The sequence below is a fragment of the Paenibacillus aceris genome (assembly GCF_017874035.1).
Taxonomy (GTDB): Bacteria; Bacillota; Bacilli; order Paenibacillales; family NBRC-103111; genus Paenibacillus_E; species Paenibacillus_E aceris.
Window position 1 is genome coordinate 1 of the sequence record NZ_JAGGKV010000031.1, and the last position, 57,671, is coordinate 57,671.

Sequence of the window (57,671 nt, forward strand, 5' to 3'; positions counted from 1 at the left end):
TATTAGGCACGCCGCCAGCGTTCGTCCTGAGCCAGGATCAAACTCTCCATAATAGAAAAGCTTAATTGTACTCATTGACTTGCTAGCGAGATTTTTCAATCTCATTTATAGTCGATTGCTCGACTGTGCTTTACTCACTCGTTGTTCAGTTTTCAAAGATCAATTTCTTTCGCTCACTGCCGCGTTGCCGAAGCAGCGAAAAGTAATATACCATGTTCAAAAATGAATTGCAAGTGTTTTTTTTGAACCATTCTTAAATTTTTGAACACGATCAGTTTATTGAACGATCCTGACTGGTTCATGCTGTTATTTAGAGAATAATTTCCCATATTCATCTGAAGTATACATCGCTTCGGACAAACAGTTATTTATTCGCATTGAATGGTGGATTTGCAATATACCATGTATTTAAAAGTATTACAACCTTTCATCCGTAAAAATATTCTTCGATGCATCAGTCTCCAGTCGCCAGTCATTACACTGCATAAGGTTTCCCGGAGGGTACTCAAATTCGCAACTACTCATCAATTGAAAGCCGAGCTTTTGGCAAACTGCGTTCGACGCCGGGTTGTTAATAGACGGAAACGCATGCATATACATATGCTTTTTCTCAACGTTTGCGTTTGCGATAGCTTCTGCGACAGCTGCGGTCGCAATTCCCCTGCCTTGGAATGACGGTAAAACACTCCAGCCAATCTCGTATACGCTCTGGCCTTCCCACATACTATCCCAGTAACCGACGCTGCCGACGGTCTCGTATCCAGGAAGCAGCACAATACTGAACATGCGGCCGGTCCCCTTTCCGTCGATCTCAAGGTACCGTTTGTGGCGATTTAGAATTTGCTCTTCCGTTTCCGAGCCTCCAAGGTGTTCCATCATTTCAGGAGCATTAATTAGACGAAGCAAATCAAGATTAGCGTCAGACCAAATCTTTAGGAAGACATGTGGCGTTTTCATTTGCTTTCAACATCCCCCTCACCGCTTATATACGAAATCCCTTTAATAGTAACAAGAACATACGTTCCTAGTCAAATTTTCGTCACTGGGTACTGGACTTTTGAGGCTGGATCTCCCCTTGCTGATATTGATCTTTTCAGGATTTCCCCATAACTGGTATTAAGCTTTTGACGATTTCTCCTTAATTCGTATTGAGCTTTTGAGAACCTGTTTGCCCCCTCTCTAGAGGGAGGGTCTGGTTCCAACGATGACGGTAGCATCCAGTTCATCAAATCTGGCCACTCTCGGGATCAGCCCGCTGTGAGCAAAAATCTCGACAGTCTGCGGCGCCTGCCGCTCGCTAATCTCAACCAACAAGTGGCCGCCCGGTGCCAGCCAGAGCGGCGCCACTGTCGCCACCCGTCGTTGGAAGTCAAGCCCATCTACACCCCCGTCAAGCGCAATCCGAGCTTCATGAATACGGGCTTCCGAAGGAAGGAGCTCGATAGCGCCGGTTGGCACATAGGGTACGTTAGCGAGCAGGATGTCGATGCTGTTAAGCAGTTTCGTGGGCAGCGCCTCGAAAAGGTCACCTTCGTATACGTGACCACCGGCGGCATCAAGATTACGGCGGGCACACTGTACGGCTGCCGGGTCAATGTCGACGGCATACAGCTCAATCCGTTCCAATGTTGCTGCCAGCGCAGCTCCCAAAGCGCCCGAACCGCAGCATAGATCAACGACGATGGCTCCTGACTTGGCAATTTCTGCGGCCTGACGAACGAGAAACTCTGTGCGGTGACGGGGGATGAAGACTCCCGGATCCACCGCGATCCGCAGACCGTAGAACTCCGCCCAGCCAATGACGTGCTCAAGTGGAAAGCCTTCGGATCGCCGACCCACCATAGCAGCAAGCTCATCAGACGTCCGGGCTGCTGACATGAGTATCCGGGCCTCATCTTCGGCGAATACGCACCCTGTAGCCCGAAGGCTTGTGACAATATGCTCAAAATTAATATTCTTCATAAAAAGTCACCGCAATTCTTATTCTTTAAAAGTTATGTGATCGATTTAATCTTAAAGTGCTGTGACTGAAGCCCGACTCATCTCTAATCATTTTATCCTCTATGCAATTCGATGGACAGTTACTAAATGGTTATAAGAAACTCTCCTGCCAATGGACGAAGATGGAAAAATTGTCCTAAAAAAAGAAGCCGCCGTGTGGCAGCTCCTCCCGTATCGTTTTAAAAAAGCTTGATTTCTCAAGCTTTTAGAAGAAATTGAACGCTGAAATCTGTCTAGCTCTTCTTTAAAGCCTCTAATCCCAAGGCAAGCGCTCCGCTCAAACCTGCATTATTTCCTAAACCCGGAGCTACGATGTAGCTGTTAATATCATCTAGTATAGCCGGACTGCTGATGTAACCGTTCAAATTCCGTTGAACATTAGCACGTATCAATGGAAATAGTTGCTGTTGGTGCATGACGCCTCCGCCCAAAATGACGATTTTCGGGGATAGCATGAATATCGTCGAACTCACAGATTGGGCAATATAATAGGCTTCTATTTCCCACGCCGGATGATCTGCCGGCATCTCATTTCCTTTCAACCCCCACCGCTTCTCAATAGCCGGACCTGCAGCAAGCCCCTCAAAGCAATCCCCATGATACGTACACATTCCCTCGAAGTGGTCTTCCTTATGACGTCTGACCAAAACATGACCGCCTTCGGGGTGTACAAGTCCATGAACCAAACGCCCCTCCATGTATACGCCTACCCCGATTCCGGTACCAATCGTATAATATACACAGCTATCAAGCCCTTTGGCAGCTCCCCATTTCGCTTCTCCAAGCGCCGCAGCATTCACATCCGTATCCCATCCGAAGGGGACATCGAAAGCTTGCTTCAATGTACCAAGGAAATTATAATTAGCCCACCCTGGCTTAGGCGTCGTGGTAACATAGCCATAGAAGGGACTATTGGGATCAACATGAATGGGTCCAAATGATCCGATTCCAATTGCTGCCACATTTTTATCCACAAAATAGTTGATCACTTTTTCTAAAGTCTGATCCGGATATTCCGTTGGAAAACTTATTTGATCCTCGACAACGCCAGAGTCATTCCCGATACCGCAAACGAACTTAGTCCCTCCAGCTTCGATAGCTCCAATACGCAGCATCTTAATATACCTCCTTCTTATGCAGATGATTGTTCCTACGATATTCGTCAGGAGTCACACCAAATCGACTTTTAAACACTCTATAGAAATACTTCTCATCCTTAAAGCCGACTTTGGGTGCAATTTCATAAACTTTCATGGTGCTGTTTTGAAGCAGTTCGATCCCTTTTTTAATCCGCATGTCGGTCAAATATTTACTGAATGTCATACCCAAATGATTTTTGAACATCAGACTCAAATAATTTGGGCTAAAAAACAAATGATTCGCTACCCGGTCCAAGGATAAATCCTCCATATAATGCATCTCCAAATAATGAAGACATGTTTCAATAACGGATTCGTGCTTTTTGGAACGGCTCTTAAGGATGATGTCCAAAAACTGCAGAAGCGTATCTAGAAACCGCTTTTTACATATGGCATAATCGCTGCTGGCAGACAGCAAGGTTTCGGCCTCGAGCAGGATATCCTTATAATCTTGATCCGTTACAAAGTCTTTAATCACGGAAGCTACACCAGATACCATACGGATTACAGCTTTATTCCATTGATCGGGATAAGGCATTCCGTTTTCTAGGATACGCTCAAACCAATCATCGACATGTTTAACGATCTGCTCGCTCTTTGTTTTACGGATGAATTCCTTGAACAGCTCTTCCTCTTTTAAATAATCATAATGCATGGTGCGAATACGACCGCTAATTTCCGAGTACCGGATCACATCTTGTGTATGCAAAAAATAGCGAAAAGAAGCCGCTGTCAGCGCTTCTTTGCAAGAATGCCTCGCTTCCTGGAACAGATTGCTGCGTTCCTCTCCAATCCCGATCGTCAAAGACATCCCAAATTGCTCGAACGTTTGTGCAGTGAACTCTTTCAACAACTTCGTCAGCGTCCCCATTTCTTCGGCAAAGGGTTGAACCATGGTCAACACTGTGATTAACACGCTCTTATCCTCGCCGGAGTAGAACGAGACGGAAGGACCGATTCTGCTGCTCCGGCCTTCTATCCCGCTTAACATATCGCTTTTCATGCGCTCCACACTATAGAGCGGGTCCATCAGCAGACTTTCATCGTTCAGCTTGGCTACAATCACGATCCCCCTGCTTTGCAAGGAAAATTGTTGACGAATCTCTGCGCACTGGGTCTCGGCTATCCCTCCCGTAACCCAGTCAGAGAGAAGACGCTCATAATAGACGGATAAGGTTCTGTTCAACTGCTGCTTGATTTCTTCATTTTCGAGCTGATTCGTTTTTTCTTTTTGGATGCTGCTCTCCACTTTATCCAGTATTTGAGCTATGCTTTCCTCTTTCACGGGCTTCACTAAATAATCAAAAGCCCCCAGTTGAATCGCCTTTTGCGCATATTCAAAATACCGGTAACCGCTGAGTATAATTACCTTAATGTCATGAGATGAAGTGTTCATCTCCTCAATCAGTTCTAAACCGTCCAGAATAGGCATCTTAATATCCGTGAACACAATATCGATGTCATCCCGCTGGATGACCCCTAATGCTTCTTGACCGTTTTTGGCTTCCAGCACTTGACAGTTAGGTCTGGCTTCCCTGATCATTTTGGCCAATACTCTTCGCTGTATGGCCTCATCATCCACTACCAGTATGTTTTGCATGCAAGCCTCCTAAAAATGTGAAACTTTGATCTCCGATCAAAGATCCCTATATCTCCCCACAAAATGACACTGTGACTCTTCGAAGCCTAGTCCGTTTATTTTGCGGGAACACCGGTTTATGTTCAAATGCTCTTCAGCGGAGTTATATTCAGCGAGATCAGTTTAACTGTTCCATGAAGTGCATAGATTTCCAGACCTTGCTCTTCTTCTCCGGGAAATATTAAATCGGTTATAACGGCTTCCCCATCGCCTGCAAACACTTCGATCGATGACGTATCCACCCATATATGCAGCTTGAGGCGCCGGTCCGACGTTTCTATCGTGACCCCATGTCTGCCAGGGAAATCCGCATGAAAGGCAATCTCACCGGAACGAGAACGATCAACAAAAATCTCTTGCTTTTCTACTTCATAGCCTACCACAGTTTCGGATAAATCTGATGCTCGGACTTTGAATCCAAATTCTGCCGCAGTCTGTAATTCAAACTCAGCCTCTAGCACAAAACACGGAAGATGAAGTTGGGACAGCAGATTGCAACCGGGCTCCACGATCGTTTCATCCCAGCTAGAAGAGTCTAATTTCAACCGGTTTAATTCTTCAACAGGCTGCTGTATGAGTATTATTTGATCCTGGCGGCTAATTAAACTTAACGTTCTTGGGATTGTCATGGCGCTGCGCCAGCTTATCGTTGGCGTCACCTGCGCATATTTCCAGTTGCTCATCCATCCGACATAGATGCGGCGGCCATCCTTAGCCGGAACGTCCGACCAGCTGACTCCCGCGTAATTATCTCTCCCGCTATCGAGCCACTTAACCGTTTCCGGAGAGGCATCGTTCTTAAACACGGTACCGTCGAAATCACCAATGAAGTACTGCGTTCTGGAGCCTTCGCGATACTCCGCGGAATTGCCGATGGAGACCAGCATGACCCATTTCGTTCTGGCAGGATCCCCGTCAATCGCAAGCTCGAATAAATCAGGACATTCCCAGACACCGATATGTGCCCCTTCCCCCTCTCCGAATTGACTGGCAAAGGACCAATCCTTCAAATTCGCCGAATGATAGATGCTTACCGTTTGACCGGAGGCCAGTATCATGATCCATTGATTTGTCTGTGGATGCCAGAACACCTTCGGGTCACGGAAATCCGGGAATCTGGCATCCGACAGCACCGGGTTGCCGCTATACGTGGTCCAGGTTCTGCCGTAATCGCTGCTGTAAGCCAAACTTTGGCGCTCTCTTCGGAGATCGCTATCCGGGTCTTGATCATGATGCGTGAAAATAGCAACCAAGCCGGCCTCTCCGTTAAAAAAACCGGTCGTATCCTGCCAATCCACAACGGCACTGCCGGAAAATATTTGCCCATGCTCATCGGGCTCCAAAGCAATCGGAGCATGCTCCCAGTGCACAAGGTCCCTGCTAATCGCATGGCCCCAATGCATGGGTCCCCAAGTCGTTCCATGAGGATGATATTGATAAAACAAATGGTATTCACCATGGAAATAGACGAGTCCATTGGGATCGTTCATCCAATTTTGCTGCGGGGAAAAATGAAATTGCGGTCTGTAAAGTTCGTTTGTCATTCAATTACCTCAATTCGCATAGAATGATGCCCGGTCGAATTTCCCGAGTCAAGTTACCCTTTGATTCCGGTGCTGGTGATCCCCTGTACATAGTACTTTTGCAGAAGCAGAAAAATCACGACGATTGGCAAGGTGGTGAACGTAAGCGTCGCCATGATTTGCCCGTAGAAAATAGGAGGAAGTGTAAAGAACGTTTGAATGCCGAGCTGTATGTTCCTCAAAGATTCTCCTGTTGTGACCAGAATAGGCCACATAAAATCCCCCCAATGCGAGATAAAGTCCAGTATGAAAACCGTCGTAAATACGGGGCCAGAGAGGGGAATTACAATTTTCAGAAACGTCTTCAGAGGAGAGGAGCCGTCAATCGCCGCCGATTCCAGAAGTTCGTTCGGTATATCCATAAAAAACTGGCGGAACATGAAAATGCTGAAGCAGTTCGCAATAAACGGGACGATAAGCGCCAGCCAAGTGTTCACCCAGCTCAATCCGTTGACGACGAAATAGAGCGGCATCACTATACTTTCAAACGGTACGATCATCAGCGCAATGATGGCGGTAAGGATAACGCCTTTCCCTTTAAAATTAAGCTTGGCCAGCGCATATCCGCAGATCGAATTCACCCCTAAGCCGCTTATGCCGATAACCGAGACATAGAACAAACTGTTAAATAAGTATTTCATCATGGGAATCCGGTCGAAAGCTTTTATATAGTTATCAAATGTTATATTCGTAGGAAGTAAAGACTTGATCGAGCCTAAATCTGCGAAAATTTGATTTTCCGGTTTGAGCGATGAAACGACCATCCATAGCAGCGGGATAATAAAGAGCACCGACATGATAATATTAGACGCATAGATGAAAATTTTAATCTTACGATCAGCCATGAGCTCATCTCCTTCCTAATCTCATCTATCTTTAAAAAATTTCTTCATAGAAAACGAAATCACGACTACAATGAGGAAAAAAATGACGGATACGGCGGATGCATAACCTGCATTCCTGAATTGGAACCCTTGCTGGTAAATGAGCAGCGCAAGCGTTCTTGTGGAATTCTCCGGACCGCCGCCCGTCATTACGTAAGGTTGAGTGAACAGCTTCACCGCTTGAATCGTCGTAATCGTCAGAACGAATACGATGACATTGTACAAACTTGGAATCGTAATAAATTTGAGCTGTTGAAACTTATTCGCCCCGTCCATCGCCGATGCTTCATACAAATCTTTCGGTATACTTTGTAGTCCCGCCAGAAATATCATCATTTGATATCCCGCTGCTTGCCATACGGACATAAAGATAATGGAATTCATCGCCTGATCCGCGCTTCGGAGGAAAGGCTGCTTCGGTATGCCAAAGATATGTAAAGCGGAATTGATCAATCCCTCATTCGGGTTATACAGAGAAATCCACAAAATCGCGATAACCGTCATGGATGTAATAACCGGGCTAAAGTAAGCAATCCGGAATACATTTCTCATCTTAAGTTGATTGTTGACTAACAAGGCCAGCAGCAGCGCTACCGCTGATTGGACAGGCACGACGATGACAGTGAAATACATTGTGTTATACAAGGATTTATAAAAGAGCTTATCCTTAAAAAGGAGCATATAATTATCCAGGCCCGTAAATGTAATCTGATCAGGCCTCAGTAAATTAAATTTGGTGAATCCGAACACCACCGCCAACAAAAAAGGCAGCAACAGGAATACAATCAACAGGATCACAGCTGGCAGAATAAATGAATATCCCGTGATAGACTCTCTTCGCTTCTGAAGTCCGATTGATGTCACTTTAGACTTTGTGCTTGCATGGACTTGTGTACTAACGTTCTGCATGGATCAATCATCACTCCTCTCCAAGAATCCAATAATTCTGGAATCGTCAATCTAATGTTATCTTCTAAATGACCGCAGAGAGCGGCATCCTGCCGAAGGAGCTGTCCTGATGCCGTTTCTGCGTTAACATGCATAGATTTAGTTTTTAAAGTTTCGTTTATATTCCTCATCGTAAGAATCAGCCACATTATCCAAAGATTTCTTCACATCAGCGCCCATCATAATGTCCGTTAATGCTTCAGCGAACTTTTGCGTCAGCACCGGATAGGCCGGTGTGACCGGTCTTGCATGGGATACCGTCGTCACCTGCTCCTTAATGATTCGCAAAGGAAGATCGTTATATTCCGGCAGACTGTCATAGGCCGATTTCCTGCTGGCCGGCATGCTGATTGCTTTGGCAAGCTGAGCGGAGCTGTCTTTGTTCGTCATCCACTTCATCACTTCCGCCGCTTCCTTCGGATGCTTACTGTCTGTGGATACGCCGATAGCCCAACTGCCCGATGGAGAGGTCACACTGCCGTCGGCTTTTTTAGGGAAATAGGTAATTCCCCATTCCAAATCCGGATAATTCTTAAAGCCCGGAATGTTCCACGGTCCGCCCAGCTTTGTCGCAGCTTTGCCCTCTTCGAACTCGGTCGGCTTCGGATCAATGTTAAACAGTTTCTCTTTCGCCAGCTTTTGCAAGAAATTTGCAGCCGCAAGTCCCTTGTCGCTGTTAACCCACCCCTTCGCTGACGTACCTTCTTTATTGACAATGTCCGTTCCCGCTGAAATCCACATTTGCTCGAAAGCGTACGTCATCCACTCGCCTTTGTCATTGATCATGTTCGTGCCGAACACATCGTTCTGTGCTGTCTTCTTCATCACGTCATACCACTGATCCCAAGTCCAAGCATCCTTAATATTCGTTGGAGGTTCAATGCCGTACTGTTTCATAATTTTTTTGTTGTAGAACAAGACGACAGAAGACTCGGCTAGCCCGGCGGCATAAAATTTATCTTTGTAGGTCCCTTGCTGAATAATGGAAGGAACGAAGTCGTTCAGATCGTCTTTGGTATAATATTCATCCAATGGAATGACGATTTGGGACGCTGCGTAATTCGCAACATTCGGACCATCCATGGAAAGCACGTCCGGAAGTGTATGTGAGGCTACGGCCGCATTAATTTTATCTTCATAGGCAAATGAGTTTCCTCTTGTAATCGGCTCCATTTTCAACTTGATTTTCCCTTGGTAAGCCTTATTGAACTCATCAACTCTTCGTACGTAGAAATCGTCTTCCGGTCCGCTCGCTTGCGGTCTCCAATAGGAAATTTCCACTTCCTTCTGGGCAGCTTGACCACTGTTTCCGGCAGCGTCACCTGAGTTCGTTTGACCACTTGATGAACAACCGGCAAGCAGGGAGACAGTGAGTAAACCAGTGACCGTCAGCAGTCCTTTTTTTCCTTCTTTCATTCAAACCCCTCCATAACGTTATCTTGTTTACGCTTTCATCATATCGTGATATGTGCAGCCGATCCTACTCTAAAAAACGTGAAAAGGTGGACTTTTGTACCGAAAACCCTTACATTTTTGATTTTCATAGGGAAAAGCAGCAATTTCACATCGCCTCGACACGTGAGAAAGCTTTTTTCGACGTCTCAAGTATCTCCACCAAATAAAAAAGGACTGCCCTCGATGGTCAGGATAGACCCTCTGAGACAATCCCACGTCCATTCTTTACCCATCACGAGGTAGTTGGCAGTGGTAAAGTAATGGTTATAATAGTACCTTTATTTCCTTGAGATTGGATTTTCACACCGTACTGAGCACCATAAATGAGCTTAACTCGCTTGTTCACATTGGCAATACCGATCGATTTACTCATGCTGACGGGATCATCTATGGTCGCTAGCACGCGCATAAGCGTATCCGGCTCCATGCCTTTTCCGTTATCTTCAATAGTAAACACCCTGGTAGTATCTTCAATCCGCCCGCATATCCGGATCCACCCGCCTGTTTCCCTGTCTTCCAAAGCATGAATCAGCGCATTCTCCATGAACGGTTGTAAGAAAAACTTGGGCACCGTGTAACGATATAGGGCCGGATCGATCTGATATTCGATATGAAATTTATCTTCAAACCGCTGTCTCATAATATAATCGTAATTTTGTAAATATTTCACATCTTCGCTGAAAGCCACCTCGCCTGACTTTTTAGCTGTGTATTCCAGCATCTCCGAAAGCTCCACGAGCATATTGCTGATCACCGTCTGCTTATTTTCGATGGCTAAATAATTAATGATATTAAGTGTATTATAGAGAAAGTGCGGGTTGAATTGAAAATTCAGAGCCTTTAACTCAGCCTCCATCTCTTTCAAATGCGTTTCATAATTTTCCTCAATCAAAACTTGGATCTTATCGTTCATCTGATTAAATTTATGGATGATTAAATTAACTTCGCTAGCCCCGTAAGTTTCAATCCTCGTATTGAAATTCCCTTCCCCACTCTGTTTAATCCCCCACATCAGCTTCTTAAGCGGCATGGTAATTCGGCTTGAAAAGAAAGAGGCAAGAAAAATGGATAAGCCAATGACCAATAGAGTGGAATAGAGCGTATAGCTGAACATATTTGGCATCGTTTTCAACAGATTGTCATACGGGATAAAAACCGCAGACAACCAGCCTGTCGTATCAATCACGTCAAAGCAAACGACCATCTTTTTCCCGTCCACTTGTACAAATTCGGTTCCGTTCTTCCTCGCTATGGCACTGTTGATCCATTCCTGGCTTACAGGCCCAGAAGCGATTCGATTGGAAGTTGAAACGACCTTGTTGTCTTTGGTCAAAACATAGTAGTAAGAGTCCTTAACAACAAGACTCTCTTTAAACGCCCTACTAATCATGGATTCCTGGAAATTAACGAGAAGAATCGGCCTTTCTGCCTCTTTATCCATAGATCTCAACAAGTTATTGGAGACAATCGATAAATTAATCAGCCTAGTGGCTGTAAATACATACTGGTCTTTCGTGCTGGATACTGCAGAGGAGGCGTAAAATTTCTCAAGTAAATTATAGGTTGGAACCCATAACGTATGATCTTTGGAACTCATCCCAATCTGGTAAATATCAGAAGCGGAGAAATCCTTTTTCGGAATCCAGAAATTAGGATTTCCCCCAAAGGTGTAATCTTTCGTGGCCAAATTTACCGAGTACACATCTTCCGAAGTAGGAAAATATTTCTGTAGAACCCGGGTTACTTTTCTATCGTTTTCATAATCAAAATATTTCTTTTGCAAATCGGCTGTGTTAAACAATTCGAATAAATCTTCATCCAGATGCATATTGATCGCGCTCTGCTCTACACTCGCAAACTTCGCATCCAAGGACTGATTGCTGCTTTTCACTAACCCCAAATACGTTCCGCTTGCGTTCTCCAAGATAACTTCCGAACTCTTCGCATAATAACCTACGCCGAGTACAGTCATCGAGACGACGATCAGCGCAATGTACGAAGAAGTTAGTCGCACTCTCAAGCTTAGATTTGCATACATCATTCTAGCTGATTTCATTCAACGCACTCCTTGCTTCGTTAGCCTTCTTCCTATAAAATCTGGAACTTACGAGTGCTTTGCCGCACCAGCCAGACTTGGGCGTTCTACGAAGTCCGCAGTCAGCACCTTGCTGTTCACACTATGCCCTGCGATGAGCTGCATCAAAATATCGATAGCCGCATAGGCTGCTTCCGACCTCGGATATACCAGTGCAGCGATGGGAGGATGGGTCTCAGACACCATCAGAATGTTCTCTGAGCCGATGATCGACAATCGATCCGGAACGTTCCAGCCTCTGGACCTGCAGGCGGCATTCACCCCGATGGCCATCAAATCGTTAGCGCACAAGACAGCAGTGAACTCCGGCGCTTCAGCAAGCTCCATGACCATCTGATAAGCCGTCTCATACCGGCCTCCCCCGGTAAGGAAGGTGCAGTCCATAGACCGAAAAGTTTCGTCCGACTGCATAGCCCGCATGAAACCTTCCAATCTGCAGCAGAGCGGGTCAAGCAGATTGCTATGAGACATGAATGCGATATGCCGGTGTCCCAAGCGAACCAATTCCCGGATGATCTGCAAGTAGGCTGCCTCCCAGTCCATATCCACACTGACGACATCCCCCTGCACCTGCTTCATAACCGATACCATCGGTACATTTCGTTTCAAGAAAAACTCCCGTGTCCCCGCATCCAAACTCTGCCCCAAAAGCACGATACCGTCCACTCGTCCGGCCAACAGGATTTTCAACTCGTCCTCCCGACCGTCACAATAACTCTGATAAGTGATCATATAGCCATGATTCCGTGCCGCTGCCTCCAGGTGTAGAAGGAGACCGGCCTCAAACGGATTGCCGATGTAATTCGTCAGAACTGCCAGTTGAAAGCTTTTCTTCGTCTTCAGGCTCCGGGCCGTGTGGTTCGGTTGGTAGCCCAGCTCTTCTATGGCCTGCAGCACTTTCATCCGTGTTTCTTCCTTAACGAAGCTTTTATTGTTAAGCACATAAGATACCACAGCATCTGAAACTCCAACATGCCGGGCGACATCACTGCGAGTCACCATATCTGATCTCCTTGTCCATTGCATTTGACTTTAACCCAAGTCTAACAAGTATCTGCAAAAATGCAATGAGTGGATTGATAACTCAGACTTCCACTTTATAGAAAATTAATCCTAACTGGAGTTGCCTGATCATGCGTATTCCTTATTGATCGAAAGGTATTCCCCTTTCCGAAAGTAACAAATTTATTTACTTCTCACCTAATTAGGAGGTTGATGGAAAATTGGAATTGACAGCGATTTCTTTCGATGGTATGGTCAAAGGAATATGCAAGACATTCCGCATCTAGATCGGGATGTCTTGTTGTATTTCTGTTCTTTTTTTACATTTAATGTATATGAAAGGGGGTTAAAAGGTGATTCAAGTAAAAGAATTTCTGGACACGGATTCATCCTACGCAGAGTCGAGAGCTAATCAATTTTTGGCTGAGTTGACGGATGATCAGGTTATTAACGTATGCTACGGCTCTATCCTGAAGACAGGAAAGCATGATGCAGGACTCCAACGTAGTTCCATCCTTATTGTTTATAAAACAAAAGAATAAATGCCGATTTTCCTGCGTCTTATCAACTATTAAAGAGGTACTGATATGAAATCAAGAGTTGAAACTTTCTTTAAGCTAATCTCATTGATCTCAACACTTTTTCTCGCAGGAATATTGGTATATGTCATCTTACGCAATACCTGATTTTCCGTTTAAAGGATGTCACGAAGAGGTTTTAACGAGCATAAGCTTCACTTTTTTTAAAAGCAGGGAGGTTCGTCAAAATGAACATGCATTGGCATTGTCGTCTAATCATTTCCGGTGGAATTTACGATGAACCGTAGTTTGATGTGATGGAGTGAGGCCGCCCTATAACTAGTTAATATCAGGTCTGGTACGACAAAATCGCAAATAAAAGGGGCAATCCGTTTAGCAAATTACTTTGCTAAATGAATTGCCCCTTATTTTATGGTTATAGCGCCTTGGTAGCTACTAATAGATTAAATAGGATCTGAGCGGCCTCTGCACGAGTAGAAATGCCTTTCGGATCGAATTTGTCTGCTCCACGCCCTTGGATCAGGTCGAGAGTCGCCGCCGTTTGCACAAATTCAGTTGCCCACGATGATATTTGATCTTCATCTGCGAATGAATGTGTTGCTTTGTTGGAGACTTTACCATACTTGTACTCGTAAGCTCTGAGCAGCATCGTGACCATTTCCTCGCGGGTAATGGGTGCGTTCGGATCGAACAACGCCGCCAGCTTGCCTTGTACAATTCCTGCCTTCACTGCGACAGAGACTGCATCCGCGTACCAATCACCGGACTGCACGTCGCTAAATACCGTTGCGCCTTTTTCCGTGAGATTTAACGCTCTCACGAGAAGCGCTGTAAACTCGGCACGCGTTACGCTGCGCTCCGGTTCGAAGGTAGTGGCGCTCGTACCATTAACGAATTGTTTCGCTGCAAGCTCTTTGATCACGTTGGAAGCCCAATGGCCGGAGGGCACATCAGCAAAGGTCTTCGTAACTTCAATTACAGCATATTTACTAAAATGGCTGATCTCGGCCGCGAGGAAATCATTGTGCAATTTGCCGCCGACATACGTCAGTGTTCCGTCATCAGCAATATAATAGATGCCTACCAATTTAGGATTCATTGATACAGGATTCTTTAGCTCAATTGTAATCGGCTTATTAAATTTCGAAAGTTCAACGATCTTCCCATTAGATGTCTGAATGAATAAATGGAATTCATACACATCGCCGGCTAGTTTATTTTCCGAGTTCGCTGACAGATTGATTGTGTGGATAAGATCTTTCGCATCAGCCTTTGCGATTACGTCCAGCTTCAGTGATATCATACCGCCCTTTAATTCATCAACCGTGAGCTTATCTGTTAATTGCTTAAACACCTCAGAGGGAATAGAAAGAGATAATGCATCTGACTTGATCTCCAAATGGTTGGAGTTGATCAGATCGGCTGTATTTGCAGGAAGTCTAATCTCCGAAATGCTCGTCGGAACCTCGATAATCGTTGTGCCATTTTGATTGTTCGATAGTTGAGTAGTTGTAACAGTTAGAACAGTGTCCGTTGCTGGTTGGTATGGTGAACCACCAACACCTCCACCTCCGCCAGTTTGCTGTGCATATACAGTAACGGAACAAGTTGCCGTGAACCCGCCATCGGCAGTCGTTGCAGTAATGATCGCGGAGCCGGATGAGATAGCCGTAATGTTCCCATTGGCATCTACCTTGGCAACATTAATATTGCTTGAACTCCAAGTAACAGCCTGATTCGCTGCATTTGTCGGGAGCACAGTTGCCGTTAACACACTAGAATCGCCTTTAGTCAAACTGAAGCTAGATTGGTTTAGTGTGATGCCGGTTACGGCAATGTTCGGAACAGGCGCTTGCGGAGTCGCGCTTACTTCATTGGACGCCTCGCTTACTTTTCCTGGATACACCGCTTTAACAACAAAATAATAGGTCGTACCGTTTTCCAAACCTGTCGCGTTATAGCTGTATACATTCCCGCTCACCGTTGACGCAGCAGTTCCATAAAAACCGTCTGCCGTTCTCTGATAAACCGAATAGGTAACCGCCCCGCTCATGGGACTCCAACCAATTGTGACTTGCCCGTCTCCTGCTGATACGGCTTCAATAGTCGGCGGAGTATTCACTTGCCCGGAAATATCGATTATCGCGCTTCCGATTACGCCGGAACCATCATAAGCCTTGGCTACTACTTTCACTTGTCCGTTCTTAACGGCGGTTAACAATCCGCTTGTACTGATCGTTGCCTTATCGGTCGCGCTACTGTCTACGTTATAGACCGACCAAGTGACCGAATTGGAGCTTGCATTCAAAGGCAGTACTTGTGCTGACATTTGCAGTGCGCCATTATCGGAAGTAATTACCCCTGCTCCGCCTTCTCCTGTAACACTGACAGATTGAACTGGACTCCAATAGGGTACAACTGTACCGCTCAAATTAAACTCCGAAAATTCTGCTGTTTTAGCCGCATTTCCACCTAATTTTCTATCAAAAATCCCTACTTTAGGATTCGTCAATGCAAGCGTAAAGGTGTCTGCAACTTGAGTCCAATTGACCCCATCCGCACTGTAAAAACCTTTATAGGTCGTTCCGACTTTATCAATTCTCAAATAAACATCACCAGGAGCCACAGGATCTGTGTAACTTTTGTCTGTTTGCGTACCTGTCTTTACTTGAGAAAACCTGATTTGTTTGGAGGCAGGATTCCCATTGGCTTGTCGTCCCAATGAAATCAAGGTGTTTAGCTTACCGTCATCCTGATAAATGATTAATCCTGCCCACTCATAATTGTTTGTGGCAGCAAAGCTCAGTTTTGTGGAAATGGTAAAATCTCCTGTAGTCCCAGGGTCCCTCAGAAGAATATTAGACGGCTTCGTCCCGCCCCAGCTTCCTTCAATCGTCGTTAATTTCATGGCATTGGGATTCATTGGCGTGATTGCCCAATTATCTCGATTTTCGTTGATCCACGTCCATCCATTCCCCAAAACCAACGATTGACCACTAATGGTGATCGTTTGTTGTCCCGTTGTACCAGAACCATCCTTGGCAGTCGCGATAACGCTCACCGTACCGTCGCTCAGCGCTTTTAACACACCTGTTGCCGTGTCAATTGTCGCGGTACCGGTTCCGTTGATAACCGACCACGTAAATGTTCGATCCGTGGCATTCAGAGGCTGCACATCAGCAAGCATTTGCAATGTAGCACCTTTATAGGTTGCTTCGGTTACACTGTTTTGTCCGCTCACAGTAATATTCGAGACTTTTACAGTTTGCCCGCTGATCGTGATGACCTGGCTTGCTGTGACGCCTGAACCATCATTCGCAGTCGCAATGACTTTTACCGTTCCATCCTTCATAGCCGTCAACAGTCCTCCGCTGCTAATCGACGCGAGATTTGTTGCGGTTCCGTTAGAACTTACGATGGACCAAGTAACCGCCGCATTATCCGCATTCGCAGGAGTTACCACTGCAGACATTTGAAGGGTTCCGTCCTTCGTTGTGATCGCTTTTGCGTTGCCAGCCCCGGATACTACAATATCCGTCACCGCTACGTTCGGGGCTGCTGCTACCGTAACATTAGCCACGGCTTTGATCGAAGTCCCGGTTACTGTTCCATTTACCGTAAAACTTCCTGTAGACGCATACTGGGAAGGAGCGATGCTTTCCCAAGTAACTACTGCCTGTTTTGTTGTAGAATCGTTGAAAATCTGTGTGACAACAGCAGGCAATACAGGTGCTTTTCCTGTAATCGTTGAGAGACTGACAGAAGTAATGCTTGCAACTGTTCTTGGTATGTAATCTCCGAGAGTCGCTCGCATTGCACCTTTTTTCACAGTCGTTCCCATGGCATTCGCAATATGCGTTATTTCGCCAAAACCACTTAAGTACACCGAAGTTGCATGGTGTATTTTGACACCTGCTTTATCCGGAATTTCTATCCCGCTTTCAAGCTTCACTTCCGCGTCTCTAAAAAAGGAATAAATACCCAAACCGTAAGCTTCATGTGAGGTTACTGAATCGCCTACTTTATAGGAAGCATAGCCATTGACAGTACCGCTGCTGCTCATCCAACTGTCTTGGTCAGGAACATCATACGGGATTTCGGTTTGATAAAAGTACATTTTTCCGCGATCGCCGTTCCATACGGTCTGGTACTGATGAAAATGTTCAACGAAGAGTCCATATATGGTGACATCATTCCCGTTTACAACCATACCATTCGTCGTGGTATTGGAATTCCACGCAGCACCTGTTCCGTGATCTGCACGCCATACCCAGAAATGGTCGCCGATGACATTATTGCTGTTTATCTCAATACAAACTTCCGCTTTGGCAAGAGCATCCCCACCGACCCTAAAAAAGAGGTCATGAAGCGAGCTTGGATTACTCACATGATTAGTGGAGCTGCCTTTGGGTCCGAGCTGCAAGAGAACAGGCGAACTTACGCTTCCTGCTTCAAAAAGGAGCCCGGCGATTTTGACGCCATCTACATCCGCAACCGAAAGGGCTACAATGCCGTTGTCCGAGTGCAGCGTAGCAAGTCCAAGACCAAGTACCACGGTGTCGGGTTTCGTTACCCTAATTGTATCCGTGAGATGGTAGACACCTGGTGTAAACAGCAGGTTCTTACCTTGATCGAGCGCGGAATTAATGCTGGCAACAGGTGTTGCAGGATTAGCTATAAAGAAATTTTCTATCGGTATAGAAGTTCCGGCCGTAGACCCGCTAGCCCAACTGGTTCCACTTGTGTTAGTGGCAACACTCGGCACAAATACTTTATACTGATTAGCTGCTGCATCGAAAGTAAGGAAAGGCTTCTCTCGAATCACAGGCGTTTTATCGACAATTGTAAAAGCATTTGTTGGCCAGTTTTCCACAGGGGCATTAACGGAGCCAACAATCGTCGTGTTCCAAACCGAACCACTCCAAGTTGCCCATTTGCTGTTTCTGGAGAACCACTGCTGCTGTGATCCAGACGTCACCGTTCCATCAACGACGGTATCGGCCAGAAATCCCCCGCTTGCCCATCCGCCTTGGTCATGTAAGGTCAAATTCCCTTTCACATGCAAACGTCTCATAGGCGCTGCCTGTGAAACAGCCCATTTCATATCGCCGCTTGATGGTGCTACGGCCAGATTTTCGATGGAACGCCAAAAGTTTTGAGTAGCATTATGACTTCCCGCCCAATCCGCATCGACCGTCACCCCGCCATTGATAGTAACATCATCAGGCAATTGCCCTAAGCCCGACACTTGCGTGTAGAAACCCATTCGAATATTAGCATTGTAGGAGCCTGGCTTAAAGAGCAGTGCATATCTCTCACTGCCGAATTGATTCTTTTCTTGTTTCGTAAATACATCCGTACTAATTGTTTGAATGTCTGCTGCAGGCGTTGTTGGATCAAACACATAGACATTGGGACCGAAGTCAGGCTGCGTTAAGCTAGAGGCTTCTACAGAAAGAGCGGATTCTATACCAGCGCTCACTGATGAAACCTTATAGTAATATCTGGTGTTAGCGTCCAATCCTGAATCAGCATAGTTGTTCAATGAAATATCCGAGGTGTTGACCTTGGCAAAAACACCGTTGCTGCTTAAGGAGCGGTATACGTTATAACTAGCCGCACCTTGTACAGCTGGCCATGACAAACTCACCGAATTGGTTGTCGTCATCGTAACCCCAGGCTGATCAGGCGCTGCCGCAAGAGACGCACCCGGTCCATAAGTAAATAGACTTATTAAAATAGTAAAAGCAAGAATAACAGATAAACTTCTTTTTAACATGCTCGACTCCTCCGTATAAACTATTTAATACATGCCTCAGATCGATGTCTCTGTCTAGTTGTTGTGCTCCTTTGAAGGCAGTAAAATTAAGCGCTTTCAATAGAGCCATTGAGGTCCCCTTTCTTATTCCAAATTCCAAACGGCAGCTTGTCCATTTTGGCGAACTACCTTCATCATATCTATATCTAGACGAGCAGATAAGAAAATAAATTAACCAATGTGACCATTTTTTTAACTTAATAAAAAAAGAGACCCTCAGCAACGGGCTGAAGGTCTAAGTATTATTTTAAAGGGGGGCGACTTTAACGCAAAGAAAGTTCGTTTTATGTTAAAATGGGTTCATCTAAAATAGACAGCCAAACTCAGGAATGGTGATTATAATGACAAGAAACGAATTAAGCAAACTAATTGAACGGCGTGAAGAAGGTCGAGCCAAGCAAGATCAAGTGATCTTAAGTGAGGTTCGAGATCAGTTGTTAGAATTGCTTTCCGAATACCCGGATGATGCGGAAATCAACTACCAAACCGGGATCGTGCATGATAATTCCGGTCTTGGACGTGAGGCCATTCCATATTATGAGCGTGCTCTTACGCTGGGCCTAACTGGCCCTGACCTAGAAAGATGCCTGATGGGTCTGGGAAGTACATACCGCTACTGGGGGTACTACCAGAAAGCTGTTGAGACGTTACGCAGAGGTGAGAGGGAATTTCCAGAGAATCGGGCAATTCAAGTATTTCTCGCCATGGCCCTCTACAATAGCCAAAATTACAAAGAAAGTGTTGAACTGCTGATCACCAATTTAATGGAAACTACTTCAGATGCAAAACTTCATTATTTTAAACGCGGGATTTTGGCATACAACGAAGACCTTGATGAAACTGCTGAATAGTTAGCCTAACTCCCCTTGCGCTGAGTGCCAATTTAGCGCATTTCTTTCCAGCTCTTTCACAAATGCATCCTTCCCGTCCATATAAGCCTCAATTTCCTTTGGGAATCGTTTGGCGAGGCTTTCTTTTAAATCTCCATAACGATTTGCTTCATCGGGATGTGTTCGGAGGTAATCCCTCACCGCCAGATGACGAGTGATATCTTCCTTGTTATCTCCTTGAAAGACATGTACTTGATGCGTGCGATTATCCCCGCCTTTTCGGAAATATCTTCTTCCCTTCATGCCAAGCTCGCCCATACATTCGTAACCAAGACCTGTCATTTGTTCGTTAAACAAATCGATTTGTTTGATATCTTTTACTACTGGCATGATATCAATGATTGGTTTGGCTTTGAGCCCTGGAACAGATGTGCTGCCTATGTGATGAATGGCAATTAACTCATTTCCGAAAATATCTTTTATTTTTTGAGACTCCTCATCAAACTTTTGTTTCCAACTATCCTTGTATTCTGTAACCACAACATTCATCGAATAAACCTCCTCAAGGCGAAATATAGTTGCCGAGGCATTTGCCAAATTTAGTTCTCGATCACATATTTCGTCAAAAAGTCGTTACGAAACTTTCCGTGTGGATCACAATGAAGGACCAGTTGTCGGAAGTCCGGCAGCTTCTCATATAGCGGCTTCAACTGAGCGGGCTGCATGGTAAACAGCTTCGCCCAATGCGGACGAGCCTGGAAAGGCGCAAGTTGCTTTTCGATCATCGGCAGCACTTGTTTGACTGCCTCCCAATTCGGTTTCCACGTAAAATGAATAGCAACCGAATCCTGCTTGTAATTAGGACTCATCCACAAATGATCTTGTGCAATCGTACGAACTTCAGAAACATACAGGTGTGGCGAGATCTGCTCCCGTATTCCATTAAGCGCATTCAATGCCCGATAGGCCTCTTGCCGCGGCACGTAATACTCGCTTTGCAGCTCCTCTCCAGCACTCGGAGTGAAATCCATGCGAAAATGCGGCAATCTCTCGTGCCATGGTCCCGCAATACACATCTGCTCACTGCAATTTTCCGCTGTATGTCCTGGCACTGGATGTCGAGGTGAAGTTGCTAATTGCGCACCGAAAAACTCAGGTTCCACCTGTTCAGAGTCTTGATCCGTCAGTTTCCGCTTTATCCAGACTTGATTGAAATTCGCATTCTTCCAATCAGTGAATAGACTTACGCTGTAAGCACTGGAAAAAATATCGTCAAAGTGCTCATTTAGCTGCTCGAGAGACAGATTATCGTAAACATGTTGACTCATTTGAAATGTCGGGATCACATCCAGTGTAATTTTAGCGACTACGCCCAATGCTCCAAGCCCAACTATTGAACCTGCGATGTTTTGTTGCTCACGGGAGAATACAGCCATGTCGCCTGACGCCTGAACGATTTCCATAGAATCAACCACGGTAGCAAGATTGCCATTCCGATCACCAGAACCATGTGTTGCCGTAGCGCATGCACCAGCAACCGTTATGTGCGGCAGCGACGCCAAATTGTGAATCGCGTAGCCATGGTTATGAAGATACTCACATAGCTCTCCATACCGGATTCCTGCTTCAACCGTTACCTTATTTTTCACAGTATCTAGTGCTATTACACGGTTAAGGTTCTGAAGCGAAAGAAGAGCTTCGGTACAATCCGCGATGCTGTTAAACGAGTGCCTTGTGCCAAGCACCTTGATGTGCTTATTGCGAGCCACTAACTCCTGTACTTGCTCCACACTTGTCGGATTATGGAGTTCAGAAGCGCTATACTTGTAATTCCCAGCCCAATTCCACATATTTTCCTTCATTTCATCACACACCTTCGAAAGTATTTATTGAAAATTTCGATATTGGACAACAGAAATCCTTGTAAAATGTAGGTGTATTGTTCATATGTGCTTAGGATTAGTAGCCATAATTGACTTATATCAAAATAAAAACTCTCATTAGTCCTATATTAAAATGAACTAGATGTTGGCGTAGAACTTCAGGAAGTTCTTTCACAAAATGGACACTAAGCCCTAATGAATCTCTGATATATAATTAGGAATGACCCTTGATTTGATTAAAGAGAGGATACACCCATGAATAGGTCAAAATATGTACTTATCTCGTTTCTATTACTTACCTTAACTACAGCTTGTGCAGCAAATGATAAACAGGCAAATACTTCAAAAGTTGTGCCATCTCCTGCAGTTGCTGGTACGACAACTCCAGATCTAGATGTGGGGCATCCGCCATCCACGACGCTAATGAATAACAATGTGAAAGCACTGTATTATGCAGGTCCCGAACAGGGAAAACAAGTAGCACTTACTTTTGATGATGGGCCTGATAATCATTACACCATGCAAATCTTAGATATACTTAAAAAAAATAACGTTAAAGCCACGTTTTTTATTGTAGGTGAAAATGCGAAAGCCCATCCTGAAGTTGTGAAGAGAATTGTGAATGAGGGACACGTCATTGGGAATCACTCTTGGGATCATTCCGATTTCACTAAAATAAGTAACGAAGAAATGAATCAAGAAATAAACACAACGCAAGATGAATTGAATTCCATAGTTGGTTTCCGTCCAACTTTGTTCCGGCCACCCTTTGGGGCTCTTAGCAGCTCTGAAATTAAGACCATTACTTCAATGGGACTAAGCATCGTCGATTGGTCAGTTGATACCAGGGATTGGGCTGGAACGTCAACACAACAAATTATGAGAAATGTAAAAAAAGAATTGAAACCAGGTGGAATCATTTTACAGCATTGTGCAATCGGAAAGAAAGAGAGTTTATCAAATACAGTGAAAGCCCTTGAACAATTAATCCCCCTCTTAAAAAATGAAGGATATACGTTTGTGACAGTACCAACTCTTTTATCCCTGCCTGAATCTCAAAAATAAGCCCCCATTATTCAGGCATCATAGTTTTTCTGAGTGTATGTTGAAGTTAACTTTTGTTGTTTGCGCTTTTGCATTAGAATGAATGAACCAAGTGCTAAGAGCAATAGGCCAGCAATCACCAAAATTGGCCAATTTGTTGATGATGATTGACTTATCCCTTTGGTGATTGGGGCAGTATCAACTTGAATGACTTCTTTGGCGGACACAATTGGAATTTGCATCAGCATCTCCCCATTTTTTTTAATTTGATAATCGCCAATCACCTCGCCGGCCGCGATCGTTTTCTTCCCACTTTGCCACGGCGTAAAAACTGGCGAATACGTATAAACAGCAGCATCACCTTTTCGTTTGGTCAAAACATATGAATTCCCCAGTACACCTAGAACGTTCTCACCATAAAAGGTTGTCTCACCGGCGATATCCCCTTTCTTAAACATCTGCTGTACATCGAGGTGGTCGAGTCCATAGTTTCCTATCGTTTGCACGTCTTGATATTCATTTCCTCGCGATGATTTCATGACAACTGCAATGACCGTTTTATTGTCTTTTTTCATATATTCAATTAACGTGTTTCGAGCTTGGTTAGTAAAACCTGTTTTCCCTCCTAATGCTATTGGATTCTGAAAAATGAAGCTGCGATCTTTTATAAGTACAGTCCGCTGGTCCGTCTTCACCTCTGTCTTCTCGGTTCCCATTGCTTCCATGATGGCGGGATATTTCATAGCTTCTTTGGCAAGCAGAGCCATATCAAAGGAAGTTGTATAATGTAGGGGATCATGCAGACCGTTAGGTGTAACGAAATGCGTGTGTGTCATGCCGATCGACGCTGCTTTAGTATTCATCATCGTGGCAAAAGCGGCTTCATCGCCTCCAATATGTTCGGCTATCATCATTGCTACATCATTGGCCGAGATCACGAGCAGTGCCCTCAAGGCTTCTTCCTTTTGCATCTTCTCACCGATCTTCATATTGAACACAAAATTGCTGACTTCTTGCTGAGTGGCTTTTTTACTAGCCGTCATCCATTCACCGTCCCCCACATGATCTTCTAAGAGAATGGCGGTCATAAGCTTCGTTAGGCTGGCAGGAAATGCTTGTTCATCTTTGTTTTTTTGATAAAGTACCTCTCCTGTCGAACTATCGATCACAACACCTGTGCCGCTATAATTAGCCGGAGGACTGGTCTCTCCATAAGCGATTCCAACTGGGCCCAGTATTGCTGTGATCATTGCGATGATGAAGACCACTTTCTTCATTACATTTCCTCCCGAATATATCAATAACTATATTAAGATACGCAAGTATTTGATTTCCGAACTTTCACGAAATTTATTATATGCTTAGTTCCTTAAAAACAAATGAAAGCAAAAAACTCCCCATTTCAGGGGAGCTGTGCTCAACCGCGTTATATGTACGCCAGAAAGTCCAATCCTTTCTTAGTACTTATTAGAGCGTTAATAATTAATGCCATTAGATTTAGTTTGATTGCTCAAAATATGGTTTACTTTCTCTGCACTCATCATCATCAAAACAATAAAAGCAAGCACAATAAAAGGGAATAAATCTATGGTCGTCTGTGTAGCGAGCAATCCAAAGAGCGGAGGCAAAAACGTGGTTCCCGTATACGCGACTGCCATCTGATATCCCATTAGCTTGGCGGAATTTTCGCGACCGAAGCGTGTAGGCGTTTCATGAAGCAGAGCAGGGTAGATGGGAGCGAGCCCAAGTCCAATAAAAATAAGCCCTATCAAGAATAGTTGAGGCAGCGGAAGCAACAAGATTAGTCCACCCGCAATGGCAATCATCTGACCGCACCGGATCAACACACGATTATGGACTCTCAGAGTAATAAACCCTGTAATCAGTCTTCCAATCGTTATTCCACCATAGTATAAAGATATCCACCCGGCAGCTGTCTCGGCTGTCATATTTCTTGCACCGACCAGATAGCTGGACCCCCATAATCCGACAGTGGATTCAACCCCACAATAGAACAAAAAAGCGATAAGTGTCTGTTTAACACCTTTGATCTGGAATACGTTAGCTTTGGAACTAGCTGCTGGCTGTATCAACTCTCCGATCTGGTCTTGTGGAGTCTTACTATTCAGACGCTCAGCCTCCCTAATAACAGCGACACGTTTCCATAGGGGGAGCGTAACGAACAATACAATAGCGAGTGTGAACTGTATCATAGATACCGTTGTATAACCATCTCTCCAGGAGTTATGTTCAGCAATAAAAAATGACATAATAATGGGTCCCAGAGTTGCCCCTACACCCCAAAAACAGTGCAGCCAGTTCATGTGATGGGCTTTATAATTTTCAGCTACATAATGATTTAGTGCCGCATCAATGGCACCTCCGCCTAAACCAAGAGGAATAGCCAGAAAGACAAGCCAGACCATCGAAGGTGCCATAGAGAACCCAAGCAGCGCTCCTGCAGTAAGGCAGCAGCTGATCAGAGTAACTTTACCCGTCCCCAGTCGCTGAACCAAGCTCCCACTTACTAGACTGGAAACGATGGTTCCTCCTGCCACAATCATCGACAAGATCCCCGCGAAGCCAAATGAAGCACCCATGTCGGGCCGTATCACGGGCCACGCCGATCCCAGCAGAGAATCAGGAATTCCTAGGCTAATAAACGCCAGATAGATAACAACTAAAAACATGGTTGCCATCGTACCACTCCTTCTAGAGAGTATTATTGTTGTCTAGCAACAATCCGCAATCATCAGATTAAGTGCTAAATGCTGCAAGCCGGTCAAGTAATCTTGTCTCCAATTGCTAATCAGGAGCTTTGGTAAATGTATTTGCGGGATATAGGCCGAACTTCGATCTGCGATTTTAGCCAAAAGCACTTCGTCTACCTCATCATCGCAGAAAACAACTGCCCGAGGGTTAAGGATGGCTGCGAATGTGGCGATTAATCGAGCGACTGCATCAATCTGACTGTCTTCAGCAAATAAAATCCCGCGATTACGCTTCTCCATTTGCAGTGCTTGGTGGAAAGATCGATTATCGTACTGAGGTACAAAAGAAATCTCACCCGAGAAAAACGTGCTGCCTCGCACGACATCACCATTGATCATAATTCCGGAACCCGGTCCGTTCTGACCGAAATATAGGTAAACCAGCGATTCGTTCTCTATCTCGAAGTTCGACGCATAGCCAAGCACCGATGCATTCATATCATTTTCGACTACGACCGGTATTTGGAATCGGGATTCAAATTCTCCTTTCAAATCATAGTCAATGAATTGCTGATATGGCGGGATAAAGATGATTTTCCCATTGTTAACGGCCCCAGGCACTCCGATAGCGATGGAACGAAGCCTTGGATATTTCTCAATTAGCGATTCAATAAGGTCCGCCAGCAGTTGAACATCTTGTTGTAATACGCTTGGCTTTGTTCCCTGCTCTTTGACCTCCCCAATACAATTAAATATCGAATAATTGGTTTCGTTCTTTTCTATGAAAATAGCTAATCCCAACATGTACTCCGGATCATAGGAATACCGCTTTGCCCTTCTACCTCCGTTGGAATCATCATCGCCTGTATAGCTGATTTCCCCGTCCTTTTCCATCTGAGCCATAAACTTGCTGATCGTTGGAAAGCTTATCCCCAACCGCTGACTGAGCTCCACTTTCGTAGCGCTTCCCATAATAATGAGTCCCGCGCGGATACGATGAATTAACGGTTCCCTCATCTCTTTCGGCGTCTTAAACACGTTCGTCATGTAGATCAAAGCCTTTCATCTAAATAGTCGTCCCACTTATTAAAGTAATTTAATAAGTCTAGATCATCTTAGCAGAAGTTGCATGTAAGGGCAATACGAGTTTTAGTTTTATTCGGCTGTTTTTTTTTATTGACACACATATTAGATATCGCTAATATAATTCATATTAGTAAATGCTAATGTGACAATGGAGGTCTTGCCAAATGGTAAAAACAAGTCATGAAGTCAAAGCTAAGTTCCTGCGTGGATTTAGTGATAAAACAAGACTTCAAATACTCGAAAGCATTAAGAACACTGAAAAAACAGTATCGCAAATTGTGGATGACCTTAAGGGGAACCAGTCCAATATTTCTCAGCATTTGGCTTGTCTAAAAGGCTGCGGCATTATCGTTAGCCGGCAGGAAGGCAAATTCATTTACTACAGTTTAAGAAGCGAACAGATCTCTCAACTTCTGGATATTATGGAGGCCGTTTTCACTCAAGTTGAGGAAGAAGTCGCTGCCTGCGAAAAAAATGATGAATTGGATTGTTGCTCTAAATGATAAAGGAGGAACCCCAATATGAACAAAGATAACGAACAGCATGGTACGGATACGACTTGTAAGGATGAGTGCTGTTCTGATAAACCTAAAGAACTAAAGTTTGTAAAAAGCCTCAATCTCAATAACGTAAATAAAGTCACTTCACCATCAAAAGATACTTGCTGCAGCACGCACGAGACCAGCCAAGAAGTAAGCAATGAAACGATTTCTGAAGCAACGGGACATAAGAGTGAATTTATCGTTAACGGGATGGATTGCAGTTCCTGTGCGTTAACGATTGAAAATCACCTTAAGATGAATTCCGCCGTAAGGCATGTAGCTGTCCATTTTGCCTCGGGGAAAATGACCATTGAACATGATAATACTGTAGATGAGATTATCAAAGAAGTATCAAGAGCTGGCTACAAAGCATCCTTGGTCTCAAATAGACGAGCTCGCGAAATAAAGAAAGATAAATCAGGCATAAACTCCGTTGTCTTATCCGGTGTCTTGCTTCTGTTTGGTTTTCTTGGATCCTACTTTGATGTTCCGCTTACACTAATAAACTTGCTCTATGTGATAGCCATCATACTCGGTGGCTATAAGCCGGCGCGAAGTGCCTATTACGCTGTTAAAAGCCGTTCTTTGGACATGAATGTACTCATGACAGCTGCGGTGATTGGTGCGGCAGCGATTGGGGAATGGTTTGAAGGCACAACCGTTGTATGGCTATTTGCCTTAGGAAATATGCTTCAAGCAAGTTCAATAGAAAAGACTCGCAACTCGATTCGAAGCCTAATTGATCTTGCTCCATCAGAAGCTTTTGTTAAGAACGGTCAACAGCTTGCTAGAAAGCCTGTAGAAGAGATTGCGGTTGGAGAAATCATCGTAGTTAAACCTGGCGATAAAATTCCGCTTGACGGAGTCGTAATCAGTGGGGAATCAAGCGTAAACCAGTCGCCGATTACTGGCGAATCCATTCCGGTTGATAAGCACATTGGTGATCCCGTCTATGCAGGAACAATCAACGAGCATGGGTCATTGGAGATTACCGTTACAAAATTAGTCGAAGATACGACGATATCCAAGATCATTCACCTGGTTGAAGAAGCCCAAGAACAAAAAGCGCCAACGGAAGCTTTTGTCGATAAATTTGCTCGTATCTATACGCCAATCGTATTCATTCTAGCCCTTGCTGTTATGGCTTTCCCACCGCTCTTTAGTCCTGGGACTTGGGGAGAGTGGTTCTATAAGGGGTTAGAATTACTGGTAGTGGCTTGTCCTTGTGCATTGGTGATTTCAACACCGGTAGCGATTGTATCCGCGATCGGAAATGCGGCTAAGAATGGTGTTTTGATTAAAGGCGGTGCCTTTCTGGAGATTGCTGGAAAGCTGTCTGCGATTGCCTTTGATAAAACGGGTACGTTAACCGAGGGAAGACCTAAGGTTACTCAAATTATCCCCTCGGGGACAACACAAGATGAGCTGTTGGCCATTGCTCATACGTTAGAAGAATATTCCGCTCACCCCATCGCCAAGGCTGTCGTTGATTATGCCAAAGAAAAGGGACACTCCCCTCGTGAAGGTTATAACTTTAGAAATCTGATGGGGAAAGGCGTAGGAGCGATTATAAGCGGACAGGAGTATTTCGCTGGTAACCTTAAATTGTTTCAAGAGTTACACAGCCCTCTTGGTGAATTGGAATCACACATTCGATCCCTTCAACAAGAAGGCAATACGATTGTTATCGTTGGCACAAAAGATAACATACTCGGTGTAATCGCTGTTGCAGATATCGTTCGGGAGACGTCGGTTCAAGCTCTTCGCGACCTTAAACGTGTTGGGATCCATCATGTCGTGATGTTAACAGGCGATAATGAGGGCACGGCAAAAAAGGTTGCTTCACTGACAAGAGTAACCCGATACTCTGCTGAACTGCTGCCTGAGAATAAAGTGACTGCTATTAAGCAGCTGCAAAACGAGGGGCATATCGTTGCAATGGTAGGAGACGGAATCAATGATGCTCCAGCCCTTGCAACGGCCGATCTAGGTATCGCAATGGGTGGGGTCGGAACGGATACGGCAATGGAAACGGCCGACATTGTGTTAATGGCCGATAATTTAGAGAAGCTTCCCCACACAGTTAAACTTAGCCGTAAAGCGATACAAATCATCAAACAAAATATATGGTTTTCACTGATCATTAAGGCAGCAGCCTTGATGCTCATTTTCCCTGAACTGCTTACCTTATGGATTGCAGTCATCAGTGATACAGGTGCCGCGTTAATTGTCATATTGAATAGTATGCGGTTATTAAAGGTCAAGAAATAACATTCACTCTGCTAAAAATCCCCCTCATGCCATAGAGTGGGGATTTTGTGGTTTTGCTGCTATTTAATTTTTACTGCAGTAATACATATCTTTTATAATAATCGATCAGTTTGTGTTCCATAGATGATCTTAATTTATCTAACTCAGAATGCAGCTGTTCAAAAGTTTCCTTTTCCATTCTGTATGACGGTTCATCGTGTTCTAAGTTAGAGATGAAGGAGACTCGGTTTGCAGTAGGAGGATGTGTTGCATCTAGCCGTGCTCCAGCCTTTACAGATGCTCGCTGTAAGCGTTCCATTTCCCTTTGCGGTAAAATCCTGATTTGCTCTTTAAAATCATCAAAAAAATGATCTGATCTCTTTGAGTTGATTACTTTTAAAATTGTAAATTCAAACATACCGTCAAGATGCAGCTTATTTAATAGGGATATCGTGGCCTTAGGACTTGCCGTCTGAGCGGCGAGCTGATCGGCTAAATATTCAGCACGTTGCGAATCTTGCCAAAATAGATGACACAAAATATGAAGTAGAAAATAAATGAAATGCGATAATGCAAGCAGAACAAGATTAGCAAAAAACATGAAAAAAGCAAGAACCCGATAACCGGGATCCCAAAGCCGATCCGGTCGTATAACAGTATACCAGTAAGTTAACGTGTAAAAAGCGGAGCCTACCCAGTAACTCCTATTTTGATCCCCATTGATACCATGAGCTAACTCGTGTGCAATTAATGCAGTTAATTCTTTTTCATCAAGAATTTCTATCAGCGGCAGTCCTAAAGTGATTATTTTTCTCCGCTTCAAACCAATCTCTCTGTAAGAGGCGTTAAACTTTTCGTTTATCACAACGCCGTGCACATTTTCTGATCCCATTACTTTGGCGATATCATCCATTACGCGATAAAGGGCAGGAAATGCGTCTCTTGCCAGCGGCTTTTCATTCAATTTATGAAAGCGAGGTCTAGTTACCCACGAAAATAGCAGTAACAGGCAACCCAGTATCAGAATAATGATATTTGAGTAATTGAAAACTACCAGAAGCAGCCCACTTATAAAGAGAAACAAACTGAACAAATGAATAACAGAGGCAAAAAGGTAGGTGAACAGGCGAAACCATGAAAAAGTAGTGCGTAAGCTGCCTTTATTCAGCATTGTCTGCAATAAACCCGAACCCATTTTCTCGCCAACCTGCAAATACGTACGTTCAAAAGCATTTTTGGGGTTACCTTTTTTGTCATCAGCCTTTAAATTCCACTCACATTTATCGCACCATGTAAGAAAGCCTTTGTGAACAGGAATTGTTTCCTGACAATTTGGGCATATGGTTGTTTCCTGTATCTGAATGTTCGTACTCACGAGTAAATTATTCCCTCCCTTATCATTTATAGTTAATTATATTAAATATAAATAGATATGAATATAAACAATTTACTTTGTTATTAATCAATCAATAACTAATATTTAAAAGATAGCTTACTCCCCTGTAATGCCAACATCGTCGAGGTAATCCCCTCCTGAAACGGCGTCGCGGTGATCGGTCCGATAAACCGTTTGTATTTATCTCCACTAAGCGTAAGCGGCTCTTCGGTTAAGTAAAGCATCTCGACGACCTCTTTCATAACGGGTATGCCCATGCCAAGCAGCGATAAACCTATTTTTTTCAATGGAAAAACCGGACTACCATGACCGGCTGCCGCTTGAGCAATCCGCACAATCTCCCGCCCCGAAATAACCCCGGCTCCTGGTATATTCCAGTTTTGCCCATAAGCGAAGTCTTTGCAGGCCAGCTCGGTAACCATCTTAGCTGCATCCGGTAAATAGATGAATTCCCGCGGAACGTGCATGTTGCCAATGAAAAAGGCCATTTTCCCTGCAGCAATCGCTTCTAAGGTTGAACCTAAATACGACGCTTCATTAGCCGTAGGACCGTAATAATCGGGCAAGCGAACAATCATGACCTTTGCGTTACTCCACCGCTCACTGAATAACATTCGTTCGTAATCCAGACGAACTTTTCCTTTTTTCGTATGGGGCTGTTTAGGATGCTCTTCTGTGACAAGATCCATCTGTTTTTTTCCATAAGGATAGATCCCGTCAATCGCTACTACTTTAATCGCAAGTCGTTCCGCTGCTTCCATCACCGATTCGCCTAACGGTATTAACTTGGCCGCCATCTCATGATAAGGTACGTTCGCGCAATGGAATAATACGTCTGCGCCGCCTGCCTGAGCGACAATATCTTTCGAACACATTGCATCCCCTTCCGCAAGCATCAAATGTGTGGGATTCCCCAGACTGTTAGCCAACATTTCCAGTTTTTTAAGTGAACGCCCAAAAGCAATTGTACTTACACCGCGTTTGACCAGTTCTTCCGTTATCGCTGCTCCCGTTCCGCCCGTTGCTCCAATTACGATTGCTTTTTTCATGTTTCTCATCCTCACTCCTTGTTTGTTATTGATCAATCACTAACTTAAAATTATCATATCACCCTGTTATTGATTGGTCAATTACTAATTTAGAGCTTCTACCGTGAGGAAGACCGTTTTATCGTTTCCCTCACGGTTCCTTTAATTCGGGCATGCCAATGGCTTCTGCAATGTTGCATAACATCCCTCTTGCCAGAAATAGCATCGTTCGTTCTTCAGCATTCATGATCTCTGCCTTGCGGAAAGCTTCAAGTACGATTAGACGCACTTCCCGAAATCCACTCCGCATGGTTTCGCGGATAGAATCTTCCTGGATTGTCTGTGCTTGCATCTGAAGAAATACTTCATTCCGGTAACTTGCCAGAATTTCCTCGTAGGCCGTAATCAAGTCTGTCTCGAGCTTCTCCGGGGAAGCGGACTCAACAACTTGGCGGAAGGATTCAATAATGCGCCCCCACGAGACTTCCAGTGCAGTCATCAGAAGTGCTTCTTTTGTTGGGAAGAATCGGAAAATATAAGGTTGCGAGATAGCCGCCCGCGCAGCGACCTGTGCTGTAGTTGCCCGATAATAACCGATCTCGGCAAACACTTCGATTGCGGCGGAAATAATATCTGATCTGCGGTTAACGGCGGTCGTTGCGTCTTTAGCCATGAACACTTGACTCCTCTGCAGCTTATTAGTGATTAATCACTTCCTAAAAAGTATACTGGATAATGAATGAAGCTGCAATTCATCATTGATCCAGACGGTAACATAGTGGTAGTGCTAATTGGACAAGAGGACGTAATGACGGGCTCACCGTCTCATTTCGTAGAACTGGCGGTGGAGCTCACGAACTTGCTCCGCGAGTTCAGGTACAGGACCGTCTATGTCAGTGTCACGAATGACGTCTTGGATCGGAAGATTGCGGACACGCGACGCAGCAACCCCCATTTCACTCAGCCATTGTGCCAACTGTTCGGAAGAGCTCGCATACACAATCCGGCCTAATCCAACCCAGCCGTGGGCCGCAGCGCACATCGGACAGTGTTCGCCCGAGGTATAAACGGTTGCCTTCCCTCGTTCTTCCTCTGTCATGTTGCTGGCTGCCCAACGCGCCAACGCAAACTCCGGATGCTGGGTATGGTCGCCGCCGGCAACATGGTTGTGATCCTCCGCAAGCACTTGTCCGTTGGCTGAGACAAGGACTGAACCGAACGGTTCATCGCCTGCCTCCAAAGCAGCCTTTGCAAGTTCAATACAACGTCGCAGATACTTCAAATCAGTGTCATTCATCTTCATTGAGCCTCCTCATATACGTTAATCAGCAGACAATATCTGCCGCTTGTGGGTTCTTCTTTCGATATACATATGTTAACATGTAGACATTCAAACGAAAAATATATATAAAATTAGTTTTACTTAGCTTTTACATATATAAGTAGGAGTGACCGCGACGATGGACATCAGACAACTGCGATATTTTATAGCGATTGTGGAGGAACGGACGGTTTCTGCCGCTGCGAAAAGACTTCATCTCTCACAACCGCCATTAAGCCAGCAATTGAAAGCAATGGAAGAGGAACTCGGCACCTTCTTGGTGGAGAGAACCGGTAAGTATTTGAAAGTAACCGAAGCTGGAAAAAAGCTGTATGATTATGCTTTGCAAATGGTGCAATTAATGGAAGAAGCCAAACTCGAAGTGAAAGAAGTTGGCATCGGGAAAAACGGTACGCTGACGATCGGCGTAAATACATTTTCGGTTGCAGAGCTGCCCGAAGTGCTTCATCAATTTCAAACACAGTATCCCAAGGTGACATACAAAATTCAGCAAAGCGAATCCGCTCATCTATGTCAATTGGTAAGAAGCCGGGCCGTCGAGCTGGCGTTCATTCGAATGCCACTGGAGCTGGGCGATGATTTATGCTTTCTCCACCTCTATACCGAGCCGTTCTACTTGATTACCTCGAATAAGCAGAAACAGTTCGCTCATGATGTATCGCTTGCTGACATTCAAGACCTTCCGCTCATGCTGCCTAGCATTCAAGGATTAGGCGTACATTATTTAATCCTGGAAGCATTCTCCCAGCTCCATCTGCCTCCCAACATAATGGGCGAATGCTCCGACATTTCGCTTTTGATGAGTTTGATTTCTTCTGATTTTTGTGCGTCGATCGTTCCGGAAACGCTGCTTAAAAGGCACAAAGGATATGAAGTAAATATTCATAAAATATCCGAGACAGCGAAGATGTCTTCCCCTGTCGGACTCATATGGCTAAAAAATCATCGTTTATCCAACACTGCACAGAACTTTATCGATTTAATAAAAAAGGAAGGCATGCAAAGCCATGATGGATAAAAAATAGACCTATATCCCACAAAGCAAGCCTTCTCCCACTTCCTTTACATGAAATCATTTTTCATCCATAATGAGAAGACTTATATCATTGCTACATTTCGTATGTCCATTTACACCTAGAATGCGGGAGAGGGAGCGCCTTCATGTCAAAATTATCCTTCCAGTCGTCCGTCGTGTCCAGCTTCCGAATGTCTTGGAACAACTTCAAATCGAAGCTGCTTCTTAAATATGTATTATCCTACATCCTGATGTTCCTCGTTCCCTTAACCGGGGTTACGGTTTTCATCTATGAAAACGCAATCAACGACTTGCGCAGAGAGATCGAGCAGACCAACGTCAATCAGCTGATTCAAGTTAAATCAACGATTGACGAACGAATGAACGAGCTGCAGCAAATTACGAGCCGCATCGCTTACGATAAGCAGCTCAGCTCCTACATGGTGCATCATCCATACTATGAGATGGAAGCGATCGACGCCTTGGGCAATTACAAGGCGAACAGCAGCATCCTTGAAGACTTGTTTCTGTACTTTCATCACGATGAAAATATTTACTCGTATCGCGGATTAACGAATGTTCATGTAGCGTTCGGAAATTTGTACCAATACAGTAATTGGAGCAGCGAACAAATATTTCGCGATCTGAACGAGATCAAACAGCCGATGATCCGCCCGGCCGAGAATGTGAACGTTAACTCACGAAAAGACTCCATGCTGACGTTGCTTTTCCCGATCAAGCCGAACGATCTCTACCCCACGGGCACTGTCGTTTATCTGGTGGATGAGACGAAACTAACCGGCGTGATGGATACCATGCTCAGCAACTTCTCCGGAAACAGCTATATTTTCACCCAGGACGGACAGCTTCTTACCTCCAATAACCATGGGAACGCGCTTCCGCAGCAGGTACTGGAATCCTTATCCTCTCTGGAACCCGGCATACACAGTATGAAGCTCGACGGCGTCCAGCACTCCGTAGTTTCGGTAAAGTCAACAGAGAACAACTGGAATTATGTAGCCGCCATTCCAAGCTATCAATTCTTTAGTAAAGTGGTACATATCCAGACATTGTTCCTCCTCGTATTCTTTATTACGGTCTTATTCGGCATCATGGTAGCCATCATATTGGCTAAGCGGCAATATCATCCGATTCAGGATTTGATCGAGTTCACCAAACTGAAGAGCCCGAACTACGACATGACCAGGAACGAATGGGATTGGATCAAGCAAACGATTCATGAATACAGCTCCCGTATCGACACCCAGGAGCCATTCGTCCGCAATCAGTGTCTCCTAATGTTGTTCAAGCACGGCAAGCCGGATGATCCGGAAATCGAGCGCATGGTAGCGAGCGCAGGGCTGGAATACCCGCACGGAGAAGGATTATACATATCCCTTATCCTTGCCTGGGACGACAACCTCGAAGGCGAAGAGTCCTCGAATATTCGGCAGCGTCTGCAAGAGATGCTAAGCGAACTTGAGTTTCCGGATCTGCAAGCCCGCGTGTATGGCGTAGAATTTTCGACGAAGGACCAACTGGCTCTGCTCGTCTCCATCCCTGCGGAAACTCAGGAGCCGGCTCGGGCGCGGATTGAGAAGGTTGTCGAGGCAATCAAAGTCATGATCATCGACAAAGCACCGATTGTGCCTTATCTCGGTGTCGGAATGCCCTATCCGGACCTCGCCAGTATCAACCAATCGTTTATCGAGGCAGCTACGGCGATAGACAACCGGATTCTGGGGTCTAACGGTCGGGTGACCTACTTTGAGCAATTGCAGGATATGATCGCATCGCCGACGGAAGCTTACTGGATTCCGAAGAAGTTAATGCTCAAGCTGGAGCAAAGCTTGAAGCAGGGCAACGAAACAGTAGCCACTCAGGTCATTGCCGATCTGATCGCCGAGATCAAAGAGGCCGCCGTACCCGCTGCATTACTGCGCTGCATCTGCTTCGATCTATTGAACTCTCTGCTGCGGACAGCTCATGAACTGGGGGTCAGCGAAGTGTTCGCCGGCATTCAGAGCTTCTCTGTCTTCGAAACGCTGGAGGAGCTTGAGGCCCGATCAACCTCCCTAGCGGTCAGCATTTGTCAGCAGGTCGAACGCAATACGGAAACCGATCAGCCTTCCTTAATTGAAGATATCGTCGCCTATGTCGATCAGAAGTTCGCCGACTACACACTCAGCCTTGAGCATGTCGCTTTGAAATATTCCGTCTCGATCTCCTACCTGAGCCGCAGCTTCAAAGAGAAAGTGGGCCATAACTTTACGCAGTATATCTGGCAGAGAAGAATGGACCAAGTCATTCGGCTGCTTGTAAATACCACCGCTCCGTTGAAGGAAATCATCGAACAGGTCGGCTATCTGGACGCTCCGAACTTTATCCGCAAATTCAAAAAAGAAACGGGCTACACGCCGGGACAATACCGCAAATTGTACTCCGCTCCCAAGAAGGAGTCGGAATAACCCGCACCCGCTTCCAGCACAAAAAAAGCTTGAATCCTCGATGAAGAGGACTCAAGCTTTTTGGCATGATGGCAGATTTATTGAGGCTCGTTAAGAATGTAGTCCACCAGCTCGTCCAGCGGCACCGTGGCCAAGGCGATTGCTGTGTCCGTCACTCCGTAGTAGATGTAGAGTAATCCGTCCTTCACAACATTGCCCGTCGGGAAGATGACGTTCGGAATTTGGTAGCCGAATTTCTCATAATAGGTTTCCGGCTCCATGATGAAGTTCTTCGTGCGGGCAATAACCTTCTCCGGGTTATCCAGATCCAGCAGCAGCGCTCCCATACGATATACAATCTCGTCATCTACGCCGTGGTAGAGCACCAGCCAGCCCTTATCGGTTTTGATTGGTGGCGTAGAGCCTCCGATTTTCCGTGATTCCCAAGCCGGGTTCTCGCCCTTGGCCAGCAGCTTCGGCTCTTCCCAGTGAATCAAGTCTTCCGAATACGTAATCCACATCGCAGCCTTTTCCGTGCCGTATTCTTTCCCGACATATTCCTCCGGACGGCGCAGCATGACGAACTTGCCGTTAATTTTCTCCGGGAACAAAATGTTGTCGCGATCATTGATCTCCAGCGGAGTCGTGTCCGCCACAAACTCCCAGTCGATTAGATTGGTCGACTTGGCGATCGAAGAGCGCGTCCGCCAATGGACTTCCTGCTCGCCCCAACCGTCGGGATACGACGGGAATGATCTCTCCGGAACGCCGCGATTGGTCGGATAGTAATTCATTGCACACGGACGCAGCGCGTAGTTCATGTAGAAGGTGCCGTCGATTTTAACCAGACGCGGGTCCTGTACGCTTCCGTACGGGAATCCGAGCTCGTCAGGCGTCAGTACAGGCTCATCCTTCACATGAGTGAAGTTCACGCCATCCTCACTCTCCAGCAAGCCCAAGAAATTTTTACACGGGGTCAGAGAGCCCGCCGTGCGCTCGATCATGTAGAACTTGTCGTTGTCGATGATAACAGCAGGATTGAACACTGTCACTTTGCGCCATTCGTAGCCTCCCGGAACGACAATCGGGTTGTTGGGGTGTCTTGTGATTTTCATGTGTATGGCCTCCTAGGTTATGTTGGTATACTGCAGCTAGCCTTTGACCGAACCGATCATGACGCCTTGCACAAAATAGCGCTGCAGGAATGGATACACCACAACGATCGGCAAGGTGGACACGATAATGACCACATACTTCACAAGTGCGGCAATCTCGGCCTTATTATTCATTGCGATAGCCATGTCACCGCTGACCGCAGCACCGGTGGTCTCGGCAGACATCTCTTGCAGGACGAGAATTTGACGCAGCACCATTTGCAGCGGGTATTTGGTCTCGTCATTCAGGTAAATCAGCGCAGGGAAATAACTGTTCCAATGGCTCACGCCGTAGAACAGCGCCATTACCGCAATAATCGGGGCGGATAACGGAATAATGATAAGGCCGAACAGTTTGAAGTTCGTGCAGCCATCCATATATGCCGCCTCATGAAGCTCCTTGGGGATGCTGGACTCAAAAAACGTGCGAGCTACGATGATATTCCAAACTGAGGCCGCTACCGGCAAAATTAATGCTCCGATGGAGTTCATCAATCCAAGGTTTTTCACCAGCAAATAGGTCGGAATGAGACCGCCGTTAAAGAACATCGTGACCAGAAACATACCCATGAAAAACTTGCGACCTACAAAGTCCGACCGACTGAGCGCATAGGCAGCCGGAAGCGTAACGACGAGGTTCAGTAAAGTACCCATAACGGTGTACAGGATCGTATTGCCATAACCGTTCCAAATCTTAATATTGTCGAACACAAGCCCATAGCCTTTAAAATTAAGTCCCTTGGGAAACAGCCACATCTCACCGGAGCTTACGTACTGTGGATCACTCATCGAGGCGCTGATAATATACAAGACCGGGTATAACACCACGATCAGAGCCAAGGATAAAAACACATAGTTCATCATCAAAAAAATCCGGTCTCTCTTAGTCTCCTTCACTGCAGTGGCAATAGACATAGATGACTCCTCCCTTCTTTCTGTCTACCATAGGCTCGTTTCGCTCGTGCGCTTGGCAATCTTGTTGACGGTAATTAGCAGGACAGCGTTAACCAGCGAGTTAAACAGGCCTACGGCTGTCGAGAAGCTATATTGCGCGCTGACAAGCCCTGTTCGATAGACAAATGTAGAAATTACGTCGGACGAATTTATGTTAAGCGGGTTTTGCAGAAGCAATACTTTTTCATAACCCACGCCCAGAATATTGCCCACGTTCAGAATCAATAAAATAGTAATCGTCGGCACGATCGTCGGAAGATTAATATGAATCACTCGCTTGAAACGGCTCGCTCCATCGACAATGGCCGCCTCATGCAGCTGCGGATCTACGCCTGACAGTGCCGCCAGATAAATAATTGTACCCCAGCCTGTGTTCTGCCAGACGCCGGAAAAGACGTACACGGTTTTGAACCAGCTCGGGTCCGTCAAGAAGGCCGGTGACTGGATACCGAACAGCTCTATCAGCTTCACGATGATCCCTGTCGACGGAGACAAGAAGGTAATGACCATCCCCGCCATAACGACTACAGAAATAAAGTGCGGTGCATACGTAATCGTTTGCACGCTTTTCTTGAAGGAACCATTCCGCACTTCATTAAAAGCAAGAGCCAATATAATGGGAAGCGGAAAGCCGATCGCAAGCTCATAAAGGCTTAGGCTGAGTGTATTCCACAATAAATCCCAGAAATAGTAGGAATGAAAAAAGCGTTCAAAATGTGCGAACCCTACCCAGTCACTCCCCAAGATGCCCTTGGACGGCGTGAAATTTTTGAAGGCAATTTGAATCCCGTACATCGGTCCGTATTGGAAGATCAGGAAATACAAAAAGGCTGGGGCGATAAATACGTACAGCTCCCAGTTTTTCATCATTCTCGATCGAAGTGCACCACTGCTTGATGCCCTCGTGCTTCTTGCTGTCTGCCCACTCATTGTTTTCATTTCCTCCATCCTCTCCTTTCTCTGCTTTTTTGGTTGCTGCTAACGCTTACAATCGTCTTCTAAAGTGTAGAGAAAACCTGGGGCTTCCGTAAATATGTCAAATCTGCATTGTCATTCTCCAGATTATCGGCACGTTGATCGTCAAGGAAATATCCACATCCACTCCCTACCGGCTGACGGATCGACCGAATTGTCACGGTTGGTCGAATTGTTATTTTTCCGGCGGCGCTATGTCGTTTTTTCGTGCAATTATTCGCGTGCAATTTATACATATTGTCAACCGCAGCAAGATGTGTGAATCTGTCTACGAAGTTGTAAGGCTGGGCCTGTGAATCCGGGCCTTATGCCCTGATGCGTTTGAACGCGAAACCAATCCGAAAGCAGGGATAGCTGCGCTCTTATCACGGGTAACCCGGCAAGCCTGGGGCAGCTTACTCTTTCTTTATTACAAAGGAGGCTTTTATTCTATGACAAGGAAAGCGGCTCATCTGATCTCCCACAGTCACTGGGATCGAGAATGGTACATGCCGTATGAGCGCCATCACTACCTGCTGACAGAACTGATGAACGATCTGCTGGACGTGCTGGAGCAAGACCCTCGGTACCGTTATTTCCATCTGGACGGACAAACGATTATTATCGAGGACTATCTGCAGGTTCATCCTGAAAAAAGAGAGCAGCTGGAAGCCTACATCAAGGGAGGCCGTATCATTATCGGACCTTGGTATGTCCTGCAGGATGAATTCCTGACCAGCTCGGAAGCGAATGTCCGCAATCTGTTGATCGGGCATCAGGACGCCGCCAAGTACGGCGTCATCTCCAAGCTGGGATACTTCCCTGACTCCTTCGGCAACATGGGGCAAGCGCCCCAGCTGTTAAAGCAGGCGGATATCGATACGGCAGTGTTCGGACGCGGCGTAAAGCCTACTGGCTTCGACAATGTCGTCATCGATACGAACGGCTCCGGCTATGAATCACCATACTCGGAGATGTACTGGTCGGCTCCAGACGACTCCACGGTGGTCGGGATCTTGTTCGCCAACTGGTACAGCAATGGGAACGAGGTTCCGGTCGAGGCCGAAGCGGCGAAGGCATTCTGGGACAAGCGTCTCGGAGATGCCCAGAAATACGCGTCCACACCGGAGCTGTTGTTTATGAACGGCTGCGATCATCAGCCGATCCAGCGCGATCTGGGCGACGCTATCGATACCGCCCGATCCCTGTACCCGGATGTGGAGTTCATACACTCCAGCTTCGAGCAATATATAGACGCGCTCAAGAAGCAGCTGCCTGATAACATGGTGACCATTCAGGGCGAATTGCGCAGCCAGCATACGGACGGCTGGGGCACGCTGGTTAATACCGCGTCTATCTCAAACAGTTGAACCAGCTCGGACAGACGCTGCTGGAAAAAGGCGCGGAACCGCTGGCTGCGCTGGCCCATCTGGCAAGCGGTAAAGCCTACCCGCATCAGCTTCTCACCCATGCTTGGAAGACGCTAATGCAGAACCACCCGCATGACAGCATCTGCGGCTGCAGTGTAGACGAGGTTCACCGCGAGATGGTCACGCGCTTCGACAAGAGTCGGCACTTGGCCGAGACGATTGTCGACGAAAGCCTGCAGGCTATCGCCGGACAAATCAACACAGCAGGCGTAATTTCCTGGCCGGAAGGCAGTTTGCCCGTCACAATCTATAACATGACCGGCTGGGAGCGTACGGGCACTGTCCGTATTGAGCTGATCGCCGCCAAATCCTACTTCAAAGAGGGACCGAATCCGCCGGCAATCGCGGAGCGGCTGGCCCAGGCTCCTTTGAACCTGGACAAAGGCGTGCTTCTGGACGACACAGGGCGAGCCATCGCAGTCAAGGCGGAGGATCTTGGCGTGCACTTCGGCTACGAATTGCCGAAGGACAAGTTCCGGCAGCCTTACATGGCACGCAAGATCGCGCTGACCTTCGAGGCACAGCAGGTTCCAGCGCTTGGCTTCAAAACGTGGGCTTGGATAAGCGAGCCATCTGCGCAAGTCGAGCCCCCGCACAGCCCGCTTGTCATAACGGAGTCCGGCATGGCCAACTCGCATATCGCGGTCCACATCCATGCAGACGGCACCTATGATATTCTCGACAAGGCGACAGGCCATACCTACGAAGGTTTGGGCGTGTATGAGGATTGCGGCGATCTGGGCAACGAATACGTCTTCCGGCAGCCCGACGGGGATATCGGATTGACGACCAAAGACCTCAAGGCTCAAGTGAAGCTGGTCGAGTCCGATCCTTATCGCGCTACGTATGAGATCAAGCATGCCTGGTTCATTCCTGCCTCTGCTTCAGAGCTGTTCGAGGAAGAGAAGCGGAAAATGGTTCCATTCCGCAAGCGTACCGCTTCGCGGTCAAACGACCTGGTATCGTTTGAGTTGACCACCCGCATTAGCCTGGAACAGTCCGGCAAAGGCGTGCAAGTGTCCGTGTTCTATAATAACCAGGCCAAGGACCACCGCCTCCGGGTGTTGTTCCCTACGGGACTGACCGCGTCGACACATCTAGCCGACTCGATCTTCGAGGCTGCCGAGCGTGATACGATGCCAGCCAAGGAGTGGATCAACCCGAGCAACGCGCAGCATCAGCAAGCCTTCGTCAGCGTATCGGATGACACGCTCGGACTAACGGTCGCCAATAAAGGGCTGAACGAATACGAAGTCCTGCGCGACGGCAAGAACACGATCGCCGTCACTCTGCTCCGCAGTGTGTCCGAGCTGGGAGACTGGGGCGTATTCCCGACGCCGGAAGCTCAATGTCTGGGCGATCACTCGGTCGAGTTCGCGATCTATCCGCACGCAGGCACTGCGATTCAATCCGGCGCCTTCGCCGCAGCGTATCAATTCCAGTCGCCATGGTTCCACACGCTTACGCCGGGTCAGCAGCAGGGCTCGCTGCCAGCTGCTTATCAAGCGCTGACTTGGAGCGGCCCATCCCATGCTCTATCTGCCTTCAAGATGTCCTTGGACCATGACGACATTATCGTCCGCATGTACAATCTCGCTCACGAGGCTGAGCAGGTGACGTTGAATCCTTCCTTCCCGGTCGCTTCGGCTTACCGGAGCGACATTCTGGAACGCAGGCACAATCCAGTCGATCTCGCGGACGGGCTGATCCGTTCCATGGCAGGCAAGTGTGAGATTATTACCTACGCCCTTCAGCCCAATCAGCCCAATCAGTCCAATCAGTCCAATCAGTCCTAAATCTAATGCCATAGGAGGAATATAACTATTATGAATTTACCGATATCCATTACCGAGTTTCTGAACCAAGCCGAACAAAAGCTCGCACACAACCCGAAGCTGCAGAAGCTGTTCAGAAACTGCTTCCCGAACACGCTGGAAACGACAACCAAGCTGCTCGACGACGGCACCACGTTCGTATTTACCGGCGATATTCCGGCCATGTGGCTGCGCGATTCCACTGAGCAGGTTCGCCATTACATCCCGTTCGCCAAGCATGACAAGGACCTGCAGCGCATCTTGGGCGGTCTGATCGCGCGTCAGATGTTCTATATCAATATCGACCCTTACACCAATGCCTTTAATGAAACCGCAAGCGACAAGCACTACCGTGACACGGACGATTGCGATCTGAACCCGTGGATGTGGGAGCGAAAGTATGAACTTGACTCTCTCTGCTTCCCGGTACAGCTTCTGTATGCTTACTGGAAGGAAACCGGGATCACCGATGTCTTCACCCCTTCCGTCTACCAGGCGCTGACCTCCATCGTGAACGTGCTGATTACCGAGCAGCATCATGACCAGAAGTCACTGTATCACTTTACGCGCCAAACAAAGCAGCATACGGAAACGCTGCAAAACAACGGGCGCGGTCTTCGGTCCAACTACACCGGCATGACCTGGTCCGGCTTCCGTCCGAGCGACGACGCCAACCTGTACGGGTACAACATTCCGGGCAACATGTTTGCCGTCGTCATCCTTGGCCACATCATCGAGATCGCAACGGATATTTACAACGATGTGCGCCTGGCTGCACGCGCCGAGAAGCTGCGCAAGGAGATCGACTTCGGCATCCAAACCTTCGGCATCGTCGACCATCCGAAATACGGGAAAATTTACGCCTACGAAACGGACGGCTATGGTAACTACTGCCTGATGGACGATGCCGGCACGCCAGGCTTGATCACGATCCCTTACATCGGCTACACCGGCATCGACGATCCGATCTACCAGAATACGCGACAGTTCGCACTTAGCTTCGATAATCCGTATTATTTCGAGGGCAAATACGCCAAAGGCATCGGCAGCCCGCATACGCCGGGCAGATATGTTTGGCATATGGCCTTGTCCGTGCAAGCGCTGACGTCCAACAATGTCGACGAGATCAAAGAGTTGATCCAGACGCTGATCGCTACGGATGCGGATACCGGCTTCATGCACGAAGGGTTCCATCCGGACGACCCTTCCAACTTCTCGAGACCTTGGTTCGCCTGGTCCAACAGTCTGTTTGCGGCCCTGATCTGCAAAGCTATGGACGAGGGACTCGTCTAATCACGAGGTGCCCGACTTAGTCTGATCATTGAACTCATCATCCAAACCAAGCTCCCTGCAAGCCTTGACCGGCGGCAGGGGGCTTTTTGGATTTGTGCCTGGATGTGCCATAGGTTTCCCACTGAGGCCGCTCAACGCCCAACTCAAGGCGCTGCAGCCTTACTCGATAATCGCGCCCCCAGCTTGGCAGGCGATCAGTCACTGGCAATCGGGCGAGAGAACTACATTCCCTTATTTGAGCGAAAAGTTGGATTTCGTGGGTTGGAGGGGAACTACAGGCTCTTATTCAACCTGCATCGTCCAAATATCTATCAAAATGGCGAAATAGCAGACCCTAGTTCCCTCTCCCTCACGCAAAGGAATCTTTTTGGCAAAACAGCGCCCTGTAGTTCCCCTGCAAACATAGAAATACTTATGCGCACCAAAAAAGCGGGTGTAAAGGCCAAATTCACCTTTACACCCGCTTCTATTTCGCTTACTTCCTCAAATGTTCAAGCATACCTTAGCTGTTTTTCCAGCGATCGTAGGCTTTTTGGTAAATCTCTTGGAAACGGTCAGAGCCCATTTTCTTCAGGGTTTGCACATATTTATCCCATCCGTCCAGTGATTCCTGTCCGGTGATAAACTTTGCTTCCATCTGTGCGACATACGTAGTGAGATCGGAACGTAATGCCGCCACTTCGGCTGATTCCGCATCGGTCAAGAACAACGCCGGGAATGGTACGCGCGCGCCACGGTCCAGAAGCTTGGTCTTGGACTCGTTTTCTACCCATTTCGCGAACTCGTCCTTCACAGGCTCATCCGGTACAACCATAGGAGAAGCTATACCGAAGTTAGGTGTAATCTTGGAGCGGTACGTTTCCCGGTCTTCTCCATTCGGTACAGGCAGATACTCAATTTGGGATTTGGAGCTGTCCGTATATTTCCACAGAATGCCCTCAGGCCCCTTGTTAAACAACATTTCGCCTTCTGTCGAGTACATGTAATCTACCCAGCGGATCGACGCTTCCGGAGAACGATTGGACTTGGAGATCGCGAAAGTGCCTGTCGAGAAGCCTTTGTTTCTAGCTATGACCGGAGCACTTAGCTTGTCGCTACGGATCGGGCTGAACATCAAGTCCTCAGTGTTAGGCTTCCCGCCATGCGACATATAGGCATGCCAATCGGAGAACAGGAGCACCTGATCGTTTTTAATCTTGGCCTTCTTCTGGTCATCCGTCTGCGAGAAGGATTCGTGATCCAGAAGGTTGTCAGCCCAGAGCTTATTCAAGTAAGTCACGTAGCCTTTATATGCCTCTTCAGCAGGTGTGTAGTGAACCTTATCTTTATCGTCCACATACAATTCTTCCTCATACGCTCCGAATGCGCCAAGAATCCACGTGCGGATATCTCTCAGCTTGATGCCTGAGGAAGACGACAACGGAATCTCATCCTTCTTGCCGTTCTTGTTCGGGTCTTCGTCTCTGGCACGCTTCAGCAGGTCGTACAACTCATCCGTCGTCTCCGGCAGTTTCGTCACATTGAGCTCCTTCAGCATCTTGCCGTTGTACCACATCGGATTGCGGTACCACGGCTGATAAGGTTCGATGCGAGGCAGAGAATAAATATGTCCGTCTGGCGCCGTGATCGACTTGCGAATATCCGGTTTATCGGCCAGCACTTTCTTGATGTTCGGTGCGTATTCATCGATCAGCTTCTCCAAAGGAATCAGGATGCCTTGACTGCCGTAGTTCTGTTCTTCAGCTTGCGTAAGCTTAGATGCAAAGAAAATGTCCGGGTAGTCGCCGCTGGCGAAGACGAGATTTTTCTTCGTATCGAAGCTGTCCCGGGGAGCATTCCGGTATTCGATCTTAATGCCCGTGAGCTTCTCCATCTCCTGCATGACCGGCATATCCTTCCAATTCTGAATCCCCATATCCGGAGCCATGATGGATAAGGTTAGGGGCTTATTTACAATCGGGAAACCTTCCTTGTTCAAGGAACTTTCCTTCGAACTTCCGCTGCTGCCTGCAGCGTTCCCGTTTTCTTTTTTACTCACACAGCCGCTTAGTACGGTTATTGTCATCATTACGGCGAGTGCTGAAGCCACGACTTTCATTTTTCTGTTCGACAATTGCCTGTCCTCCCTTATTGTTTCTATTATATCCGTCACAATTTGCGAAAGTCCTAACGATCCGGCTCTTTTTCGCTATTATGATCACGCTTGCAACATGATTTCCTGCGAGGCATCGCTGTCCCGTCGTGAAACAAGCTGCTAGCGCTTACAAACTGAAGCTTAATCTTTACGGTCTTTCTAGTAAATATGTCGTTTTTGTGCTGTCAAAGACCCTTGTTTCCCAAGTTCCCGAGCATGACGGTTTCTAAATGTCCTGGCGTGTTCCCGTTAGGCTAGCCGGCCCGAATATGTAATTTTTGAGAACCTTATCATTAGAGCAAAACATACACATTATACAATTTTAATAACAACTGATAAAGCTAGGGATAAAGACAGCAACGAATTGAGCAGGGCGATTTTGACAGTGTGCCGCCCTTGCGCTCAACCAAATACTCAGGTCGGTCTCAACGCAAAAAAATTGCCGCATCTCCAGCATTAAGGCTAGATAGCGACAATTTTATTGATAAATAGTGCTTAAGCGCAATTTGCTCCCTCATTCTTCGTCTTCCAAAGTTGTTCAAGCAGAATCACGATCATCGTGCCTACAAGCAGTCCATTGCTGAATACATATTGCAAAATAGACGGAAGTCCTTGGAATACTGTCGAGGGTAGAAACATAAGTCCAATGCCAATCAGCAATGTGATGCCCAAAATAGTCAGTCGGCGTTGATCCAGTGTTTCCCTCAGAATAGATTGAAAAGCGATTCCAATCATTTGGACAAAAGATGCCAGTAAGGCAGCAGTGGCGATTGGTCCAGGAAGTAATGCCAAAAAGTTAACAAGAAACGGAACTAATGAAATACCTGATAAAGCCAGACAAGCTACAAGGAACGGACGAACTCGGGTCTGTTCGGTTAGTCGAATAAAACCCGCGGAAACCGGTAACGGAACGACACCGACCGTTGAGAACAAAGCACATAACATATGAGAAATTCCACCGGCTACCCCACCGCGGTTCAGCGTTTCTTTCAAACTCCCCGGAGTTTCCGGCATGACTTGGCTGACGGCCGAAACCGCAGCAATCGTATTGGAGACTAAAATAAAAGTAAACAGAATCGCTGTGATCACAATTCCGGCATTAAATTGCGGAATGCCCCAAGCAAAAATTTCCGGCAGCTTGACCCAAGATCCGTTCGCGCTATGCACACCCGAGCTTTTACCCAACAAGGTATACAGCAGCCACCCGGATAAGATTCCGATCAACACCGCATAATTTTTGATCCATCCTTTGCCTCTGACAGATAGAAGAATTACGAGTATAAAGACTCCAAACGATATCGCTGCGGTTCCATAATCGGGAAGGGAGGCTTCCCCATGTAAAGCCATCATTCCTTTCATGAAAACACCGCTAAGTTGAAGCGCTAAGATCAAAAGAAAGGAACCGGTAACCAAAGGGGTGAACAGAAAGAGCAACCGATGGAAATACCCGCTCAAGCCAAGAAGGAGGAGAAGCAGGCCTGCAATAAGGAATCCCCCCTCCAAAATTTGCAGCGTTCCCTTCAGGCTCTGACCCTGTCTGACAGCTACATCAGCTAGAATCACAAACACACTGACCCATGAACCTGCAGGGCCATCCGCAATCGGATACCGGTGCCCCAACCATCCTTGGAGGAAGGAGCTCAAGCCAACGACCAAGAATGTTCTCTGCATCAACGCCGATACTTCCTCTATCGACAAGTGAAAAATGCCGCCGATCACGATCGGTAGTGCGAGAGAATTGGCAAGCAGGAAAATAAACCATTGAAATGTGCTTAAGCTGCCGTAGAACCGGCGTTTTTGTGCTTCCATTGTACCCACCTAATATAGGGATCTTTGAGTGTAGCTCAAAGTCTCTCCGCTATAGGGATCTTTGAGTGTAGCTCAAAGTCTCTCCGCTATAGGGATCTTTGAGTGTAGCTCAAAGTCTCTCCGCTATAGGGATCTTTGAGCATAGCTCAAAGTCTCTCCGCTGTAGGGATCTTTGAGTGTAGCTCAAAGTCTCTCCGCTGTAGGGATCTTTGAGTGTAGCTCAAAGTCTCTCCGCTTTTACTTTACAGTAACATCGTTTAGCATCAGATAACCAATCGGATTTAGCGAAAATCCTTTTACATTTTTGGCCGTTGCTGCAACGTGATCAATCGTTCGAATCGGAATTAACGGGCTTTCTTTCATTTCGATTTCTTGCGCTTTAGCGTAAATCGCTTTACGTTTCTCCACATCTTTCTCACGACGGCCGTCCTCGATTAGCTTGTCCACTTCCGGATTGGTATAGAAAGCCAAGTTGCCTTTGCTGCCATGGGAAGAGCTGTGAAACACATTATACTGATTATAATCCGCATCGCCGGTCGCGTTCCCCCAACCGCCGATAAACATGCTGTGTTCGCCTTTGCCGGTTATATCCAGATACGCACCGTACTCCATCACTTTAATTTCGAGGTCGATGCCAATCCCTTTCAACTGAGATTGAATGACTTCCGCCAGATTGATGCGTTCTTTTCTGTCATCTGTAACAATAGATGTTTTAAATCCATTTGGAAAGCCAGCCTCGGCAAGCAGTTCCTTCGCCTTATTGATGTTGTAATCATACTCACCCAATTTAGGATCAAAGCCTATCATCTTAGGAGAAAGAGCTGAGATAGCTTTGCTGCCCACACCGTTATAGACACCTTTGATAATGGACTCCTTTTCAATGGCATAGGAGAATGCCTGACGAACGCGCGCATCATCAAACGGTTTTTTCTTCACATTAAACCCGATGTATTCTACCCCAAGCCCTTCGGTGCGAGCCAGTGTCATGGACGTTGAATTTTGCACGCGGTTTAATTCGGTTACAGGCAATTGATCGCTGATCTGAACCTCTCCCGATTCCACCATGGCAACCCGAGTAGTATCCTCAGGTACAACTTTGTAAACAACCTTATCTACTTTCGGAATGTCTCCCCAGTAGCTATCATTTTTGACAAGGATCATCTCTTGCCCTGGCGTCCAGGACTGGAATTTGAATGGACCTGTTCCAATCGGATTTTTCGACAGCTTGTCAGCTTGTTCCGCAATAGCCTTCGGGCTAAGGATACTGCCTTCATTGCTGGCAAGAATGGACAGAATAGGGGCATACGGATAGGACAGAATGAATTGTACCGTATAGTCATCAACAGCCTTCACTTCTTTTACCATGGAGAAATTACTTGCTCTTGGCGAATTTACTTTTGGATCCAGAGCACGCTCCATGGTCTTCTTGACCGCTTCGGCCGTGAACGGCGTTCCATCGTGGAAGGTCACACCTTTGCGCAGCTTGAACTCCCAAGTTAAGTCATCTACCTGTTTCCACTCTGTCGCTAGAGCAGGCTTGTACTCCATGTTCTTATCCGTCATAAGCAGACCTTCGTAAACCTTACCAAAGATGTAATTGGCTGAAGGAATATTGGTTATAAATTGAGGATCCAGGTTGTTCGCATCCGCCTTTCTTGCGATGGTCAGTGTACCGCCTGCTTTTGAAGCTTCCGAAGCTTTCCCGTTATCTGCAGTCGAACCTGGTGAAGAAGAGCATCCGGCTAACACTGTCATACCTACAAGAGACATTGCGAGAAAACCGCCAAGAATAAGATTTCTTTTCATAGTAAACCCTCCTGTTTCAATCATGTTGATGATGCTGTTTATTTGCTTATAAGCATTATAGAGAATATTAGCCAAAGAGCCTTGCACATTCTTTACGTTTATTTACAATATCTTTACTACTTTCGTTATGCTAACCATTCATTATTTCATTGTTATATCATTAATTTCAATGTACCCTGAAGGGCTAATCCATACACCTTGCACATTTTTGGCGATGGCAGCCAAATTCTCCGAGCTGCGGTAAGGCAGCAACGCTACATCATTGATTTCGATGGCCTGCGCTTTTTCATAAATTTGTTTGCGTTTTTCGGGGTCCGCTTCTTTACGTCCACTTTCGATAAGCTGATCTACTTCTTTGTTGGCATAAAAAGAGTGGTTACCGGGAACACCATGAGAACTGCTGTGGAACAAGTTGTACTGGTTGTAATCCGCATCGCCTGTCGCATTCCCCCAGCCACTGATGAACATTTCCGTCTGCGCCTTGGAAGCTGCATCGATGTAAGCCCCAAACTCCATGACTTTCACTTGGAGATCGATTCCAATCCCTTTTAACTGCGATTGAAGAACTTCCGCCACATTAATACGGGCTTTATTATCGTTCAAATATACGGTAGCCTTTAATCCGTTCGGATAACCGGCTTCTGCGAGCAATTGCTTCGCTTTGTTCAAATCATAGGCAAATCCTTTTATATTTGGACTATATCCGATAACTTTTGGACCCAGACTCGAATTGGCTACTTTGCCGACGTTGTTATATACCCCCTTAATGATCGCTTCTTTATCTATCGCGTAAGCAACAGCCTGGCGTACACGGACATCGTCAAACGGCTTTTTACTCGTATTGAAGCCAATGTGATCCACGGCAAAGGCATCAAATCGGCCAAGAGTCATCGTTGCGGAAGATTTGACGCGTTCGATTTCGGTAACCGGCAGCTGCTCGGCAACCTGTGCTTCTCCGGTTTCAATCATGGCAACGCGAGTCGTATCCTCAGGAACTGTTTTAAAAATGACTTTATTAAACTTTGGTTGATCTCCCCAATAATTTTCATTTTTCACCATGACAATTTCTTGACCGGGGGTCCACGATTCGAATCGGAACGGCCCTGTGCCTGTAGGATGTTTCGTTAATTCTTTTCCATACTGTTCAATGGCCTTAGGACTCAGTATACTGCCTTCCGCACTTGCCAAAATAGAAAGAAGCGGTGCAAACGGATACTCAAGAATGAACTGAACCGTGTATTCGTCCACCGCTTTAACTTCTTTGATCATCGAAAAAAGATTCGCTTTCGGCGTAGGTTCCTTCTTATCCAATACGCGTGCAATTGTTTTGCGAACCGCTTCTGCGTTGAATGGCGTTCCGTCATGGAAAGCCGCGCCTTTGCGGAGTTTAAATTCCCATGTAAGATCATTTAATTGTTTCCATTCGGTGGCAAGTAAAGGCTTGTACTCACTGTTCTTATCCAATTGAACGAGACCTTCATAAATCTTATGCTGAATCACGGCCATAGAGTTGATCTGTGTGCTGAAATGCGGATCAAGGTTGTTCGCATCGCTCAATCGCGCAACGACTAGCGTGCCGGTGTTCTTCTGTGCTGTCGGGGTTGTTTCTTTGTTGCCGTCACTCACTTCTTTAGCGGAAGTACAACCAGCCAGTGCTAAAGTTAAAATTAAGAAAGCGCTAACAATTTTTCGGTTCATACAAAGTCCCCTTTATGAATGAATTATCTTCATATTTAGATAATAAATAATTTTCAGATTTTTTATTTTCACAATCTTTACTTGTATTTATATAATCTTTACTACTTTTCATTGAACAAATAAGGATAACCGACTTCGTCATCCTTTTAGGACGAGCGCGTTTGTCAAGGTAGATGCGAAGCAAAAGTATAAAACTTATACTGAGAAAGACCGCCGTGGAAATTCCAACCGGAACTTTTGCTTGTAAACCTCCTGCATAGGCATAAGGGTGGATGAATAGTCATGCTACATCCGCTTATCCCAAACTGGGATACCCGCCCCGCCCATGCTAATGGAACATATATTCCCTTATTTAAGCGAAAAGTGGAATTTCGTGGGTTGGAGGGGAACTACAGGCTCTTATTCAACCTCCATTGTCTAAATATCTGTCAAAATGGCGAAATAGCGGACCCTAGTTCCCCCTACCTCGCTCGCAGAGCTGTTTGCGGCAAAATAGCGCCCTGTAGTTCCCCTACAGACATAGAAATTCTGTTAAAAAAAGGCATAGCCCCCTCCCGGACAGGAGAAAACTATGCCTATCTCGCTACAAGGAACCGGAAACGACAGTCCCGCGATACAGCACCGCTTGACGCTCGGCTCTTCGCGCTACCGCTTCTGCCGAACAACTGGCATGAACGAGCACCGCGCTTGCTTCATCGCCAACTGCCGGCCAGACGCGCACGCCTTCCGCGGAAAGCGGAAGCTTGCCGCCTGTAATAAAGCCAAGTGCCTCCGAAAGCGAGCGCTCGTCACTCCAGCGGAATCGCTCCGCCAGACGGCCGACTCTTTCCAAACTGTCTCCTTGGCCGAATGGGGACCAGTGATCGGTGATGCTATCGTCACCTAGTGAGACGGATACTCCTTTTTGCTTCAGAAGCGGAATCGGTATCGTCGCCCGGTTAATCGGCACGGTGGAGGTGATCGCAATGCCCAGCTGAGCAAACAACTCAGCCACTTCGCTCTGCAACTCTACCGGAACATCTGCCAGACCCAGGGCGTGGCTGACGGTTACTCGCCCTTGCCAACCCGCTTCCTCGGTTAGTGCAGCAAGTCTTTTGAAGGTGAATATCCCTAAGTGACCGGGATCATGAATGTGGACATCAACGTCAGCATCAGCCTCTACAGCTAGCTCCATAATCGTGTTCAATGATTTCTCGATGTTCTGATCGACTGTGGCCGGATCTACGCCACCCATGGACGTCACTCCCATTCGCAGCGCCTCCCGGGCCATTTCTACAACGTTGCTGCGCAGCAGCCCGTGCTGCGGGAAAGCTACGATTTCGCCAGACAGCTTGCCTGAATAAGTTTCAAAAGCTTGCAGAGTAGCTTCAAGATTTTTCAAGCCGATATAGGGATCAATGTTGCAATGGCTTCGGACATGGGTCGTGCCGTTCTTCTGCAACAGCCCAAGCATCGCTTCCGCCCGCTCCCTGGCCGTCGGCAGCAGCTGAGTAAGCAGTGTCTCTTCTTCCTTTAAACGAGTAAAAATATTCACCGGCGGTGAGCAAGCTTTCCATGGCCCTCCGTAATACGTTTTATCGATGTGAATATGCATATCGCGGAACGCCGGAAGCAGAAGCAGGTTCTTAGCATCCTGCTTAGGCAGATCGCTGTCTAAAGTTGTGTCTGCAGAAACAATTTGTGTAATCTTCCCATTCTCAATGAGGAGATGGCAGATCTCCGTCTCCGTTCCAGCGATTCTTCCATTCTCATAGCGATAGCCACTCTCCAAACAGACGTTAGTTAGCCAATAAGTCGATGTCATACTCATGTTGGTTACACCCTTTCTCCCTGCCAAATTTGCAATCTCTTACAGCAACTCAGGATCAAAACGTTTCTCATCCACATAAGCCCTGGCATGACCCCAGAAATATTTGGTCGGTTCCATATACTTCTGCAGCCCGGCACGATCAATCGTCCGCTTTGCTTCTTCATTCGCTTCATCCAGCGCCGTAAGCTCGTCAACCGTGAGCACTTTGCGGTCTTCCATCACGATTTTCCCATTCACAATAACGTTGTCTACGTCGCTCGCCACTGCCTGATGGACCAACCGGTGCACATACATATATTCTGGCGTCAAATGTGGCTGGCGCATGTTGACCGTAATCACATCCGCTTTTTTGCCCGCTTCCAACGAGCCTAGTTCATCATCCCAACCTACACAGCGGGCTGCATCGATCGTGACCATCTCCAGCAGCTTGCCGGCCGGCAAATAGTAATAATCCTTGAGCGCTGCCTGATGGATCATCTGCGTCTTGCGCATCGCTTGAAACATATCAAAACTAGCCGCCGGGGAGGTACCGTCCGTGGAAATCGCCACAGTTGCGCCCATTTCCATCAGTTCCGTTATTGGCGTCCGCGCATTGACTTGTCCAAACCCTGGAGCAGAGCTAACATTGGTTCCTGTTTCAGCCAAAATTCGCGCTTCGTCAAACGAAATGCCACGGCAATGCTGCAAATGCACATCTGGCCCAAGCAGAGCGTTTTCTTTATCTTGAATCGCCAGATGAATCATGCCTCCAAAAGCGTCCGAATGAATCCGCGTGTTGTATTTTCGGGCGATCTCGCGAATCTTTTTCGCTTGATAACGATCATGATCGGTTAAGCCGTACAATTGGTCCGGCGGAGTCGGGGCTGAAGGATTTACGGAAGTAACGATAACGAAAGGTGTGATAAAAGCACGAATGTGGTCGTCATGTGCATGATGGAGCGCTTCAATTACCGACTCGGCACCATGCAGCACCTCTTCGTAAGTCACTTCTCTGGTTACCCGTTTCCCATCCACCCAGCGGCTGAACGAATGCGGCCATGGCGGATTGCAAGGACCCGTGCAGACAATTTCTCGTATGCCAACTTCGGAGTAAGCTTTGGCATGATTTAGCGCAAAGATAGGATCATCGGAACGAGGCATGGAGCCAAGCACACAGGCGCCTGTCGTGATCCCTGCCTTTAAGCGTTCAAGCGCATTCAGCTTACCTTCGTAATACCAAAACTCATCCGTTACAAAGTGCTTATACGTATGCGTCATGATCGGCATCCAGAAACTGATGTTGTCCATGGCGATCGTTTTGAACATAGAGTGACCGCCGTGACCATGAACGTCAATCAAGCCAGGCAACACGCAGTGATGATTGCAATCTATCGTTTTCTTCGCCTCATACTTCGCCAGCAATTGCTCGGTGTCTGCAACTTCCAGAATTCTCCCATCGTGGATCGCGACAGCTCCATTCTCGAGGATGCGCCGTTCTTGATCCATGGTAATCACGACGCCATGAACGAGTAATAAATCGATCATCGCCCAAGTCCTCCCGCCACCAATCTCCCTCGATAGAAGACAGCCTTGCGTTCAGCTCGTCTCGCGACTGCCTCCGCAGATGAGCTCGCTTCCACAAGCACCACGCTCGCTTCATCGCCAACCATTGGCCATGCGCGGTTGCCATCTCTATCCAGCGTTGTCTTACCTCCCGTAATGAAACCAAGCGATTGTGACAAGGAGTACTCGTCAATCCAGCGGAAGCGTTCCGCTAAACGGCCTGCTCGTTCCAGGATGTCCCCGTTACCGAAAGGCTGCCAAGTATCAAAGATATTATCGCAGCCCGCAGCAACAGCCACCCCTTTCTCATGCAAAAGCGGAACTGGCGGCAGCGTTCTGCTGTGGGGCGCGCTTGTAATGATGGTAATGCCTGCCTCAGCTAAAATGGCGGACAATTCTGCCGCCTCTCCGGCGGGCACTTCGCCCAGACCGAACGCGTGGCTGATCGCCACTCTTCCTTGCAAGCCCGCTTCCATCGTAAGCGCTGCCAAGCGTCTCATTGTAAAAGTCCCCAAATAATCCGGATCATGCAGATGTAAATCGACGCCCGCATTAGCCTCAACGGCCAGCTCCATCATCTGTTGTAAAGATGCTTCGATATCCCCGTCTACCGTTGCGGGATCAACGCCGCCGATCAGCGTAGCGCCTTCACGAAGGGCTGCTCTAACCAGCTCTTTGGACTTGGATCGCAGCAATCCATGCTGCGGGAAAGCTACAATCTCGTAAGAGAGCTTCCCTTCATATTGGTCTAACGCCATCTGGACAGCTTCCAAGTTATGCAGCCCTGCGTCAGGATAAATATCCACATGCGTCCGCACCTCAGTCGAACCTGCACTTAATAGCGTAGCCAGCAAGTTTTCTGCTCTCTCCTTGGTCGAAGTCGGCAGTGTCGGGAGTATCCTTTTTTCCAATTCGCAGCGTTCCACGATATTGGCTACGGGAATGACTGCCCGCCACGTTTCTCCAATCAACGTCTTATCCAAATGAACATGTTTCTCAATAAATGATGGCAGCAAAAGCAGGTTCTTTCCGTCTTGCTTCGGAAGATCCGTTTCTAGCGGTTTATCAGCTGTAACGATTTCACTAATGACACCGCCCTCTATACGTAGATGACAGATTTCAGTCTCTGTTCCGGAGATCACGCCATTTTCATACAAGTAGCTGCTCTCCAGACGAACATTGGTTAACCAATAAGATGAACTCACGAATTGCTCACCCTTCCTTCCTTTTCCAAAAATTCGGTGTGATTTGCTCGTACTCCCTCAATTATAAAGAATATTCTGTGTTTTATTTTCACAATCTTTACTTCTATTTAAGGTATCTTTACGAGTTGCCCAAAGCTTATTTACTTCGCCCTTTTTTCTGATAACTTTAACTTAACAAAGGAGGTTTGCTAGATGAATGTTGATTATGCTGAACAAAAGCAAGCGCTACCAAGACAGGTTCTCTCGGATCGTCCAGGCAAGTGGAGAACATTTTATTCAAAGCTACGGAGAAACAAATTAGCGATGGTGGGCGGGTACGTTATTCTTTTCTACATCCTTGTCGCGATCTTTGCTCCGCTTCTGGCACCACACGATCCCTATCATATTGAATTAGCGAACAAACTAAAACCTCCCTCAGCTGAACATTGGATGGGGACGGACGATAAGGGTCGCGACGTGTTAAGCCGGTTAATCATCGGGACACGCCTCTCACTTTCTGTAGGATTTGTCGCCGTATTTATCGGAGCTTTCTTCGGGATCGTTCTCGGGTTGTTTGCCGGTTATTACGGGAAATGGGTGGATACGATCATTATGCGTGTAATCGACGTACTGCTTGCTTTTCCGGGCATACTGCTCGCACTCGCCATCGTAAGCGCCTTAGGTCCCAGTTTAATCAACGTGATGATTGCCATTGGCGTATTTTCCATTCCGATGTTCGCTCGGATCGTCCGCGGTTCGACCTTATCGGTCAAAAAGTTGGAATACATCGACGCGATTCGCTCTTTGGGAGCCAGCGATCTACGGATTATATTCGTGCACATTTTCCCGAACATCCTGTCCCCGATTATCGTTCAAGCCACACTAAGGCTCGCAACAGCCATTCTCTCTGCCGCAGGGTTGTCCTTCTTAGGACTTGGCGCTCAACCGCCTTTGCCTGAGTGGGGTGCCATGCTGAGCAACGGACGCGACTTTTTATTCACAGTACCTTATCTGGCTTTATTTCCGGGACTTGCCATCTCGACATTAGTTATCGGATTTAACGTATTTGGAGACGGGCTCAGAGACGCATTGGATCCAAGAATGAAACATTAAGCTCTAAGCGTATGCTTTCGAAGCCAGTTTTCCTAAAGGAAAACTTTAAGCGTATGCTTTCGAAGATAGTTTTCCTTTAGGAAAACTCTAAGGGGGATATCCATGTTCGTATACATCATTCGCCGGTTACTTCAGATGATCCCGGTACTGTTAGGCGTCATTCTGGTCGTATTCTTGATTATGCAGCTCGTGCCTGGCGATCCGGCCGTTCTGCTCGCAGGAGAAGGCGCTTCCGCTGAGACGGTTGAACGCATTCGTCATCAATTGGGCTTAGATCAGCCTTTGTTTATTCAATATTT

40 protein-coding genes and 1 pseudogene (1 of these 41 running past the window's edge) are annotated in these 57,671 nt (G+C 46.6%); 11 read left to right on the forward strand and 30 right to left on the reverse strand.

From position 1 onward, the window contains the following. Positions 1–417 precede the first annotated feature (417 nt). The 10 genes from J2Z65_RS31660 to J2Z65_RS31705 form a co-directional block, all read right to left on the reverse strand. Positions 418–957, reverse strand: a complete 540-nt coding sequence (locus J2Z65_RS31660) for a GNAT family N-acetyltransferase (RefSeq protein WP_167052617.1) — start codon at positions 955–957, stop codon at positions 418–420. A 222-nt stretch (positions 958–1,179) separates the two neighbouring features. Then, the gene (locus J2Z65_RS31665; RefSeq protein WP_167052619.1) at positions 1,180–1,962 is read right to left on the reverse strand and encodes a putative protein N(5)-glutamine methyltransferase; all 783 of its coding nucleotides are present in this window, start codon (positions 1,960–1,962) and stop codon (positions 1,180–1,182) included. A 272-nt stretch (positions 1,963–2,234) separates the two neighbouring features. Continuing rightward, positions 2,235–3,113 (reverse strand): ROK family protein, encoded by an 879-nt coding sequence (locus J2Z65_RS31670; protein ID WP_275690992.1) that lies wholly within the window; start codon positions 3,111–3,113, stop codon positions 2,235–2,237. Positions 3,114–3,117: 4 nt separating this feature from the next. Next, positions 3,118–4,740, reverse strand: coding sequence for a response regulator (locus J2Z65_RS31675; protein WP_167052622.1), 1,623 nt, complete (start codon positions 4,738–4,740; stop codon positions 3,118–3,120). A gap of 122 nt (positions 4,741–4,862) precedes the next feature. Then, entirely contained in the window at positions 4,863–6,323 is a 1,461-nt protein-coding gene (locus J2Z65_RS31680) for a glycoside hydrolase family 32 protein (RefSeq protein ID WP_167052624.1), read from the reverse strand. 53 nt (positions 6,324–6,376) lie between these two features. Further along, positions 6,377–7,207 (reverse strand): carbohydrate ABC transporter permease, encoded by an 831-nt coding sequence (locus J2Z65_RS31685; RefSeq protein ID WP_167052626.1) that lies wholly within the window; start codon positions 7,205–7,207, stop codon positions 6,377–6,379. Positions 7,208–7,228: 21 nt separating this feature from the next. Continuing rightward, the gene (locus J2Z65_RS31690) at positions 7,229–8,155 is read right to left on the reverse strand and encodes a carbohydrate ABC transporter permease (RefSeq protein WP_167052628.1); all 927 of its coding nucleotides are present in this window, start codon (positions 8,153–8,155) and stop codon (positions 7,229–7,231) included. Positions 8,156–8,293: 138 nt separating this feature from the next. Continuing rightward, positions 8,294–9,610 (reverse strand): ABC transporter substrate-binding protein, encoded by a 1,317-nt coding sequence (locus J2Z65_RS31695; protein WP_167052630.1) that lies wholly within the window; start codon positions 9,608–9,610, stop codon positions 8,294–8,296. Positions 9,611–9,881: 271 nt separating this feature from the next. Beyond that, complete coding sequence (locus J2Z65_RS31700) at positions 9,882–11,705, reverse strand: sensor histidine kinase (protein ID WP_167052632.1); 1,824 nt, start codon at positions 11,703–11,705, stop codon at positions 9,882–9,884. Positions 11,706–11,753: 48 nt separating this feature from the next. Beyond that, on the reverse strand, positions 11,754–12,746 hold the full coding sequence (locus J2Z65_RS31705) for a LacI family DNA-binding transcriptional regulator (protein WP_167052634.1): 993 nt from the start codon (positions 12,744–12,746) through the stop codon (positions 11,754–11,756). Between the two features lie 353 nt (positions 12,747–13,099). Here J2Z65_RS31705 and J2Z65_RS31710 point away from each other — a divergent pair, with 353 nt between their 5' ends. Next, positions 13,100–13,288, forward strand: coding sequence for a sporulation protein Cse60 (locus tag J2Z65_RS31710; protein ID WP_167052636.1), 189 nt, complete (start codon positions 13,100–13,102; stop codon positions 13,286–13,288). Between the two features lie 412 nt (positions 13,289–13,700). On the opposite strand, the gene J2Z65_RS31715 is transcribed toward J2Z65_RS31710, so the two are convergent. Beyond that, positions 13,701–19,064, reverse strand: coding sequence for an Ig-like domain-containing protein (locus tag J2Z65_RS31715; RefSeq protein WP_167052638.1), 5,364 nt, complete (start codon positions 19,062–19,064; stop codon positions 13,701–13,703). A gap of 380 nt (positions 19,065–19,444) precedes the next feature. On the opposite strand from J2Z65_RS31715, the gene J2Z65_RS31720 reads away from it, so the two are divergent. After that, positions 19,445–19,954, forward strand: coding sequence for a tetratricopeptide repeat protein (locus J2Z65_RS31720; RefSeq protein WP_167052640.1), 510 nt, complete (start codon positions 19,445–19,447; stop codon positions 19,952–19,954). Here J2Z65_RS31720 and J2Z65_RS31725 read toward each other — a convergent pair whose 3' ends face one another. Then, positions 19,955–20,482, reverse strand: coding sequence for a GrpB family protein (locus J2Z65_RS31725; RefSeq protein WP_167052642.1), 528 nt, complete (start codon positions 20,480–20,482; stop codon positions 19,955–19,957). A 50-nt stretch (positions 20,483–20,532) separates the two neighbouring features. Continuing rightward, complete coding sequence (locus J2Z65_RS31730; protein WP_167052644.1) at positions 20,533–21,795, reverse strand: FAD-binding protein; 1,263 nt, start codon at positions 21,793–21,795, stop codon at positions 20,533–20,535. 276 nt (positions 21,796–22,071) lie between these two features. On the opposite strand from J2Z65_RS31730, the gene J2Z65_RS31735 reads away from it, so the two are divergent. Further along, positions 22,072–22,881, forward strand: coding sequence for a polysaccharide deacetylase family protein (locus tag J2Z65_RS31735; RefSeq protein ID WP_167052646.1), 810 nt, complete (start codon positions 22,072–22,074; stop codon positions 22,879–22,881). Positions 22,882–22,892: 11 nt separating this feature from the next. On the opposite strand, the gene J2Z65_RS31740 is transcribed toward J2Z65_RS31735, so the two are convergent. The 3 genes from J2Z65_RS31740 to J2Z65_RS31750 all read right to left on the reverse strand — a co-directional run bounded on the left by J2Z65_RS31740 (position 22,893) and on the right by J2Z65_RS31750 (position 26,618). Continuing rightward, positions 22,893–24,137 carry a D-alanyl-D-alanine carboxypeptidase family protein gene (locus J2Z65_RS31740; protein ID WP_167052648.1) on the reverse strand — a complete coding sequence of 415 codons (1,245 nt, stop codon included), beginning with the start codon at positions 24,135–24,137 and terminating at the stop codon, positions 22,893–22,895. 198 nt (positions 24,138–24,335) lie between these two features. Then, the gene (locus J2Z65_RS31745; protein WP_167052650.1) at positions 24,336–25,559 is read right to left on the reverse strand and encodes an MFS transporter; all 1,224 of its coding nucleotides are present in this window, start codon (positions 25,557–25,559) and stop codon (positions 24,336–24,338) included. 33 nt (positions 25,560–25,592) lie between these two features. Continuing rightward, on the reverse strand, positions 25,593–26,618 hold the full coding sequence (locus tag J2Z65_RS31750) for an ROK family transcriptional regulator (RefSeq protein ID WP_167052652.1): 1,026 nt from the start codon (positions 26,616–26,618) through the stop codon (positions 25,593–25,595). A gap of 203 nt (positions 26,619–26,821) precedes the next feature. On the opposite strand from J2Z65_RS31750, the gene J2Z65_RS31755 reads away from it, so the two are divergent. Further along, on the forward strand, positions 26,822–27,160 hold the full coding sequence (locus J2Z65_RS31755) for an ArsR/SmtB family transcription factor (RefSeq protein ID WP_167052654.1): 339 nt from the start codon (positions 26,822–26,824) through the stop codon (positions 27,158–27,160). An 18-nt stretch (positions 27,161–27,178) separates the two neighbouring features. Then, a complete protein-coding gene (locus tag J2Z65_RS31760; protein ID WP_167052656.1) occupies positions 27,179–29,470 on the forward strand; it encodes a heavy metal translocating P-type ATPase in 2,292 nt (763 codons plus the stop codon). 70 nt (positions 29,471–29,540) lie between these two features. On the opposite strand, the gene J2Z65_RS36000 is transcribed toward J2Z65_RS31760, so the two are convergent. The 4 genes from J2Z65_RS36000 to J2Z65_RS31780 form a co-directional block, all read right to left on the reverse strand. Then, a complete protein-coding gene (locus tag J2Z65_RS36000) occupies positions 29,541–30,824 on the reverse strand; it encodes a M48 family metalloprotease (protein WP_167052658.1) in 1,284 nt (427 codons plus the stop codon). 98 nt (positions 30,825–30,922) lie between these two features. After that, positions 30,923–31,894 carry an SDR family NAD(P)-dependent oxidoreductase gene (locus J2Z65_RS31770; protein WP_167052660.1) on the reverse strand — a complete coding sequence of 324 codons (972 nt, stop codon included), beginning with the start codon at positions 31,892–31,894 and terminating at the stop codon, positions 30,923–30,925. Positions 31,895–32,024: 130 nt separating this feature from the next. Next, the gene (locus J2Z65_RS31775; protein WP_167052662.1) at positions 32,025–32,546 is read right to left on the reverse strand and encodes a TetR/AcrR family transcriptional regulator; all 522 of its coding nucleotides are present in this window, start codon (positions 32,544–32,546) and stop codon (positions 32,025–32,027) included. Between the two features lie 144 nt (positions 32,547–32,690). After that, positions 32,691–33,170: a nucleoside deaminase gene (locus J2Z65_RS31780; RefSeq protein WP_167052664.1), complete on the reverse strand. Its 480-nt coding sequence runs from the start codon at positions 33,168–33,170 to the stop codon at positions 32,691–32,693. Between the two features lie 163 nt (positions 33,171–33,333). Here J2Z65_RS31780 and J2Z65_RS31785 point away from each other — a divergent pair, with 163 nt between their 5' ends. Both J2Z65_RS31785 and J2Z65_RS31790 read left to right on the forward strand, forming a co-directional pair. Continuing rightward, positions 33,334–34,233: a LysR family transcriptional regulator gene (locus tag J2Z65_RS31785; protein WP_167052666.1), complete on the forward strand. Its 900-nt coding sequence runs from the start codon at positions 33,334–33,336 to the stop codon at positions 34,231–34,233. A gap of 143 nt (positions 34,234–34,376) precedes the next feature. Then, positions 34,377–36,698: a helix-turn-helix domain-containing protein gene (locus J2Z65_RS31790; RefSeq protein WP_167052668.1), complete on the forward strand. Its 2,322-nt coding sequence runs from the start codon at positions 34,377–34,379 to the stop codon at positions 36,696–36,698. A 77-nt stretch (positions 36,699–36,775) separates the two neighbouring features. Here the strand turns inward: J2Z65_RS31790 and J2Z65_RS31795 are convergent, their stop codons facing one another. From J2Z65_RS31795 to J2Z65_RS31805, 3 genes are read right to left on the reverse strand one after another with little or no spacing between them, the layout of a single operon-like run. Then, positions 36,776–37,792, reverse strand: a complete 1,017-nt coding sequence (locus J2Z65_RS31795) for a glycoside hydrolase family 130 protein (RefSeq protein ID WP_167052670.1) — start codon at positions 37,790–37,792, stop codon at positions 36,776–36,778. Between the two features lie 36 nt (positions 37,793–37,828). Continuing rightward, positions 37,829–38,740: an ABC transporter permease subunit gene (locus J2Z65_RS31800; RefSeq protein WP_167052693.1), complete on the reverse strand. Its 912-nt coding sequence runs from the start codon at positions 38,738–38,740 to the stop codon at positions 37,829–37,831. A gap of 30 nt (positions 38,741–38,770) precedes the next feature. Further along, entirely contained in the window at positions 38,771–39,715 is a 945-nt protein-coding gene (locus J2Z65_RS31805; RefSeq protein WP_240159479.1) for an ABC transporter permease, read from the reverse strand. A gap of 476 nt (positions 39,716–40,191) precedes the next feature. On the opposite strand from J2Z65_RS31805, the pseudogene J2Z65_RS31810 reads away from it, so the two are divergent. After that, positions 40,192–42,965, forward strand: a pseudogene (locus J2Z65_RS31810) (alpha-mannosidase). 30 nt (positions 42,966–42,995) lie between these two features. Then, the gene (locus J2Z65_RS31815) at positions 42,996–44,276 is read left to right on the forward strand and encodes a glycoside hydrolase family 125 protein (protein WP_167052674.1); all 1,281 of its coding nucleotides are present in this window, start codon (positions 42,996–42,998) and stop codon (positions 44,274–44,276) included. Positions 44,277–44,778: 502 nt separating this feature from the next. On the opposite strand, the gene J2Z65_RS31820 is transcribed toward J2Z65_RS31815, so the two are convergent. The 7 genes from J2Z65_RS31820 to J2Z65_RS31850 form a co-directional block, all read right to left on the reverse strand. After that, a complete protein-coding gene (locus tag J2Z65_RS31820; protein ID WP_167052694.1) occupies positions 44,779–46,374 on the reverse strand; it encodes an extracellular solute-binding protein in 1,596 nt (531 codons plus the stop codon). A 531-nt stretch (positions 46,375–46,905) separates the two neighbouring features. Then, a complete protein-coding gene (locus J2Z65_RS31825) occupies positions 46,906–48,219 on the reverse strand; it encodes a purine/pyrimidine permease (protein WP_167052676.1) in 1,314 nt (437 codons plus the stop codon). Between the two features lie 237 nt (positions 48,220–48,456). Continuing rightward, positions 48,457–50,025, reverse strand: coding sequence for a glutathione ABC transporter substrate-binding protein (locus tag J2Z65_RS31830; protein WP_167052678.1), 1,569 nt, complete (start codon positions 50,023–50,025; stop codon positions 48,457–48,459). A 141-nt stretch (positions 50,026–50,166) separates the two neighbouring features. Further along, positions 50,167–51,723 (reverse strand): glutathione ABC transporter substrate-binding protein, encoded by a 1,557-nt coding sequence (locus tag J2Z65_RS31835; protein WP_167052680.1) that lies wholly within the window; start codon positions 51,721–51,723, stop codon positions 50,167–50,169. Between the two features lie 583 nt (positions 51,724–52,306). Then, entirely contained in the window at positions 52,307–53,533 is a 1,227-nt protein-coding gene (locus J2Z65_RS31840) for an amidohydrolase family protein (protein WP_193580760.1), read from the reverse strand. A gap of 39 nt (positions 53,534–53,572) precedes the next feature. Further along, complete coding sequence (locus J2Z65_RS31845; RefSeq protein ID WP_167052682.1) at positions 53,573–55,057, reverse strand: amidohydrolase family protein; 1,485 nt, start codon at positions 55,055–55,057, stop codon at positions 53,573–53,575. Next, positions 55,054–56,280 carry an amidohydrolase gene (locus J2Z65_RS31850; RefSeq protein WP_167052684.1) on the reverse strand — a complete coding sequence of 409 codons (1,227 nt, stop codon included), beginning with the start codon at positions 56,278–56,280 and terminating at the stop codon, positions 55,054–55,056. Before J2Z65_RS31850 ends, J2Z65_RS31845 begins: the two co-directional genes overlap by 4 nt. A gap of 192 nt (positions 56,281–56,472) precedes the next feature. On the opposite strand from J2Z65_RS31850, the gene nikC reads away from it, so the two are divergent. Beyond that, positions 56,473–57,372 carry a nickel transporter permease gene (gene nikC, locus J2Z65_RS31855; protein ID WP_167052685.1) on the forward strand — a complete coding sequence of 300 codons (900 nt, stop codon included), beginning with the start codon at positions 56,473–56,475 and terminating at the stop codon, positions 57,370–57,372. A gap of 102 nt (positions 57,373–57,474) precedes the next feature. Beyond that, positions 57,475–57,671, forward strand: the start of a protein-coding gene (locus J2Z65_RS31860; RefSeq protein ID WP_167052686.1) for an ABC transporter permease. It continues 724 nt past the right edge of the window; only the first 197 of its 921 coding nucleotides appear in the window; its start codon is at positions 57,475–57,477; its stop codon lies off the right edge, out of view.

What these genes read in the sequence shown, in the direction of transcription:
- J2Z65_RS31660 (WP_167052617.1), bottom strand. Translation starts at nt 957, where the DNA reads ATGAAAACGCCACATGTCTTCCTAAAGATTTGGTCTGACGCTAATCTT.
- J2Z65_RS31665 (WP_167052619.1), bottom strand. Translation starts at nt 1,962, where the DNA reads ATGAAGAATATTAATTTTGAGCATATTGTCACAAGCCTTCGGGCTACA.
- J2Z65_RS31675 (WP_167052622.1), bottom strand. Translation starts at nt 4,740, where the DNA reads ATGCAAAACATACTGGTAGTGGATGATGAGGCCATACAGCGAAGAGTA.
- J2Z65_RS31680 (WP_167052624.1), bottom strand. Translation starts at nt 6,323, where the DNA reads ATGACAAACGAACTTTACAGACCGCAATTTCATTTTTCCCCGCAGCAA.
- J2Z65_RS31685 (WP_167052626.1), bottom strand. Translation starts at nt 7,207, where the DNA reads ATGGCTGATCGTAAGATTAAAATTTTCATCTATGCGTCTAATATTATC.
- J2Z65_RS31690 (WP_167052628.1), bottom strand. Translation starts at nt 8,155, where the DNA reads ATGCAGAACGTTAGTACACAAGTCCATGCAAGCACAAAGTCTAAAGTG.
- J2Z65_RS31695 (WP_167052630.1), bottom strand. Translation starts at nt 9,610, where the DNA reads ATGAAAGAAGGAAAAAAAGGACTGCTGACGGTCACTGGTTTACTCACT.
- J2Z65_RS31700 (WP_167052632.1), bottom strand. Translation starts at nt 11,705, where the DNA reads ATGAAATCAGCTAGAATGATGTATGCAAATCTAAGCTTGAGAGTGCGA.
- J2Z65_RS31705 (WP_167052634.1), bottom strand. Translation starts at nt 12,746, where the DNA reads ATGGTGACTCGCAGTGATGTCGCCCGGCATGTTGGAGTTTCAGATGCT.
- J2Z65_RS31715 (WP_167052638.1), bottom strand. Translation starts at nt 19,064, where the DNA reads ATGTTAAAAAGAAGTTTATCTGTTATTCTTGCTTTTACTATTTTAATA.
- J2Z65_RS31720 (WP_167052640.1), top strand. Translation starts at nt 19,445, where the DNA reads ATGACAAGAAACGAATTAAGCAAACTAATTGAACGGCGTGAAGAAGGT.
- J2Z65_RS31725 (WP_167052642.1), bottom strand. Translation starts at nt 20,482, where the DNA reads ATGAATGTTGTGGTTACAGAATACAAGGATAGTTGGAAACAAAAGTTT.
- J2Z65_RS31730 (WP_167052644.1), bottom strand. Translation starts at nt 21,795, where the DNA reads ATGAAGGAAAATATGTGGAATTGGGCTGGGAATTACAAGTATAGCGCT.
- J2Z65_RS31735 (WP_167052646.1), top strand. Translation starts at nt 22,072, where the DNA reads ATGAATAGGTCAAAATATGTACTTATCTCGTTTCTATTACTTACCTTA.
- J2Z65_RS31740 (WP_167052648.1), bottom strand. Translation starts at nt 24,137, where the DNA reads ATGAAGAAAGTGGTCTTCATCATCGCAATGATCACAGCAATACTGGGC.
- J2Z65_RS31745 (WP_167052650.1), bottom strand. Translation starts at nt 25,559, where the DNA reads ATGGCAACCATGTTTTTAGTTGTTATCTATCTGGCGTTTATTAGCCTA.
- J2Z65_RS31750 (WP_167052652.1), bottom strand. Translation starts at nt 26,618, where the DNA reads ATGACGAACGTGTTTAAGACGCCGAAAGAGATGAGGGAACCGTTAATT.
- J2Z65_RS31755 (WP_167052654.1), top strand. Translation starts at nt 26,822, where the DNA reads ATGGTAAAAACAAGTCATGAAGTCAAAGCTAAGTTCCTGCGTGGATTT.
- J2Z65_RS31760 (WP_167052656.1), top strand. Translation starts at nt 27,179, where the DNA reads ATGAACAAAGATAACGAACAGCATGGTACGGATACGACTTGTAAGGAT.
- J2Z65_RS31770 (WP_167052660.1), bottom strand. Translation starts at nt 31,894, where the DNA reads ATGAAAAAAGCAATCGTAATTGGAGCAACGGGCGGAACGGGAGCAGCG.
- J2Z65_RS31775 (WP_167052662.1), bottom strand. Translation starts at nt 32,546, where the DNA reads ATGGCTAAAGACGCAACGACCGCCGTTAACCGCAGATCAGATATTATT.
- J2Z65_RS31780 (WP_167052664.1), bottom strand. Translation starts at nt 33,170, where the DNA reads ATGAATGACACTGATTTGAAGTATCTGCGACGTTGTATTGAACTTGCA.
- J2Z65_RS31785 (WP_167052666.1), top strand. Translation starts at nt 33,334, where the DNA reads ATGGACATCAGACAACTGCGATATTTTATAGCGATTGTGGAGGAACGG.
- J2Z65_RS31790 (WP_167052668.1), top strand. Translation starts at nt 34,377, where the DNA reads ATGTCAAAATTATCCTTCCAGTCGTCCGTCGTGTCCAGCTTCCGAATG.
- J2Z65_RS31795 (WP_167052670.1), bottom strand. Translation starts at nt 37,792, where the DNA reads ATGAAAATCACAAGACACCCCAACAACCCGATTGTCGTTCCGGGAGGC.
- J2Z65_RS31805 (WP_240159479.1), bottom strand. Translation starts at nt 39,715, where the DNA reads ATGAGTGGGCAGACAGCAAGAAGCACGAGGGCATCAAGCAGTGGTGCA.
- J2Z65_RS31815 (WP_167052674.1), top strand. Translation starts at nt 42,996, where the DNA reads ATGAATTTACCGATATCCATTACCGAGTTTCTGAACCAAGCCGAACAA.
- J2Z65_RS31820 (WP_167052694.1), bottom strand. Translation starts at nt 46,374, where the DNA reads ATGAAAGTCGTGGCTTCAGCACTCGCCGTAATGATGACAATAACCGTA.
- J2Z65_RS31825 (WP_167052676.1), bottom strand. Translation starts at nt 48,219, where the DNA reads ATGGAAGCACAAAAACGCCGGTTCTACGGCAGCTTAAGCACATTTCAA.
- J2Z65_RS31830 (WP_167052678.1), bottom strand. Translation starts at nt 50,025, where the DNA reads ATGAAAAGAAATCTTATTCTTGGCGGTTTTCTCGCAATGTCTCTTGTA.
- J2Z65_RS31835 (WP_167052680.1), bottom strand. Translation starts at nt 51,723, where the DNA reads ATGAACCGAAAAATTGTTAGCGCTTTCTTAATTTTAACTTTAGCACTG.
- J2Z65_RS31840 (WP_193580760.1), bottom strand. Translation starts at nt 53,533, where the DNA reads ATGAGTATGACATCGACTTATTGGCTAACTAACGTCTGTTTGGAGAGT.
- J2Z65_RS31845 (WP_167052682.1), bottom strand. Translation starts at nt 55,057, where the DNA reads ATGATCGATTTATTACTCGTTCATGGCGTCGTGATTACCATGGATCAA.
- nikC (WP_167052685.1), top strand. Translation starts at nt 56,473, where the DNA reads ATGAATGTTGATTATGCTGAACAAAAGCAAGCGCTACCAAGACAGGTT.